The 57,671-nt window shown below is 31.2% G+C and carries 60 protein-coding genes and 1 tRNA gene (2 of these 61 running past the window's edge); 25 read left to right on the plus strand and 36 right to left on the minus strand.

Annotation, left to right across the window (positions count from 1 at the left end; translation table 11 throughout):
* Together mobB and RHP49_13855 are read left to right on the plus strand one after the other, a co-directional pair.
* A protein-coding gene (gene mobB, locus RHP49_13850) for a MobB family relaxase (protein ID WNH11973.1) crosses the window boundary here: on the plus strand, positions 1 to 620 show its 3' portion. The gene continues 409 nt to the left of window position 1, outside the view; 620 of the gene's 1,029 nt are visible here — the last part of the coding sequence; the start codon falls outside the window, past its left edge; the stop codon is at positions 618 to 620.
* A 1-nt stretch (position 621) separates the two neighbouring features.
* Positions 622 to 2,217 carry a type IV secretory system conjugative DNA transfer family protein gene (locus RHP49_13855; GenBank protein WNH11974.1) on the plus strand — a complete coding sequence of 532 codons (1,596 nt, stop codon included), beginning with the start codon at positions 622 to 624 and terminating at the stop codon, positions 2,215 to 2,217.
* Positions 2,218 to 2,543: 326 nt separating this feature from the next.
* Here RHP49_13855 and RHP49_13860 read toward each other — a convergent pair whose 3' ends face one another.
* Positions 2,544 to 4,598 (minus strand): hypothetical protein, encoded by a 2,055-nt coding sequence (locus tag RHP49_13860; protein WNH11975.1) that lies wholly within the window; start codon positions 4,596 to 4,598, stop codon positions 2,544 to 2,546.
* 33 nt (positions 4,599 to 4,631) lie between these two features.
* Entirely contained in the window at positions 4,632 to 5,042 is a 411-nt protein-coding gene (locus tag RHP49_13865) for a hypothetical protein (protein WNH11976.1), read from the minus strand.
* 295 nt (positions 5,043 to 5,337) lie between these two features.
* Between RHP49_13865 and RHP49_13870 the strand changes: the two genes are divergently transcribed.
* Together RHP49_13870 and RHP49_13875 are read left to right on the plus strand one after the other, a co-directional pair.
* Positions 5,338 to 5,604 carry a transposase gene (locus RHP49_13870; protein ID WNH11977.1) on the plus strand — a complete coding sequence of 89 codons (267 nt, stop codon included), beginning with the start codon at positions 5,338 to 5,340 and terminating at the stop codon, positions 5,602 to 5,604.
* A 35-nt stretch (positions 5,605 to 5,639) separates the two neighbouring features.
* On the plus strand, positions 5,640 to 6,482 hold the full coding sequence (locus tag RHP49_13875; GenBank protein ID WNH14431.1) for an IS3 family transposase: 843 nt from the start codon (positions 5,640 to 5,642) through the stop codon (positions 6,480 to 6,482).
* On the opposite strand, the gene RHP49_13880 is transcribed toward RHP49_13875, so the two are convergent.
* From RHP49_13880 to RHP49_13900, 5 genes are all read right to left on the minus strand, one after another.
* On the minus strand, positions 6,468 to 7,169 hold the full coding sequence (locus RHP49_13880; GenBank protein WNH11978.1) for a tyrosine-type recombinase/integrase: 702 nt from the start codon (positions 7,167 to 7,169) through the stop codon (positions 6,468 to 6,470). The genes RHP49_13875 and RHP49_13880 overlap by 15 nt on opposite strands.
* A gap of 160 nt (positions 7,170 to 7,329) precedes the next feature.
* Positions 7,330 to 8,349 carry a hypothetical protein gene (locus RHP49_13885; protein WNH11979.1) on the minus strand — a complete coding sequence of 340 codons (1,020 nt, stop codon included), beginning with the start codon at positions 8,347 to 8,349 and terminating at the stop codon, positions 7,330 to 7,332.
* Positions 8,350 to 8,501: 152 nt separating this feature from the next.
* Positions 8,502 to 9,272 (minus strand): phospholipase D-like domain-containing protein, encoded by a 771-nt coding sequence (locus RHP49_13890; GenBank protein WNH11980.1) that lies wholly within the window; start codon positions 9,270 to 9,272, stop codon positions 8,502 to 8,504.
* Between the two features lie 185 nt (positions 9,273 to 9,457).
* Positions 9,458 to 10,801, minus strand: coding sequence for an exonuclease domain-containing protein (locus RHP49_13895; protein WNH11981.1), 1,344 nt, complete (start codon positions 10,799 to 10,801; stop codon positions 9,458 to 9,460).
* Complete coding sequence (locus RHP49_13900) at positions 10,801 to 11,571, minus strand: LexA family transcriptional regulator (GenBank protein ID WNH11982.1); 771 nt, start codon at positions 11,569 to 11,571, stop codon at positions 10,801 to 10,803. Before RHP49_13900 ends, RHP49_13895 begins: the two co-directional genes overlap by 1 nt.
* A gap of 52 nt (positions 11,572 to 11,623) precedes the next feature.
* Here RHP49_13900 and RHP49_13905 point away from each other — a divergent pair, with 52 nt between their 5' ends.
* Genes RHP49_13905 through RHP49_13915 form a run of 3 tightly spaced genes read left to right on the plus strand, consistent with a single transcriptional unit; the run spans position 11,624 to position 16,586 of the window.
* Entirely contained in the window at positions 11,624 to 12,838 is a 1,215-nt protein-coding gene (locus RHP49_13905) for a DNA polymerase IV (protein ID WNH11983.1), read from the plus strand.
* Positions 12,838 to 15,798, plus strand: coding sequence for a DNA polymerase III subunit alpha (gene dnaE / locus RHP49_13910; protein WNH11984.1), 2,961 nt, complete (start codon positions 12,838 to 12,840; stop codon positions 15,796 to 15,798). Before RHP49_13905 ends, dnaE begins: the two co-directional genes overlap by 1 nt.
* A 47-nt stretch (positions 15,799 to 15,845) precedes the next feature.
* Positions 15,846 to 16,586 (plus strand): SOS response-associated peptidase, encoded by a 741-nt coding sequence (locus tag RHP49_13915; GenBank protein WNH11985.1) that lies wholly within the window; start codon positions 15,846 to 15,848, stop codon positions 16,584 to 16,586.
* A 12-nt stretch (positions 16,587 to 16,598) separates the two neighbouring features.
* Here RHP49_13915 and RHP49_13920 read toward each other — a convergent pair whose 3' ends face one another.
* The 9 genes from RHP49_13920 to RHP49_13960 are packed head-to-tail and all read right to left on the minus strand — an operon-like array spanning position 16,599 to position 23,833.
* Positions 16,599 to 16,961 (minus strand): hypothetical protein, encoded by a 363-nt coding sequence (locus RHP49_13920; GenBank protein ID WNH11986.1) that lies wholly within the window; start codon positions 16,959 to 16,961, stop codon positions 16,599 to 16,601.
* Between the two features lie 6 nt (positions 16,962 to 16,967).
* On the minus strand, positions 16,968 to 17,801 hold the full coding sequence (locus RHP49_13925) for a DUF4138 domain-containing protein (GenBank protein ID WNH11987.1): 834 nt from the start codon (positions 17,799 to 17,801) through the stop codon (positions 16,968 to 16,970).
* A 10-nt stretch (positions 17,802 to 17,811) separates the two neighbouring features.
* Complete coding sequence (gene traM / locus RHP49_13930; protein ID WNH11988.1) at positions 17,812 to 18,741, minus strand: conjugative transposon protein TraM; 930 nt, start codon at positions 18,739 to 18,741, stop codon at positions 17,812 to 17,814.
* Between the two features lie 2 nt (positions 18,742 to 18,743).
* The gene (locus RHP49_13935; protein WNH11989.1) at positions 18,744 to 19,361 is read right to left on the minus strand and encodes a conjugal transfer protein TraK; all 618 of its coding nucleotides are present in this window, start codon (positions 19,359 to 19,361) and stop codon (positions 18,744 to 18,746) included.
* 16 nt (positions 19,362 to 19,377) lie between these two features.
* Positions 19,378 to 20,220: a hypothetical protein gene (locus RHP49_13940; GenBank protein WNH11990.1), complete on the minus strand. Its 843-nt coding sequence runs from the start codon at positions 20,218 to 20,220 to the stop codon at positions 19,378 to 19,380.
* Positions 20,221 to 20,223: 3 nt separating this feature from the next.
* Entirely contained in the window at positions 20,224 to 20,796 is a 573-nt protein-coding gene (locus RHP49_13945) for a conjugal transfer protein (protein WNH14432.1), read from the minus strand.
* Positions 20,797 to 20,849: 53 nt separating this feature from the next.
* Positions 20,850 to 23,246, minus strand: coding sequence for a TraG family conjugative transposon ATPase (locus tag RHP49_13950; GenBank protein WNH11991.1), 2,397 nt, complete (start codon positions 23,244 to 23,246; stop codon positions 20,850 to 20,852).
* Entirely contained in the window at positions 23,239 to 23,511 is a 273-nt protein-coding gene (locus RHP49_13955; protein ID WNH11992.1) for a hypothetical protein, read from the minus strand. The genes RHP49_13950 and RHP49_13955 overlap by 8 nt, the downstream gene beginning before the upstream one ends.
* Before the next feature lie 34 nt (positions 23,512 to 23,545).
* Positions 23,546 to 23,833: a hypothetical protein gene (locus RHP49_13960; GenBank protein ID WNH11993.1), complete on the minus strand. Its 288-nt coding sequence runs from the start codon at positions 23,831 to 23,833 to the stop codon at positions 23,546 to 23,548.
* 276 nt (positions 23,834 to 24,109) lie between these two features.
* Between RHP49_13960 and RHP49_13965 the strand changes: the two genes are divergently transcribed.
* The 3 genes from RHP49_13965 (at position 24,110) to RHP49_13975 (ending at position 27,896) form a co-directional block, all read left to right on the plus strand.
* The gene (locus tag RHP49_13965) at positions 24,110 to 24,676 is read left to right on the plus strand and encodes an N-acetylmuramoyl-L-alanine amidase (protein WNH11994.1); all 567 of its coding nucleotides are present in this window, start codon (positions 24,110 to 24,112) and stop codon (positions 24,674 to 24,676) included.
* Between the two features lie 108 nt (positions 24,677 to 24,784).
* Positions 24,785 to 26,386 carry a hypothetical protein gene (locus tag RHP49_13970; protein WNH11995.1) on the plus strand — a complete coding sequence of 534 codons (1,602 nt, stop codon included), beginning with the start codon at positions 24,785 to 24,787 and terminating at the stop codon, positions 26,384 to 26,386.
* Positions 26,370 to 27,896, plus strand: coding sequence for a hypothetical protein (locus tag RHP49_13975; protein ID WNH11996.1), 1,527 nt, complete (start codon positions 26,370 to 26,372; stop codon positions 27,894 to 27,896). Before RHP49_13970 ends, RHP49_13975 begins: the two co-directional genes overlap by 17 nt.
* A gap of 128 nt (positions 27,897 to 28,024) precedes the next feature.
* On the opposite strand, the gene RHP49_13980 is transcribed toward RHP49_13975, so the two are convergent.
* The 6 genes from RHP49_13980 to RHP49_14005 all read right to left on the minus strand — a co-directional run bounded on the left by RHP49_13980 (position 28,025) and on the right by RHP49_14005 (position 32,464).
* Positions 28,025 to 29,134: a hypothetical protein gene (locus RHP49_13980; GenBank protein ID WNH11997.1), complete on the minus strand. Its 1,110-nt coding sequence runs from the start codon at positions 29,132 to 29,134 to the stop codon at positions 28,025 to 28,027.
* 12 nt (positions 29,135 to 29,146) lie between these two features.
* On the minus strand, positions 29,147 to 29,803 hold the full coding sequence (locus RHP49_13985) for an ATPase (protein WNH11998.1): 657 nt from the start codon (positions 29,801 to 29,803) through the stop codon (positions 29,147 to 29,149).
* Entirely contained in the window at positions 29,787 to 30,437 is a 651-nt protein-coding gene (locus RHP49_13990) for a hypothetical protein (GenBank protein WNH11999.1), read from the minus strand. The genes RHP49_13985 and RHP49_13990 overlap by 17 nt, the downstream gene beginning before the upstream one ends.
* Positions 30,434 to 30,724, minus strand: coding sequence for a helix-turn-helix domain-containing protein (locus tag RHP49_13995; GenBank protein ID WNH12000.1), 291 nt, complete (start codon positions 30,722 to 30,724; stop codon positions 30,434 to 30,436). Before RHP49_13995 ends, RHP49_13990 begins: the two co-directional genes overlap by 4 nt.
* Positions 30,725 to 30,967: 243 nt before the next feature.
* Entirely contained in the window at positions 30,968 to 31,804 is an 837-nt protein-coding gene (locus tag RHP49_14000) for an RteC domain-containing protein (GenBank protein ID WNH12001.1), read from the minus strand.
* Positions 31,805 to 32,047: 243 nt separating this feature from the next.
* On the minus strand, positions 32,048 to 32,464 hold the full coding sequence (locus tag RHP49_14005; GenBank protein ID WNH12002.1) for a helix-turn-helix transcriptional regulator: 417 nt from the start codon (positions 32,462 to 32,464) through the stop codon (positions 32,048 to 32,050).
* 583 nt (positions 32,465 to 33,047) lie between these two features.
* Between RHP49_14005 and RHP49_14010 the strand changes: the two genes are divergently transcribed.
* The gene (locus RHP49_14010; protein WNH12003.1) at positions 33,048 to 34,028 is read left to right on the plus strand and encodes a D-cysteine desulfhydrase family protein; all 981 of its coding nucleotides are present in this window, start codon (positions 33,048 to 33,050) and stop codon (positions 34,026 to 34,028) included.
* Between the two features lie 144 nt (positions 34,029 to 34,172).
* On the opposite strand, the gene RHP49_14015 is transcribed toward RHP49_14010, so the two are convergent.
* Positions 34,173 to 34,246 (minus strand) — tRNA-Met (locus RHP49_14015).
* Between the two features lie 129 nt (positions 34,247 to 34,375).
* On the opposite strand from RHP49_14015, the gene RHP49_14020 reads away from it, so the two are divergent.
* Entirely contained in the window at positions 34,376 to 34,768 is a 393-nt protein-coding gene (locus tag RHP49_14020; protein ID WNH12004.1) for an START-like domain-containing protein, read from the plus strand.
* A gap of 65 nt (positions 34,769 to 34,833) precedes the next feature.
* Complete coding sequence (locus tag RHP49_14025) at positions 34,834 to 35,676, plus strand: aminotransferase class IV (GenBank protein WNH12005.1); 843 nt, start codon at positions 34,834 to 34,836, stop codon at positions 35,674 to 35,676.
* Here the strand turns inward: RHP49_14025 and RHP49_14030 are convergent.
* The 5 genes from RHP49_14030 to RHP49_14050 form a co-directional block, all read right to left on the minus strand.
* Positions 35,673 to 36,233: a YqgE/AlgH family protein gene (locus RHP49_14030; GenBank protein WNH12006.1), complete on the minus strand. Its 561-nt coding sequence runs from the start codon at positions 36,231 to 36,233 to the stop codon at positions 35,673 to 35,675. The two genes, RHP49_14025 and RHP49_14030, sit on opposite strands and share 4 nt — an antisense overlap.
* Positions 36,234 to 36,357: 124 nt before the next feature.
* Complete coding sequence (locus tag RHP49_14035; GenBank protein WNH12007.1) at positions 36,358 to 36,630, minus strand: HU family DNA-binding protein; 273 nt, start codon at positions 36,628 to 36,630, stop codon at positions 36,358 to 36,360.
* Positions 36,631 to 36,819: 189 nt separating this feature from the next.
* Positions 36,820 to 37,767, minus strand: coding sequence for a methionyl-tRNA formyltransferase (gene fmt, locus RHP49_14040; GenBank protein ID WNH12008.1), 948 nt, complete (start codon positions 37,765 to 37,767; stop codon positions 36,820 to 36,822).
* Between the two features lie 42 nt (positions 37,768 to 37,809).
* A complete protein-coding gene (locus RHP49_14045) occupies positions 37,810 to 39,714 on the minus strand; it encodes a RecQ family ATP-dependent DNA helicase (protein ID WNH12009.1) in 1,905 nt (634 codons plus the stop codon).
* A 9-nt stretch (positions 39,715 to 39,723) separates the two neighbouring features.
* Complete coding sequence (locus tag RHP49_14050) at positions 39,724 to 40,278, minus strand: ATP-binding protein (protein WNH12010.1); 555 nt, start codon at positions 40,276 to 40,278, stop codon at positions 39,724 to 39,726.
* Between the two features lie 168 nt (positions 40,279 to 40,446).
* On the opposite strand from RHP49_14050, the gene RHP49_14055 reads away from it, so the two are divergent.
* The 3 genes from RHP49_14055 (at position 40,447) to murA (ending at position 42,780) form a co-directional block, all read left to right on the plus strand.
* Entirely contained in the window at positions 40,447 to 40,740 is a 294-nt protein-coding gene (locus tag RHP49_14055) for a DUF493 family protein (GenBank protein WNH12011.1), read from the plus strand.
* 67 nt (positions 40,741 to 40,807) lie between these two features.
* Complete coding sequence (locus RHP49_14060) at positions 40,808 to 41,461, plus strand: DUF4290 domain-containing protein (protein ID WNH12012.1); 654 nt, start codon at positions 40,808 to 40,810, stop codon at positions 41,459 to 41,461.
* An 8-nt stretch (positions 41,462 to 41,469) separates the two neighbouring features.
* The gene (gene murA / locus RHP49_14065; protein ID WNH12013.1) at positions 41,470 to 42,780 is read left to right on the plus strand and encodes a UDP-N-acetylglucosamine 1-carboxyvinyltransferase; all 1,311 of its coding nucleotides are present in this window, start codon (positions 41,470 to 41,472) and stop codon (positions 42,778 to 42,780) included.
* A 150-nt stretch (positions 42,781 to 42,930) separates the two neighbouring features.
* Here the strand turns inward: murA and RHP49_14070 are convergent, their stop codons facing one another.
* Together RHP49_14070 and RHP49_14075 are read right to left on the minus strand one after the other, a co-directional pair.
* Entirely contained in the window at positions 42,931 to 43,314 is a 384-nt protein-coding gene (locus tag RHP49_14070; GenBank protein ID WNH12014.1) for a hypothetical protein, read from the minus strand.
* An 83-nt stretch (positions 43,315 to 43,397) separates the two neighbouring features.
* A complete protein-coding gene (locus RHP49_14075) occupies positions 43,398 to 43,694 on the minus strand; it encodes an HNH endonuclease (GenBank protein ID WNH12015.1) in 297 nt (98 codons plus the stop codon).
* Between the two features lie 238 nt (positions 43,695 to 43,932).
* Between RHP49_14075 and RHP49_14080 the strand changes: the two genes are divergently transcribed.
* On the plus strand, positions 43,933 to 45,705 hold the full coding sequence (locus RHP49_14080; protein WNH12016.1) for an ABC transporter ATP-binding protein: 1,773 nt from the start codon (positions 43,933 to 43,935) through the stop codon (positions 45,703 to 45,705).
* A 153-nt stretch (positions 45,706 to 45,858) separates the two neighbouring features.
* Here RHP49_14080 and RHP49_14085 read toward each other — a convergent pair whose 3' ends face one another.
* The gene (locus RHP49_14085) at positions 45,859 to 46,779 is read right to left on the minus strand and encodes a hypothetical protein (protein ID WNH12017.1); all 921 of its coding nucleotides are present in this window, start codon (positions 46,777 to 46,779) and stop codon (positions 45,859 to 45,861) included.
* Between the two features lie 160 nt (positions 46,780 to 46,939).
* Complete coding sequence (locus tag RHP49_14090; GenBank protein ID WNH12018.1) at positions 46,940 to 48,145, minus strand: multidrug effflux MFS transporter; 1,206 nt, start codon at positions 48,143 to 48,145, stop codon at positions 46,940 to 46,942.
* Positions 48,146 to 48,346: 201 nt separating this feature from the next.
* Here RHP49_14090 and RHP49_14095 point away from each other — a divergent pair, with 201 nt between their 5' ends.
* The 5 genes from RHP49_14095 to RHP49_14115 all read left to right on the plus strand — a co-directional run bounded on the left by RHP49_14095 (position 48,347) and on the right by RHP49_14115 (position 52,645).
* Positions 48,347 to 48,937 (plus strand): Crp/Fnr family transcriptional regulator, encoded by a 591-nt coding sequence (locus RHP49_14095; GenBank protein ID WNH12019.1) that lies wholly within the window; start codon positions 48,347 to 48,349, stop codon positions 48,935 to 48,937.
* A 111-nt stretch (positions 48,938 to 49,048) separates the two neighbouring features.
* Entirely contained in the window at positions 49,049 to 49,627 is a 579-nt protein-coding gene (locus tag RHP49_14100; GenBank protein ID WNH12020.1) for a YceI family protein, read from the plus strand.
* Positions 49,628 to 49,746: 119 nt separating this feature from the next.
* A complete protein-coding gene (locus RHP49_14105; GenBank protein ID WNH12021.1) occupies positions 49,747 to 50,355 on the plus strand; it encodes a DEAD/DEAH box helicase in 609 nt (202 codons plus the stop codon).
* 290 nt (positions 50,356 to 50,645) lie between these two features.
* The gene (locus RHP49_14110; GenBank protein WNH14433.1) at positions 50,646 to 51,002 is read left to right on the plus strand and encodes an acyloxyacyl hydrolase; all 357 of its coding nucleotides are present in this window, start codon (positions 50,646 to 50,648) and stop codon (positions 51,000 to 51,002) included.
* A gap of 74 nt (positions 51,003 to 51,076) precedes the next feature.
* Positions 51,077 to 52,645 carry a hypothetical protein gene (locus tag RHP49_14115; protein WNH12022.1) on the plus strand — a complete coding sequence of 523 codons (1,569 nt, stop codon included), beginning with the start codon at positions 51,077 to 51,079 and terminating at the stop codon, positions 52,643 to 52,645.
* Between the two features lie 574 nt (positions 52,646 to 53,219).
* Here the strand turns inward: RHP49_14115 and RHP49_14120 are convergent.
* Entirely contained in the window at positions 53,220 to 53,774 is a 555-nt protein-coding gene (locus RHP49_14120) for an NUDIX domain-containing protein (protein WNH12023.1), read from the minus strand.
* Between the two features lie 53 nt (positions 53,775 to 53,827).
* Positions 53,828 to 54,916: a M42 family metallopeptidase gene (locus tag RHP49_14125; GenBank protein ID WNH12024.1), complete on the minus strand. Its 1,089-nt coding sequence runs from the start codon at positions 54,914 to 54,916 to the stop codon at positions 53,828 to 53,830.
* Between the two features lie 103 nt (positions 54,917 to 55,019).
* On the opposite strand from RHP49_14125, the gene RHP49_14130 reads away from it, so the two are divergent.
* Genes RHP49_14130 through RHP49_14140 form a run of 3 tightly spaced genes read left to right on the plus strand, consistent with a single transcriptional unit; the run spans position 55,020 to position 56,839 of the window.
* The gene (locus RHP49_14130; GenBank protein WNH12025.1) at positions 55,020 to 55,697 is read left to right on the plus strand and encodes a DUF4294 domain-containing protein; all 678 of its coding nucleotides are present in this window, start codon (positions 55,020 to 55,022) and stop codon (positions 55,695 to 55,697) included.
* A 3-nt stretch (positions 55,698 to 55,700) separates the two neighbouring features.
* A complete protein-coding gene (locus RHP49_14135; protein WNH12026.1) occupies positions 55,701 to 56,327 on the plus strand; it encodes a hemolysin III family protein in 627 nt (208 codons plus the stop codon).
* A 20-nt stretch (positions 56,328 to 56,347) separates the two neighbouring features.
* Entirely contained in the window at positions 56,348 to 56,839 is a 492-nt protein-coding gene (locus tag RHP49_14140; GenBank protein WNH12027.1) for a GNAT family N-acetyltransferase, read from the plus strand.
* Between the two features lie 58 nt (positions 56,840 to 56,897).
* On the opposite strand, the gene RHP49_14145 is transcribed toward RHP49_14140, so the two are convergent.
* Together RHP49_14145 and RHP49_14150 are read right to left on the minus strand one after the other, a co-directional pair.
* Positions 56,898 to 57,326: a DUF4268 domain-containing protein gene (locus tag RHP49_14145; GenBank protein ID WNH14434.1), complete on the minus strand. Its 429-nt coding sequence runs from the start codon at positions 57,324 to 57,326 to the stop codon at positions 56,898 to 56,900.
* Positions 57,327 to 57,470: 144 nt separating this feature from the next.
* Positions 57,471 to 57,671 carry the final stretch of a ZIP family metal transporter gene (locus tag RHP49_14150; GenBank protein ID WNH12028.1) on the minus strand. The gene runs 474 nt beyond the window's last position, so the window shows 201 of its 675 coding nt (coding positions 475-675); the start codon falls outside the window, past its right edge; its stop codon occupies positions 57,471 to 57,473.

Consider the following 57,671-nt stretch of genomic DNA (forward strand, 5'->3'; position numbering starts at 1 on the left):
CCGACAAACAAGTGCGAGAAAATCAACCTTTTGCCACTAAAATACTTGAGTTAAAAAACAACATTAGGAAAATAGAATACCAACAACTGGAAGGAAATATAAAGCAAATGAAAACTCAAATAGCCAAACTTGAAGCCGAAGCACCACACCAACAAAACGGAAAACGTATTGTTCAAGGCACGAAAAAGGAAGGTAACCAAAGTCATGTTCATATTATCGTGAGTCGAAAGGATGCTTCTAATTCTGTGAGCTTATCACCAGGATCCAAACACAAAGCTTCAGAAGTAGAAATGCATGGTAAAATAGTGAAACGTGGATTCGACAGGGATGCATTTTTCACAAAAGCTGAAAGCTCTTTTGATAAAACGTTTGGTTACAAACGCAACTATGCTGAATCGTACAAATCGAAGAAAGATTTTATTAAAAATCCAAAGCTGTATTTCACAACATTATTAGGTTTGCCAGCTAGTGAGAAAGCAATAGCTTTTAAAATGCTTGCAAAATCTGGAGTGCCTATTGCGAGTATTCCAACCAATCAAGTGCAGTTAGCGCTTAAAACCATAAGATATTTAAAACGTGGTGTGGACGTAGCAATTAAATCAGGTTCAATAGGCATATAACATGGAAATACAAGGAATCACATTTACGATTGGATTATTATTTGGAATGTTCTTGGTGTTTTCAATCCTTTTCAAAATAACTCGCAATGGATTTTTTCTAAACCTGCTGCTAATTATTATAAGTTTATTCATGGTTTTTAAAATGAGTGTATTTACATTGAATTGGTATGTTTCCACACTTTATATTGGATGTCCGCTATTGTTAATCAATACGGTTTTATATGTTTTTCTGCACACTGAAAATGAAGCTTTCAATTCCAATAATAAATACCAAGTTCAATTTAAAGTAAAGCGAGGAAGTTTTAAAATAGATAACGTCAAACGGGGTGCTTCCATTATTGGTTCTGCAGGTAGCGGAAAAACAGAAAGTGTTGTTTTTAGTTTTCTTCAGCATTTCAGCAAGCATAAATTTTCAGGAGTCATCCATGATTACAAGAATTTTGAAATCACTGAAATGGCATTCCCTTTATTTGAGAAAAATGAGATTGATTTTCGAGTGATTTCATTTGATACTATTTATGATAGAGTGAATCCTATAGCACCAAGATATATGACCAATGAAGAAAGCGTCAATGAGGTTGCCAGGGTGCTTATTGAAAATCTATTGGAGCAAAAGGAATCAGGAAGTGTAGGAACAACAAAATTTTTTAATGATGCAGCAGAAGGACTTATTGGTGGGTTGATTTGGAAACTAAAAACCAATTATCCTCAATACTGCACCTTACCACATTTGATAGCCATATACCAATTTCTGGACACAGATAGCCTTATTGCTTTTTTGAGCTCCAACACAACCTCCAGAGCCATGGCAGATGCCTTTATAAGTGGTAAGGATTCGGATAGACAAACAGCTGGTGTGAAAAGCACTTTGGCGAATGCGCTGAAGAAGATATCTACGCAGCGTATTTTTATGACCTTATCTTCGGATGATGTGTCACTTGATATTAATAATCAGGAACAGCCCTTAGTGATATCAGTCGTGAACAACCCTAAATATGAAACAGCATATTCTCCAATTATAGCCACCATAATTCATACCATTACGAAGCAAATGAGCATTAGAAATGCCAATTCTTCATTTTTGATGATGGAAGAAGCACCAACAATTAGGCTATTGAATATGCACCGTATTCCAGCAACTTTAAGAAGTTATGATATTGCTACCATTTATGTTATGCAAGACAAGATACAGAATGATATGATGTATGGCGAAAAGGCAAGCAAAGCTATTTTGAGTAATTTGTCATATCAATTCTTCGGAAAGGTAAATGATCCTGATACCGCGAAATATTACGAACGGTTTTTTGAAATTGTAAAAAAAGAAACCACCAGTGTGAATCGAGGTCATAATCTCAATTTTGATACGCGGATCACCACTGGAGAACGGGAAGTAGCAAAAATAAGAGCAGATGCTTTTTTTAGATTAAAGGAAGGGGAGTTTATAACGTTTGCTGACGGTGAAGATAAAAAGGTACAATTTAAACTTTCTAAGATTGAAAAAAGTTTGCCAATAAAAAAACAAGAATATTCCGAGGCAAATTTACAATCAAATTTTGATGCGATTTATGAGGAGGCGAGGTCCATTTTTAAAAGTTAGGATTTTAAACCACTTCTATATATTCAATTAAAAGCTCCATGGATTGGCCATATTCTAAATCAAATTGCAATCGCTGTTAAAAACGAGCGAACTACCGTTAAAGAATTAATTGCAGCTAGAGTAGAATCTGAAGTTAAGGCATATAATGATGATAAACTTCCAGAATATTTTAATGGACTTATAGAACCTCAATGATAAAGCTAACGTTTATTTGTATCTTGGAAAATTGCGTGTTTGCGTGCGAGGATTTTCCGAAGGAAATCAGAAGCTAGCAAACGAGCAACTAACTTTGTGCTAGCTAAAACTAGCAATTTTTTGTATACGCCTTAGCGACTGGGCTTTTCTAATTCTTTTAATTCATCTGGTATCTTTAATTCAGATTTGAAGCTTTTTATATTACTATGATTCCAATACTTGTCTTTAATTAAATACAACACTATGGCAATAAATAGAAATGAAAGTATTGATAGTATATTGCCAATAATAAAATCAGCTTGCCAATTCTGAAATCTCTGAATAGCTAAATTAATGTTCCATTGTGATTGATATAGTAAGTAAAGTGCTATTCCGATGAATATTGCTAGGCTTATGAAAAATAAAACCCAACTTTTTCTTCTCCATTTCACTAATTCATTATCAATCCATGCATCGCGTTTAACTCTTCTTGCTTCATTTTTTTCCTTTAGTAATTCACTTTTTAATTTATCCGTTTCAGAACTTTTTTCTGCGATTATAGCATCTATAGACTTACTTTTTTCTTCATATTTTTTCTTGCTTTTTTCTAGATTATCAGTTCTTATGGATAAACTATTAAACACCTTTTCCAGATTTTTAATTCGTGTATCTTCTATTTCTTTTTGCTTTTTAGCTTCATCTTCTAGACGTTTAATAAATTCCTCCTTATTTTGCTCTGCAAGTAAGTTCAAGGATTCAATATCCTTAAGTTGTTTGTTCGTAATTCTAGTTGCAACTCTAATTATATCTTCATCACTGATTTTTTCTTCGGCATACTTATGTATATTGTCGTCTAGTTCTCTTAATATTTTTGCTTTTGGAAGATTTTGACTTAAAGTCAGTGCGATTGTAGAGGTAAGACCTATTTCGGCTAAATCTCCACCTTCAATAGAATTAGTTATTTGTGGGTTACTCAACCAAAGGATATTGAGTAAATCGTCAGCCTTGATGATTTCTGGTTGAAACCCTTCTCTTAAATGAAAATTTTCACCTTCTAAAGTCGCTGTGTTATTAACAAACCACGCATTGACTTTATCAAAATCCTGAATACGTTTGTTTTTCCGTTCTTTTCTTATGAATAGAATGGCCATCGCATCGTGTAGAGCTGCTATTTTAGCTGACCTATATTCTAGCAAGATTTTATATTCATCTGTAAATTTTGCTTCGTTTTTTAATTTTTCAGTATACGGAATAGTTGATATTCCAAATTCTCTTAGCGAATCTCCAATATTATCCGCTATTCTCTCCAAGTCAATTTTAGAAAGATTTCTCCTCTCACAAGCATTGTATACATCTTCTGTGTTTACTTTCTTCTGTAAAAATGATTTGTCAAAATACTCTGCTTTTTTTTCAAGTAGGTTAGTTGTTTCATTTATAGTATCTATAAGAACTGTAACCTTGTAGCCTTGTTGTTTTGCTATTTTTAATAAGGTTCTGCAAGTATGAGTTGACTCTGGTGTATTCAAATCTAATAAGCCGACAATAAAATTAGTGTCTAAAAGAAGCTTTACCTCACGTTTAATTTCATCGGGCGCATATTCTATGTAACCAGATATAATTGAACCTAAGTAAATGTTCTTAATTTTTTCGTATACTGTCGGAATACGTTTAAAAAAATCTATGAACTGAGCCTCAGCAGTATAATCCTCACCATTAACATTTTGATTGTGAGAAATGTATTTAGAAAGATTAAATTTATTCTTCTCTATAAATTTAAATATTGACTCACTATTCTTTATATCAAGGTCTGAATTTTTGCAAAACTGCTTAAAAAGTTGTTCTACTTCTTCAATATCTCTTTCTTGTTCCTTTAAAACATCGTCGAATTCGTCAAAAGTATATTCATTGATGCTAAATGAAAGGTCTTTATGTAAAATAAAACGAGTAATTTCTTTATCATTTACCTCAATGCAAATGGCATCTAATACTTTTTTTAAAGCAGGGACTGGAAAGTCTAATCCGTAAAGTTCATCAGTTACAGCTTTTATTTCAAGGATGCTTTTTCCTTTGTGTATGCCCTTTGAGTTCATATAGGACAAAGCTCTTTTTACTAGTGGAATAAAAATATCTATTGGGCCTTTTGCTAAAGTTCCAGTATTTCTAATATGTGCTAAAAAACTATATGTGGTTGCTCTTTCTTTATTCATTAATGTTTTATTAGTTCTGTTTTTGCCTTATAGCTAACGTTTATCTTTATAAATCATATTCAATACTTCTTCCACAAACGATTTTACTCTTTGAATTTCTGGTTTGTAGTTTGAAGGATGTCCACATTTATTTCTCAAACCTAGACAATTATTTATTAATTCATTTTTCTGAAACTTACTAAAAACACCTATTTTTTCCGCTAGATGAATTGTTGTTTCGTCTTTTATATATTCAAAGCTGTCAATGTTTTTTATTTTTTTTGCTCTAGAGTCAATACTGATTAATTCTTCGTTTATTATGTTTAGTTTTTCTATTTCTAGTATTTGTTTTCTAATATTCTTTATGGCAGATGACCAAATAAAAATTACTCCAGCTCTTAAATTTCCATTTCTAAAGCAATCTATCCCTTCCAATAGATAATCGATTTCATCTAAATCTTTCAATTTGAAAACCAAAGATTCTAAATCATCAAAACTTTCAGTTTTTTCAGATGTGGTGATTAATTTATCATAAGGTGTAAAATTTATTACTTGTTCTTCGTGAATTAATTTTGAATATTGAAAATGGGAATCAAATTCCTTGATTTTTAGATATTCTAAAATTTTTATTAATGGGATTCCTAATTGATTTAGATGTTTAATGTATGAATATTTGAATGCTCTAGTTGTTATGTAGCCTTCCCTAAAAATAGGACAGCGTAAAATTCGAATTTACTAATTTTAAATTTTAAACTGTCACATGAAAAAAAGCAAATTTACCGAGACACAGATTGTGAAGATCCTAAAGGAGAACGAACAAGGAAGAAGCATCCCTGAACTGGCCCGAGAACTGGGAATCGACAAGAGTACCAATTATTATTGGCGCAAGAAGTATGGTGGCATGGAAGCGAGCCATTTAAAGCGGCTAAAGGAGCTTGAAGAAGAAAACCTTAAGCTAAAGCAAATGTATGCCGATGCTTCTCTTGATATTCGGATGCTAAAGGACGTATTGTCAAAAAAGTCCTAAGACCTTCCGACAAGCGATTCCGTGCCAAATATCTAATCAAACAGTACGAAGTGTCCGTTAAGCGGGCCTGTGGAGTTATGGGGATGACACGCTCTATGTGGTATTACCAAAGGAAGAAAAATGACAAAGAAGTCATTGACAAGCTTTCTGAACTTGCCCAGCAATTGCCCACCAGAGGTTTTGATGAGTATTATAACCGAATCCGTCGCGAAGGTCATAAATGGAACAGAAAACGTGTACTGAGAGTATACAGGAACATGAAACTTAAACTAAGGCGCAAACACAAGAAACGTTTGGCAACAAGGGTCAAACAACCTTTAGAAGCTCCAGTATCATTGAATATTTGTTGGAGTTTGGATTTTATGGGCGATGTTCTTGGTGATGGAAGAAAGGTTCGTGTGTTGAACGTTATAGATGATTGCAATCGAGAAGCATTACTGGTAGAGGCTGGATTGTCCTTTCCGGCCAGAGCGGTTGTAGAGGCCTTAGAGCAACTTAAAGAGGAAATTGGTGTTCCTAAGTACGTTAGATGTGACAATGGTCCCGAGTTTATATCAAAGACCTTTGCCAATTGGTGTGAAAGGAACTTTATCGAAATCAAGTATATCCAACCTGGCAAACCAATGCAGAATGGATATATTGAGAGATTTAATAGGCATTACAGGGAAGATATACTGGATGCTTATTATTTTGATGACATCTATCAATTACAAAAGTTAAACAATCAATGGAAGCACGATTACAACAATAATCATCCGCATAAATCCTTGGGAAACAAATCCCCTGTAGAATTTATGCCCAGATTTGAAGATGAAATAAATTTAATCTCCAAATCCGAGCGAGAAAGCAATTTTTTGTCGAATTTAGAGGTGTCCTAAAAAGGGATAGGCTACAGTTAAAGCAGGATTGAGTTCCATTTCTTTTAATGAATCAATCAATAATTTTCTAACACTTGTGTAAGAATACTTTTTATTCTTGTCATTTTGACTATAAATGAAATATGATTCTGGTTTATATTCTTTGTAGTAGTCTGATAATAAAGGAATAACTCTTTTTGATAAATAGGCTCTTCTCTTTTCATTTCCTTTACTGTCGTGTAAAATTATAAATGGATTTTCATCTTTAGAGATTATGTCTTGAATTTTAATTTCCAACAATTCGTTTGCTTCTAAACCACAAGAGTACATTAAAAGAAAAATTATTTTATGTTTTAAATTTTCTTTTCGGTCTATTAATTCTAACACATCAGATTGCTCAAAAAAATCCGCTGACCTTTCTGCTGAATCAGGAATTTTAAATGGATAGATTCCATGATTTTTATTATGCATTTGGTCAAAAAATATTCTGCATACAAAGATTAATGTTCGTAATGTTGTATGAGATTTTTTTTGATTAATTAAGGATTTAGCGTAGCTAGTTACTTGTTTGTTTGTTAATTCAGTTGGATTATGAGCAGAATAAAAATCAAAAAGTCTAAAAAGAGTATTCGAATAACCTCGAATAGTAGATTCAGCATATTTTCTTCTTCTGAATTCTTTTATTACTTTTTCTCTAATTTCCTCCATTTCTGTGGTTTACTCAAATGTTGCCTAACGTGTTCCTGTATGGAAAGTTGCGTGTTTGCGTGCGAGGATTTTCCGAAGGAAAATCGGAAGCCAGCAAACACGCAACAAACTTTGGTTTAGCTAAAACTAGCAATTTTTTATACACGGCCACTGGCTTTTCTTATATGTTGTAAATTTCATTTATTTCTAATTCATTTCTTATGGACTGAATTGTAATTAAAATCAAGTCAGTTGTATTTGATATAAAAAATGAAAGTAAAATTATTGTTAGAGTAAAATCAGTCCATTTATTTAGGTTAAGAACAAAAGCAAAAACACAAACAATTAAAAGAACTAGAAAAACAACCATATTAATTAAGCCTTTAATATAAAATTTAGGAAGCTTTCCGGAATTTAGTGAGTTCAAATAATAATGCTTTTCAAAAATTACTGAATCAAATTCAGTTAGTAAGTCTTTGAGTTCTCTTTTATAGTTTTGTTTATCAATTTGTCTTCCCGTAATTTTTTGAAATAGTTCATCAATCCTATTCATCCTATATCTTGAACAACCATTAAAATTAACGATGTCGTCGCTGGACCTGTCAAGAAAATACCAAAATGACCCAGCATATTCTTTATATCTAGCAATTTCCTCTAAGGTGTAATTTTTTGGATTAAATTCTGTGAAAAAGGTAAAACTGTTGTCTCCGTCTTCAAGTCCTTTTAGCGCAAGATATGCTTGTCCATCTGTTCCGTAAATTTCTTCACTAATTTTTGTAGACTCCTCATAAGTAAATTTTCTATGACCAGACAAATCGTAACCTCGATATTCCTCGTAAGTAAGATCTTCATATCTATGGTCAACAATAGATTTTATGTTAACATCATTAAATCTCCAAAATTCGTGTAATCCTCTGATTTGAAATGCTATTCTTCTTAAATAGGTGATTTTCGATGATAATATGTCTATTTTCTTTTTTCGTTCAATTTTAATTGACTTTTCTGCAAAAAGTTTTGAAAACAAGTAGGTTGCAATAATTGCTATAATTATTGATATTACAGAAATCAATGTTGAAAGAATTTCTTTTTTTTCAAATTGTTCTACATCTGTGTATTTAAGAAATATCCAAAAACAATCGAATGTTACAATAGGATAAATAAATATTCTCAAAATATCACTTATGATTGGTTTTTCGTTCATTTTTTCAGCTTGTGGCTAACGGTCTTGTATATGAAAAGTAGCGGATTTTACTCACGGACTTTTCGGTTTTGTATTGACGATAAATTTACGGAAATCACTTTGTTTTAAGCACTTAAACCGCTATTTTTTATATATGTTGTTAGCCACAGTTATTATTCTTTATTTAATTCCAATTGTAGTTGTTTGAACTGTTCGGCAAATTCTTCTGCTACTTTTCTATCATCAACAACTTCAACAGTTTCTTTATTATATTCAGCTCTTCTTGACCAATTATAAGAGCCGTGTATAACTTTCTGCAAATCAATAACACAAAATTTATTGTGCATTAAATTGTCATTAAATGCTCCAAACTTTGGATAGCCTTTTATGTTTAGTTTGTCCTTGTATTTATCGTATTTTTTCTTATTTATTTCGTCTTTACTCACAATAATTCGAACATCAATTCCTTCATTGCTTTTCTCAACAAGTAAATCATAAATTTCATCTAATGTAAACCAAGCAACAGCAATCCAAATCGTAAACTTTGCTTGTTTTATAACCTCAATTATTTTATTTTTTTGTTTTTCAAAAACGACTTCTACGTCAGCAGGTTGTTCAACAGGGTGTTGAACTATTTGAGGCACGAAATTTATTTCTTTAATTAAAAAACCACAGTTTGTCGGAAGTAATTGGTCACAATATTCCTTAAGTATAGCATGTGTTCTTTGATTTATGTTCGGAAGTTCTGAAATAGGAAGTGAAAAAATGATTGAACACCAATATGTATTCCATATCTTCTCTGTGAAATTACTGGTTTCTTGAAATGACATTGTACATTTTTTTAATAATTCAGTTATGTCATTTTGTTGTTTGTGTTCCACATATTCAATTAAGGTCTTAAAGAAGTCTTGTTCAGGTGGTAATTCATATGTGAAATCGCTCATTAGTGTTGTTTTTTTTAATTGTGGCTAACTTAGTTATATGGATTACTGACCATCATATAAGATTCTAATGGAGAAGGATAACAATACTTTTATAAATTATTTTCCATTCTTATTGTGTTTCAATATATCCAATAAGCTAATGTAATTACTTTCTTACAATTTAGCTAAAGGATTTTAGTTGGTTTTTAATTTTGACTTTCCAATACCATTTTTTTTAAGACCCTTTGAATATCAACATTATCTTTTTGGGGTATGAGAAACAGCTCTAAATCTTCCGAAGTATTAATTTGTTCATTTTTATCAATAAAACCATATCCACGATAAATGCTATTTTGAATCATAATAAAAGCCTCTTCATTTTCATGTCTACCTTGTTGTTTTAAGATAACATCTTTGGACATGTTTTTAAGATAATCTATGGCTTGATTAACACGAATATTATATAATGCCTTAGATTCAGTTTCTTTACAAACCCCTTTGCAAGATTTAATTGAATAATGCGAACAATACGTAACACCTTCTTGTAAATGACAGTATTTTGGACATAGATTAAATTGCTTACAAATGGATTCCATATAATAACGACACTCTTGAATACTATATAATATTTGTATGGCATGTGGTATTGATTTATGAGTATTATAAGCTAAATGAATAATGCCATTTCTATCTTGGTAACTAAATATGGCATAAGCTTTTGGAATGCGTTTGGCAGCTTCATTATATTTGGGGAAATGATGCTTAATAGCGGCATCTTCCATTAATAAAGCAATTGTTTCACTTCCTGAGAGTTCAAAATCTACATCAGTAGTTTCTCTAGATAGATTAAGTTCCTTTTCTATTTTACTGTAAAAATGGCTTAATACTCGCTTTTTAATATCTTTTGCTTTTCCAACATAAATAATTTTCCCTTTTTTATCCTTAAAATAATAAACTCCTGTAGCGTTGGGAAGTTGGTCAAAAGTTTCTTGTTTTAAATGTTGAGGTAGCGTAGTCTCTTTGGAGTCTTTTTTAAAAAAGGATTGAATAACTTCTTGGGAATTTGGTTGTTCTAATAATAATTTAAAAAGGATAACTGTGGCTTCCGCATCACCTCTGGCACGATGTCTACCAACAATAGGTATATCTAATGTATCGCATAATTTTCCTAGACTGTAAGATTTATGACCAGGTAATAATTTTCTGGATAGTCTAACAGTACAAAGTTTCTTTCTATTAAAATGAACTCCAATGGATTTAAACTCATTACGAATGACATTGTAGTCAAAATTAACGCTGTGTGCTATAAAAATGGCATCCTTAGTAATGGATAGAATAGATTCTGAAATCTCAGAAAATACAGGCGCTTTAGCAACCATAAAATCATCAATTCCAGTTAAAGTTGTTATGTAATCGGGAATGAGCCGTTCTGGATTAACAAGGGATGTAAACTCATCAATCAATACATTGTTTTCATATCTGAAAATGGAGATTTCAGTAATTTTATTTCCAATACCAGTTGTTTCAACATCGATTACAGTATATATCATTACACTAATTTTTCTAAGGCTTTTAGTTCAACACCTAGCTCGTTAAACATATTAATGATACTACTTAATTTAAGTTCTTCTTCACTGTACTCTTGTGTATTTATGCTACAAGTAAACTCCCATATTTCTAATACTTCATTGATGGGTACACTGTAATCATTATACTTTTTGTTGTCTGACATCAATAATAATGAATTATTAAAATCAATATTATTCATAATACGCTTATAGACCATACCATCATTCAATGTCACTAAAACATACGTTCTTCCTGTTTTTATTTCATTTCTATTTTCTACAAAGCGACCTATAACAAACGAGCCATCTTTCATAGGTAACATAGAATCTCCTTTTATGGGGAACGCACGATGTTTACCGGTGGGTAAAAAAGGCAACTTGATTTTTTGCAGTTGCTCAATGTATTCAGGGTCATCATAACCAGCCAAATAACCAGCTGAAGCTTTAATAGGAACAACCTCAATTAAATTTTCATTTTCAGAATCGACTACAATAGGAAATAGTACGCGTTGATTTCCAATTTCAATGAATGACGAATCCTTAGATTTGGTCAGATCATTTCTAAGTAAAATATCAATAGGTATTTTGAAGTAATCGGATATACCAATTAGAAACTCGATAGTAGGAGCGGAGCGACCTTCTTCATAAGAACCAATTTTAGAACGTGATACTGATAATTCATCAGCAAGCACTTCTTGCGTGAGGTTTTTGAGTTTCCTTAAATGTTTGATGTTTTTTGATATCATTTTCATAATACTACAAATATAAGCAATAATTACTTGAATATGTAGCTAATTTTGTGACATGAATAAAAATATTTTACATCTAGATTTAGATACCTTTTTTGTGTCTTGTGAACGCTTAATTGACAGCCGTTTACAAAAGAGACCATTGTTAGTTGGAGGTACTGGAGATAGAGGCGTAGTGGCTGCTTGTAGTTATGAAACTAGACGATTTGGTGTGCATTCTGGTATGCCCATGCGTTTAGCAAGACGTTTATGTCCGGAGGCAGTTGTTATAAGGGGAAATTCATCAATTTATACCAAACAATCACATTTAGTTACTGATATCATAAAGGAAAGCGTACCTGTATTTGAAAAGGCTAGCATTGATGAGTTTTATGCAGATTTGAGTGGCATGGATAAATTTTTTGGAAGCTATAAATATGCTTCTGAATTACGATCAAAAATAATCAAGGAAACTGGGTTGCCGATTTCTTTCGGCTTGTCTTCAAACAAAATTGTTTCCAAAGTGGCCACAGGAGAGGCTAAACCAAATAACCAACTTAGAGTTGATTATGGTTTTGAGAAGTCATTTATGGCACCGCTATCCATAAAAAAAATACCATCAGTAGGAGATAAGACGTATCAAATTCTAAGGAATTTAGGCATTGATAAAGTAAGTGTTGTTCAACAAATGCCAGTTGAAATGATGAGCAGTGTTTTGGGTGTAAATGGCGTCACCATTTGGAAACGAGCCAATGGTTTAGATAATCCGCCTTTAATTCCATTTCATGAACGAAAATCCATTTCTATGGAACGTACCTATGAGAAAGACACTATTGATATGGTCAAATTAAGAACGACCATTTTTGCAATGGCAGAAAATTTAGCATATCAATTACGGAGAGGTCAAAAATTGGCTTCTTGTATCAGTGTAAAAATTAGATATTCAGATTTTAATACTTATTCCAAACAGGTGAACATACCATATACAAGTGCAGATCATCTAATCATTCCTAGAGTTTTGGAATTATTTGATAGTTTGTATCAAAGACGTTTGTTGATACGGCTTGTGGGAGTTAAAATCAGTAATCTGGTAAGTGGAAGTTATCAAATCAACTTGTTTGATGATACAGAAGAGATGCTTAGTTTGTACAACGCCTTAGATACCATTCGCAATCGCTATGGAGATTTAAGTGTACAAAAAGCAGCTTCAATTGGAGCAAAATCTATTGGTGGCTCACATAATCCTTTTAATGGTGAACCTCCAATTATTTTAGCACATAGAAAACAATAATGTATTTAAATTGTCACACATATTATTCCTTGCGATATGGTACATTTTCAGAAGTTGAATTATTACAGCTCGCCAAAGAGAATGAAATAAGCACTTTAGCTTTAACGGATATTAATAATACATCGGCATGCCTTAATTTCATTCGTAAATCAGAGGAATTTAATATTAAACCAGTTATTGGTATTGACTTTAGAAATGGTACTAAACAGTTATATGTTGGGTTGGCAAAAAACAATCAAGGTTTTCAAGAATTGAATACTTTTTTATCGCATCACTCACACAATAAAATACCACTTCCCGATATAGCACCTACTTTATATAATGCCTATGTTATTTATCCATTAGAGCGTGTTATGCAATTAGAGAAAAAAACATTTCAGGAGAATGAGTTTATTGGTATTTCAATAGAAGAAATTAAAAAAATACCGTTTTCTATTTACAAATCATATATAGATAAATTAGTCATCCAGCAACAGGTTACTATTAGGAATAAACGAGATTTTAATGCACATAGATTATTAAGAGCTATTGATAATAATACACTTTTAAGTAAGCTGCAAAAGATAGAAGAGTGTCGTGAACATGATAAAATGATTCCTTTTGAAGATTTAAAACATAAATTTTCAGAGTTTCCTTTTATAATCACTAATTCAGAAGAACTCCTTAATAGTTGTGTTATTGATTTTAATTTTGGCGAACACAGAATCTCTCAAAATCAATCCCTTTATTTAAATACAGAAGAAGAAGATTATCAGTTATTAAAGAAACTTTGCGAAGACAATCTGCACAAACGCTATAGTAAACCGGACAAAAAGGTAAGAATACGTTTAGAAACGGAACTAAAAACGATTCGACAGATGAATTTTGTGTCTTATTTTTTAATCAATTATGACATTGTTTCTTATTCTAAAAGAATGGAATATGTGCATGTTGGTAGGGGTAGTGGGGCAAATAGTATTGTAGCCTATATTATTGGTATTACAGATGTAGACCCCATAGAGTTAGATTTGTATTTCGAGCGTTTTATAAACCCTTTTAGAGCGTCACCACCAGATTTTGATATTGATTTCTCGTGGAAAGAACGTGAGGATGTTACCGATTATATTTTTAAACGATTTAAAAACGTAGCACTTTTAGCAACCTATAATACCTTTAAGTATAGGGCAGTAGTCCGTGAATTGGGTAAAGTATTTGGATTACCAAAAGAGGAAATAGATAAACTAAGTTCAGGCAGTTATAATGTTAAGACTTTGGACGACATATCACAATTGGTTTTAAAGTATGGTGAGCTTATAAAAGGGTTTCCAAATCATTTAAGTGTGCATTCTTGTGGTGTGTTAATTTTAGAAAAGCCTATACATTACTATTCAGCTACCGACTTGCCACCTAAAGGATTTCCAACAGTTCAGTTTGATATGATTATTGCAGAAGATGTAGGAGTTTTTAAGTTTGATATTTTGGGTCAGCGTGGATTGGCTAAGATTAAAGAAGCTATAGAAATTATAAAATACAATCGACCTGAATTGCCACCAATTGATATTACACAAGTAGAAAGCTTTAAAAAAGACCCTAATATCAATAACTTATTGAAGCAAGGCAAAGCCATTGGAGCTTATTATGTGGAATCTCCAGCAATGCGTGGTTTAATGAGAAAACTACAAACACAGGATTATTTGGGATTGGTAGCTGCCAGTTCTATTATAAGACCAGGTGTTTCTAGTTCGGGAATGAAAAATGAATTTATAATAAGACAACGACAACCTGAAAAGCGAAAAGATGCCAATCCCATTTTGCTGGAGATAATGCCAGAGACCTATGGTATTATGGTATATCAAGAAGATGTGCTTAAAGTAGCCAATAAGTTTGCTGGACTCGATTTAGGTGAAGCAGATGTGCTACGACGAGGAATGAGTGGGAAATTTAGATCACGAGCTGAATTTGCAGCGGTGGAAGAAAAGTTTATTAATAATTGTAAAGCCAAAGGATATTCTGATGAACTGACTTTTGAAGTCTGGAATCAAATAAAAAGCTTTGCAGGTTATGCTTTTGCTAAAGGACATTCGGCTTCATATGCTGTCGAGAGCTACCAAAGTTTATATTTAAAATGTTATTTCCCTTTGGAATTTATGGTGGCAGTACTTAATAATGGAGGAGGGTTTTATAGTGCTGAACATTATATACATGAAACAAAAATGTGTGGTGGTATTGTTGAGGCTCCATGTATCAATAAAAGTGACCATCCCAATATCATAATAGGTAAGGTTATTTATTTGGGCTTTGGATATTTGAAAAGTTTGGAAGTATTAACCGTAAAAAGAATATTAACAGAAAGGCAGTTTAATGGCGCATTTATGTCTTTAGATGATTTTATTGATAGAGTTGTTATCAGCATTGAGCAATTAACCATCTTGATTAGAATAGATGCCTTTCGATTTACAAAACAATCTAAAACCGAATTATTATGGCAAGCTATATTTAAGCTAAATACCAGTAAGGCAAAAACTACACAATCAAAATTATTTAAACCAAACCATAAACAATTTAAGTTACCAAGTTTAAAAACAACTTGGATTGAAGATGCTTATGACCAAATGGAATTATTAGGTTTTCCTCTTTGTAATTATTTTGAAATGATAAATGATGAACTCATTGAGAACATTAAAGCAAAAGACATGGAAAAGTATATAAACAAAACAGTAGTGCTTTATGGTGTCCTTGTAAATACAAGATTTCATAAAGGTTCTAATGAAAAATTAATGCGTTTTTGCACTTTTACGGATAAGGAAGGGGATTATTTTGATACGGTTCATTTTTCACAAGTCGTAGATAAATACCCAATAAATGGTTTTGGAGTTTATGCGTGTTGTGGTAAGATAGTTGAAGAGTTTGATTTTTGTAGCTTAGATATAATATGGACTAAAAAGCTATCACTATTACAAGACCCAAGAAGTTTAAATTAAAAAGGAAACATTTTATTTTTTAACTTTAGCCTATAAAATAGTATTGCATGTGCTTTCATACCAGTACTCTTCATAAGACAAAAAAGCTTGAAGAACATTTTAAAGTGAATTTAAGCTCTGATAATATCCGCCCAATATTTGATAAGCCAAATTATCATTTAAACGGATTTGGACATCCTAATATGTTAGTAATTCCACAAGAGAAATCAGATGTATTAGCTCCAGGAGTTTGGGGTATTGTACCTTCAAATAAAGCCTCAAATGAAATTAAAGACTATTATAAAGAGGCTGTAAAATTTGGTGGAGGTCTTAATGCTCAATCAGAAAAGTTATTTAATCATTTTTTATACCGAGAATCAGCAATGTCTAAACGTTGTATAATACCTGTTTCAGGTTTTTTTGAACCTCATGAACATTTGAAGAAAAAATATCCTTTTTACATATCCCAAAAAGAGAAAGAACCTTTAGCGTTAGCAGGTATTTATTCTGTCATTGATACCTATATTACTTTTACAATTTTAACTAAAGAAGCATCTCCTATGTTTGCTAAAATTCATAATTTAAAGAAGCGGCAACCAGTGATTTTAGATGATGATGTCATTGATAATTGGTTGTCTTCGGAATTAACACAAGATGATATAAGAGAACTTGTGAATGGTAATTATCCAGAATCTAAACTAGACGCTTACACTGTAAGTAAAGATTTATTCAGCCCTAAAGTTGATAGTAATATTGAAAGTATTATCAGCAAAATTGATTATCAAGAGTTGAGCAATTTATCTCTTTAGAAAATAAAATTGTCAAAAAGGCGCTTTCTCCCTCAATCCTTTTTCAGCAACCTTCCATTGCTCGTCAACTTTTACCAATTTAAAGGTTTCGGGTTTTTCTTCATAGGAGGTTGAGAACCTTACCCAAGCAATATCGCCGTCAACAGTTTCTTCAATCAATTTAAAATTTGACGGACTATCATTACCAGGAGCAACCATAGCTTGAATTGCCATAAATGAAGCATAACTTTCTGGAGTGGTGTACTTTTTTAGTTTTGAATTGTCATTTTTATAAAAACTCTCAACAACAATCTTTGCCGTATCCGTATGTGATAATTGGGTTTGACCGCAACTCATTACAAATGAAATCAGTAAATAAATAATCATCTTTTTCATGGTATTTTAATTTGGGTTATTAATGATTTTATCTAATATGATAAGTTTTATATTGCGCTCTCCATTTTTTTCATTGAGTTCTAAAATGACCTTTCGTTCATCACTTATAGAAAACTTTGGAACTACATATACCAACTTTGCAGTTTGGTTTTCTTTAATTTTTAATGGAACATTATATTCAAAAACAGGTTTTAAATAAAGACTTTGTAATGATTTTTTCTTTCCTTTTTGGCGTGTTTGAATATTCAGGTTCAAGAAATTCACATCATAATCCAAAGACGATTTATTTTCAATAGTCATTACAAAATATAATTCGTCTTTGTCAAAAACGATATTTTCAATCTTCAGAATAATACCATCATGTCGTTTTTTAAACTTACCAATGAGTTGTCTTCTTTTAACCAGATAAGAACAAAAGCGCTCATAATAATTGGTTTTAAAGTCAAAGAGCTCAATCGGTTTATTTTCGTTATCAGCTGCCCCGGTAAATGGTTTTTCATTACCAATAGATGTCGAATCTGGCATGAAATAATTCAAAGTTTCAATTTGCTCTTTATACCTTACAATATACGAAAAAATTGAACCATTATTGTTGATTATCAGTAAATTGCTTTCTTTCCCTGGTGTTGCTTGGAGCAATCCAAAATACTGTTCTTTGTCTCTGTTATAAGTAAAAACGAAATTTTCTGAACCCGTAATGCCTTGACGGATTGGGTTAGGGAAGAATAAGGCAACATTTTTATGGTCATTAGCATAAATGGTATCTATAACTGTTTTTGGTTGTGCTTTTACAAATGTAGAGACCAAAATAAAACTGAATAATATTAAGTGCTTTTTCATAATTTTAAATTTATAATTGTGGTTTTAAAATGAGTTTGTAGTTATTAACTATGGTAACTTTTACTTGCCGATTACTACGTTGGAATATTTTTTTTACACCCGTAACTTGAGGCACTCCGGCAATGTTAATATCGTCAACAGCATCTTCAATAACTTCGCTTGTAGCATCAGCCCTAAAATTGTTTTCTACATAAACGCCCTCACTGCCATCTTGAAAGTCGAATGCCTTTAATTTTACGGGTTGATGCAATATATTTTCAATGTCTATTATTACTCTATTAGGTTTAAAACTAATGAAGCCATAAACAGCGGTGTTCTTTGGAATAACTTGGTTATTGATGATAGCATCTTTTTCCAAACGCATTTTTAAACGAAAATCTTTCTTGACTATTTGGTTTCCGTTCACTACAACATATATCGTGGAATCTGTTTTTAAAATATTTGAACTTGTATTCTTTTTAGGATTAGATGCAAAGAATAGTTGATGCTCTAATCCAATTTCTTTTGGGGCTATGGTTTTGTAGTTATTCGAAATTATAGAATCGGTTTTCTTTTCGTAAGCTATATCTAAAGTTTTTGGCTTTGTTTCTCGATATTGGTTTTCAGTATAGTTTATCCTTCCCAAATTATAAATGCTATCAACAATACGTATTTTGTCCTTCTCCAATAAGTCTGGGTCATAAAAACCTAATGAATCTATTAGTTTTTCATCATAAATGCTAGGAGCATTGGTTTCGCGTACTTCTTTCAGGTCGTCAATAGCTTTTAACTTTGATGTGTAATTTTCCTGTTCTTGTTCAAGTTCTGGTACTTGGGTCTGTTTAAGATTATCATTTTGCTTTTCATCATCTCCCATTAGTAAAACAGAATAGGAAATAAGAAAGATTAAAATAACAGCTAATACAGATCCAAAAACGATTTTATTCTTTTCTATTTTCATAATTATTGGTGTCCATTTTGGACCTTTTTTAAAGTGTTTTCAAAGTAATTTGTAATTAACAAGCCGTGAGTATTGTTAGGGTAGTTACGATCAACAACCAACAAGTTTCCCGTTGAAACCAGCTCGTAAGTATCAACAATAGTTCCCCGGTTTATTTCAAAAACAGTTGTTGTTTTAAATTGATAAGGTTCAGTTTGAATATCTAGCTGCGATTCAATACTCAATACTTTTTGTATTAATGAATATTGCAGTAAACGATTATAAACCCCATCTGCTTTTTTTTGACGATAGAGATTATCGACAGAACTATTTCCAAGCCATAAAGCTTTTTTCAAATTCTTTTCATAATTACTAGCATCAATGTTGTAGAAGTAAGTATGAAATAATTCTAAGTGCGCTAAAGCTTCCACTTGAAAATTTTCTTTTTGAGTGACCCATTTTAAAGGGATAACGGTGCCATCTGTGTTGATTGCAAAGGCGTTATTGAGTGCTTTTTTATGAATATCATAAACGATCCATCCTGAAAAAGTACTAGAACCTAATGCAAATAAAACAACAGAAACAACAATGAATCGATTGATGTTCAAAATAGTATATATGTTTTTGTATGATGTTTTCATTTGAATTGGTTTAGTTTTAAGAAGTGAATAGCCTTAAAGTAAATGAGGTAGCACGCTTGTAGAGTTTGAATTTTAAAAACACAATAAATACCACTGAACCGAGCTGTACTACGGGAGCAAAAAATCGACTCCCAACATCAGTTCCGAAAAGGTTGACCCAAAAATTGGTATTGATTTCTGTGTAAATGGCATTGATAAACACATTCACTAAAAAGAAGGCAGGGACTAACATATAGACCGCCGCATAAAGTTTAAAGAAAGAGTATGCCATAGAACGAAACTTTTCAAAAACGGCTAGACTTAGTATTAATGGAAAAAAGGCTTGCATAATGCCCAAAAGAAAATAGCGTTCGGCTAAAAACAAGGGGTAAATGAATAAGTCTAAAATCCAAAGTCCAAGGCTGATAATAAAAGATATAATCTTCCAACCGTATAATGGTGTTACTAAAGCATCATATAGGAGTGCCATAGCTTTTTTGGTGGCTTCCAACACGCCCACATCTTCTTCAATAGGTATGTCTTGCATTTGAAGCGGAAGGAGCGCGGGAGCCGTATTACGGTATTGAGATTCAATGGCAACAAGAATCCCATCGAAAACACCTAGTATCTGCGTTGAAAAGATAACTAGGAGAACCACAGCAAAATTCTTCGCTAGTTCGCTTGGACTCAATCCCCAAGTGTAACCATCTTTATTGGTAACACCTTCATTATATTTTTTTAGGATATTGACTAAAAAGAACAGAACAGCAAGTGTTTTCATTCCTGCAATGGTATATTGTGAAAAATCACTGTTCTTTATGGTTTGAAATACCGTATCGATATATTCAAGTCCAATCCCTAAAAAGAATGTGGCTGCCATTTTTTAATAGTTTGTTTCTCGATTATTTATTTTATCCTGCATTTTTCTGAAAGAAATAATATCTCTGTAGCGCTCCGTTTTCTTTGTGATTTCGGCTACCATTTCTTTTGATGCTTCTTCTTTTTTAGTTAGAACATCGGCACGTTCGGCATCAGTCATTTTCAAAAAATCATTTGATAGTATTTGCTCTATAAAATCAAGATCTTCCAATGAGCTTTCAATAATAGAGTTGAACGAATCTGAAATTCGGGTAACTTCTTCAGGCTTGATATAAGGCGAGTTTAGAATATCTCGTAAATCATTTCTAACTACATTAAAAAGCTTTTGATTGTTTTGGGACAATTCTCTAACTGCTTTCAATTGTCGAATGACATTGTTTACTTTCTCAATATTATCTTTCTGTGTCTTTAAAAACTCCACTGTTTTTAATAATTGAGACGTTTGTTTTGCCGATTCAATAAGCGATTTGGCAAGACTTATAAAATTCGTATTGTCATAAACCGGCATACCTTGAGCGCTTATTTTGAAGCTAAAGAAGATTGCCATTACTAGAATTAAGATTGTTTTTTTGCTCATAGCTAAAAATTTGTTTTGGTATTCGTGAATCTTCGATTTCATAATTTTTTGTTTTAAGATGTGTATTCAGTGATTGCTTTTTCCATGTTTTGATGTTTTTCATAGAGTTGCATGATGTCTTCATTTTCTTTACCATCAGTCAGGTAAGCGGCATAGACTTGTTTAGGAACTTCCAACCTGAAAATGTTGCTCTCTTTGCCAATTTTGATAAACATTTCAGTATATTTTCGTGGTCCAGTTAAGTTGTTCTTAATGGACTTTAATTGATTTAAATCATGGCTGGAGAGATTCAATCGGTTTTGAAGTTCATGGTAACCTTTTTCATTATTTAGGCTGTAAATAACCTGAGTGTTTTCAAGGATACTTGCAGATGTCGAATTATTGGGCAATTGGTTGATGGATTGCAGAATGATGCCAATAGCACCATTTTGTTTTCTAATAGCTTGATAATAAAACTCCACACTTTCCAGTACGTTTTCAAATTTGAGTTGCTTTGCAAATTCATCAAATAAGATGATGCCTTTTTCAGCTCTATTTTTCCAAATGGTACGCTGTATGGCAGATTTTATGAGTTTCAACATAACGGACAAGATCTCTTTATTGTCCTTAACTTCATCCAGCTCAAAAACAATCAAACGTTTGTCTTCAATTTTATAGGTTTGGTCTTCGCTCACTTCAAAAAGGAAACTGTACAAGCCATCACCGACATATTCAGACATAATGTGCAGAAAGTTGGTAATGTTGAAATAGTCCTCATGGATTTTTAATTGCTCTAAAAGGCTGTCTTTATTCGTTTCAATAAACTCATAAAAACTATTTAGTGAAAAGTCTTCCGATATTTGGTGGTAGTAATGGCGCAATATTTTCTTTACCGAAACAGATTGTGCTTTTGTGACTTTTAAATCAGAAGCAAATAATTCAAACAGGAACACCGATAAATCTTCTAGACGTTCCGGAGTAAGATCTTCTATATTACCAATATAAAATGGGTTGATGCCTAAATTTTTGCCGCTTTCATAACGTAAAACCGTGTATTGCTTGGGGTATAGCTTTGCAAATTTGGTGTAAGAACCGCCCAAATCTATAACCACTAAGCGTACACCACTTTCAAAATATTGACGCAGAATATTGTTAGCTAAAAAGGATTTTCCTTCCCCAGTAGGTGCGAAAATGGCAAAGTTTCTAGCTTTAATGCGTTTCTTTTGTTCATCCCAAACATCCTTTAAAACAGGAATGTTATGTTCTCTATCGTTAAAAATGATACCCGTTTTATCAGATTTATAATTGCTATTGTTGATTAATAAACACAAAGCGTGTTTTAAATCAGTCACATATAAATCATCATTTGAGAAATTGGATGAGAAACAGAAATAACTATTTAGAATATAATTTTTACGTTCTTCACCACGAGGATAATATGGAATGATATCCAATTCCTTAAACTCAGTCTTGATTTTAGAAGCAATACGTTCTAAATTTTCTGGTTTTTTGTCCCAATAGATAATATTGAGATGACCACGAATAACCCGTGCTTTATCATCTGCATTAATTTGGTCGAGTATATGCTGAATTTTTTTCAGCACCACTTTATTCTGCGAACCAAAATTGGAACTCTTGTTTAGTTCTTCAACTTTCTTGTCTAACTGTTTGCGCCATTTTTGTTTATCATCTAAATAGATAATTTGGTTCACAATATGGTTTTCATTCAGTGTTAAACCCATACCGTCTATAAACCCTTGATGAAACACAAAATCGTCTGAAGTAAACTTTTCATTCGTTTTGCTAGTTTGGACACTTTCCCCGAAACATAATTCGCTATTGACTGAAAGTACGTCAAAATAATGCTCTCCAATATTGGTGCTATTTTTTTCCAAAAGAATGTCAGTATCAAAACCATGATTAAAACCGTTAAAAAAGTTATTTGTTAATGCGTGAATGCCAACGGCATCCATGGGAGTAAAAGTCATTTTTCTGCTGTTGTTTATGAAAGAAACAGAATCACTAACCGAGCCTATAAAAGAGCTTATGGTATCATCCATTTCTTGAACAATACTTTTTGATACTTTTCTAAAAGGATTTACATATTTACTATTATTAAGAGCGTTGTTCTTGGTTAGAATGAAAAACAAGTAGCACTGATGCTCCATAAATTCACGACCTTTAAAATGCTGATGTGTTGCTTTTTCCAAAAAGCTTTTGTTGGGTAATTGCTCAGAAGTATATTTCTTTTTTAAGTAAACATCTTGTTTATGAACCACACATCCGGTTGGAAGTGATTTAATGGCTTGAAACCAGGCACCATGGATATCTTCAAAATCTTTTTCTGAAAGCGAATAAATTTCTGGTAACGAGCCTTTAAAGCATAAAACAACATTGCCATTATTAGCAAAAACAACATGCTCTTGAATATCTACAATGGGATAATAGGACAGCAGATTTATTTTATTCATAAGTTGTTGATTTTTTATTGCTGATTATTTTAGGGAAAACTCTAGCAACTTGTAGTAGTTGTGGATTGTGGGCAAACTTTGTTAATGCTATATAAAGTGTTGTATTACCTATTAAAACACCAATAACAACTATAAAGCTGAACGAGAAAATGATAACCAAAAGTGATGCTACAATGGCAATCATCATAAGCGCAAAGAGTGAAATAGGCAATCCAAAAATAATCGCCCGTTTTCTTATGTTTTTATAGACTTCGTATTTCTTCATAAAGCTATTCCAATAAAACCCTCAATGAGGGTCATTATACCACGATGCTTATCAAGTAAGTGAAAATGCCTACTACCGCACCAGCTATGAGTACAAATACTAATACACGCGTAATGCCTTTTTTAAGGTCAGCATTCTCACCAAAGAAGTGACCAGCATTAAATAGAAACCCGATCAGGAAAATAACACCCAAGATGATTGGGAAAATGGTTCTAATGGTGTCTGAAACATCATTTACGGAGTCTTCAATACCTCCAATTTGCGCGAAGCTTGGAGCAGATAGTAATAACAGAAAAGTTGAAAGTAGAATTGATTTTTTCATAAGAAATAGATTTTAAATTTTTAGTATCCGTGCAGTACGTCATACTTCACCGTCTGCTAAGACTTTTGCGAAATCTATTATGAATTGAAGCTTATGGAAGAAAAAAACTAAACTTTAACGCAACTTCATGTTAAACTTTGGAAGATTCTTAATGTTGGGATTGATTTCTTGAATTTTGTTCAAACAAGAATCAAGATGAACATTTTGAAACCATTTTATAAAATACTATTGACCATGAGTCTATGTCTCATGGTTTTATCTCTTAATTCCCAAAATATGGAAGGCAAAAAAATTGTGGTTATTGATCCTGGGCATGGTGGAACCGATTCTGGAGCTATTGGACTAAATGGAATAATGGAAAAGGATATTGTGTTAAGTATTGCAAAGGAGATGGTTCGATTAAATAAAAATACCAAAAGTGATTTTGAAATCTATTTAACACGCTATAAAGACACATTAATTTCGTTATCGGACAGAACACGATTAGCAAAAACACTAAAAGCAGATTTATTTATTTCGTTGCATTGTAATCAGTCTGAAAATCCAAACGCTAGGGGTGTAGAAGTTTATGTGAATGCTATAGGTGGTAATTTTTTAAGGGAGTCTATTCAGTTAGCATATGTACTACAAAACCAAATGAAAATTAAGCTTGGTTTTGAAAGTAGAGGGGTGAAGTACGGAGATTTTCAGGTTTTGCGGGAAGTAACTAATCATTGTCCGACTGTATTGGTGGAATTTGGGTTTTTGAGCAATTGGGATGAAGAAAAATATTTCATTAGAAACGATAGACTTGAAATAGTAGCATTGATTATGCAAGAATTATTTAAAAAAGAGGAACTATGAAATATTATATCAGAAAGGTAAAAAAGAATAGTTAGTTTAAGACAAATCATAATGATATTTAAAGAAAGTTAATCCAAAAACTTATATTTATCATTGTAAAAATATTTAATGAAAAATAAGGAAAACATCTTTTTAAAAAGATTAAATGAAAACCCTGACTACCATGAATTTTGGCAAGATTTTCATGTGTACTGTAAAAATTTTGAAATACAAGATAAAGAGTATTTTGTTGAGACTTTGCCTCTTTTATATAATAGGATTAAGAATGATATGGCAAATTATGCTATATACGACGCAATTAGAAAATTTGCATTGGAAAAACCAGATGAAGCGATTGTTATATTAGAAATGATAGAACAAAAAGGGACATTAGAAACTTTAGATTTCAGTGCCTCAATATTTGGTGGTTTATCACAAAGTAAAACTAATTACCCTTATAAAGATAAAATCTTGTCTTTTATTATGAGCTCAGATGAATATACCGTTCATTCTGGGATTAGTGCAGCCTATCAAATCATGCTTGAAAATGAACAGGAAAAATTAAAGTTCTTAAATGCAGTCCATGAAAATTTAGTCAAAATTATTGAAAGGGATTCTATTATGAATTTTGGTATTATAGCTAGATTCTATAATAAGTATTTAAATACTATCATTAATGCAAAGGAAGTAGTTATACTATTATTAGAGAAAAAAAATGTAGATGTGCAAAACGAAGTGGCAAGGTCTCTCAATGCTGAATTTAAATTTGAAGACGATCCAGACTATTTTAAAAAAAGCTTAAATCTTTTGACTTTTACTGAAGTTAAATATCAAGGTATATATAGCACAATTAACTATAGATTAAAAGATACTTTACTTACTCAACCAGATATAATTATTGGTTTTATCAATAATTGGGTGCAGAACAATAGAGGAAAACTCAAAAGCATAACTGCTTTGGAAGTATTAATACACGAATTATATTCTAATCATCCTAAAACTATAGAAAAACTATTTTTAGATTGGTTGAATTCAGATAATAATTCATATAAAATTGCACTACAATTTGTAATTAGTGATTTAAGCTCTAAAGTCGATATTATTTGTCTTCCTAAAGAGTTATTAAAAAACTTATCAGAAACAGATTCACTTTATATAGTGTTTATGATTGTGGGCTATATTCTAGATTATAAGTATGCATCAGAAATGCTATATAATATTTTAGAAGTGAACTATAAAAATGAGCGAATAAGAAATCATATAGCAAGCCTATTCGCAAAGTATTTAATAATAAATTATTATTCAGTAACTGATATTTTAAAAAATAAAAGAAAAACTGCAAATAAAATAATATCTTCAATTATTGACCAAATTATAGATTCTTCAGAACATTACTACAAACAAGTTTCTGAGTTGGAATTAATAAACGAATTTGAACCTTCCGATAAACGAATGAACTATTTTTTGAAACAACAAAATGTTCAAATGCAAAAATTAATGGATGCTTCTGATAGAAAAAAAGATTCCTTTTTGGATATGCTTACTAGTATAAACCTCAGGGCTGGTAAGTCTTTTTTCTCAAAATATAAAGGGGAATATTCCCAAGAATCAGAAATGCAGAGCTTCAGAAGTAGTGTCGAAGTTGCTCGTGTTCAATATATTGATGAAATAGGGCAAGAAAAACTTAGGTTAATGTGGCAAAATATAAAACGAGATGAACTTCCTAACTAGTGAATATATAGCTCTTTTAAAAGAAGATGGTGAACTTGATGCGCTACTTATCGATATTTTGATAAGTAAAGGAATAACTCCTATTTCTAAACCTCAAAAAGGAAGACAATATGGTGTAGATATAGCCGCTATTGGTAAGGATAAAGATGGGTTAGAAAAATTATTTTTAATTACTGTCAAGCAAGGAAATATCACAAGGGTGATTTGGGATTCTAGTCCTACTAGTGTTCGCCAGTCATTAAATGATATAAGAGAAACATATATAAATATATCATTGACAAGAAGTCAAAAGAAACTTCCAAAAAAAATTATTGTAGCAACTAACGGTGAATTAGAGCAAACTATACAAACAAGCTGGGTGCAATACACTGAAACCTACAATAAAAATGATGTTGAATACGAATTTTGGGGTATAGATGACATATCTAAAATGGTTTCTGATAATCTACTTTCAGAAAGATTATTTAATTCAGAAATGCGTTCATTATTGAAGAAAACATTGGCATTTCAAGAACTTAAAGACTATGACTTAAACCATTATAACAAATTAGTAGATTTAATATTAGAAAAGCCCATAAAAACAAAAAAACCACTTCTTAAAAGATTAAAATTATTACAGATATGTTTAAGTATTGTTTTTAAATGGGCAGAAGATAACGGCTATATTAAATCAGCAATATATGCTGCTGACAAGACTATTTTAAAATCATATGAATGGTTAAATAGTCAAGGTCATTTTAAAGAAAAATTTAGTCATTTAGAATTTTACAATATTCATTTGTTAAGGCGTAAAATAGGTATTGCCTACTTTAACAAAGTAAACGAACATTATTTTGTTGAACATAGTTTACAACGCTATTCTCGTAATCAGATTGAGTACAGCTTGACAGTTTGGGAAGAAATTGGTATAATTGCTAACATCGGATTGACAGAAATAAAACATTATCAATATCATTTCGATCCTAAAAACCCTAGTTTTAGTGATATTTATGAAAAGTCAACTATAACAATTGCAGAAACACTTATTTCTTTAATTAATACAAATCCACCATCTCATTATCCTTTATATGATGACCATATTATTGATATTGAGCCAGCTTTAAGATTTTTGTATTTGGTAGGTTTTAAAGAACAATGTGTAAAATGGTTAAGGAGATTAGTTGTTGGCATTCATGATGCTAAAATATTAAAAGATTTTTTTCCCCTGTTCAGGTCAAATTATGAAAACTTAGTGGATTATTATATTGGTTCCAAAGAACAAGATGAAAAATCTTCGATGCTTCTTACATTGCTAGCTGATTGGTCTGCAATATTAAATAACAAGGAGGCTTACGACGACCTTCAAAAAATTATGGAATTATTTGATAATAAATTGAACTTACAAATTTGGTTTCCAAAGTCTGAAACAGAAGATTATTATTTAAATTATGGCTATAGCAGAAAGTCGGGTAAAGTTAAACATTCAATTACTCTCTATAGTTTAATTGAAGATTACCAAAAAAGAGGTTAAAGAAGAAATTGAACTTTTTACTGTAGAAAAGGATTTTAGTGTTCTAAAGTTTGGTTTTGATTTAATTTTTACAATAACAAGTAGATATCATCGAGAATTACCATTTCCTTTTTTGTGGCGAAAATTTATCAATACTTAATAATATTTTTATTTAACTTCCCCCAAACCAAAGGATGTTCGCTAGCAGCAATATTTTTATTAGTTACAGATTTATAAACAGACCATTGTGGTCGGTTTTCTGGCCATACCCCTTTACGGTTTAATCCACTATCTTCCATGGTTTTAAATAGGGCGGGAGATAGTAACATATAATCTTTTTGCTTGATGTTAACACCTTTTCTATACGCTCCTAATCGGTGGTAAGTAGCATCATTTCCAGCATCACAATCTACCTCAAAAGACAAGTGTTTCGTAATATCTTTTAAATTGGTATGTTGGAGCAGGGGCGATAAAGAATCGCAATAGGACGGCGCATTAAGAGTTCCTGCAATTATGATATTGGTTTTATCTTCAGCTATCCGTTCCTGGTAGATGGTTGCAATGTAGTTTGCTTGTTTTTTTCTTGTGGCATCTGTGAAATCTTTGTCTTTTGTTTGCTTTTGTAATTGGGTTGATAAAATATAAATGGTTAAATTATTTGGTGTTAAAACTTCATATTCAACAAGGCAATTTATAGGATGTGTTTTTATTGAAACTAGTTTGTAATCCTTACGGAGTAAAATACCCAATTCCAAACCTTTAAGTGTATCACTTTGTACAACAAAAGATTGTGCGTAAGGTTTGCAATTAAATTTTGGCAAAATCAATTGGTTGAATTCTTCCAAAGACGCTCTATCTTCAATTTCTTGAAGCAATAATATATCCGGATTAACAGCTGCAATAACGCGTGCTTTGTTATCAGTAGCTTCAGGTCTAATTGGAGTGGTTTGCAATTCTATCCAACCATTCCATTTTGTGAGGTCGCTGGCCTTGGAATCGGTGGAATAGTTTAAGCCTTTCATATATAAAAAACCTGCTTTTCTACGCAGAACAGCATAAGGTCGCGGACTGGATTTTTCAAAACCTGTTAAAAAGGAGAGTTCCCGAATGCGGGTTTGATCTACTAAAGAAATGGAAGGTTTTCGCATTAAATCATCAAGCTCGTTTATCCAATCGGTTAAATTTTTTCCGAAAGGTTTTTCTAATAAGCTTTTATCGCGATGAAATAAATTCTGGACGTTAAAGGTTGCTATTTTCATGATATTTTGGTTTTATTTTCGTTTATCGTTTGTGTGCTTGTCAAAAGCAATGAGGTTGAATAATTGGCGCATTCTACTCCGTACTCTGTTTCCGTACAAATGTTCCAATTCCTCGGCATTCAAGTTTGTTGTGGCATGGGTTTTTATGTTGTGTTTTAGGAAAATTTCATATCGGGATAAGAGTATTTCTCCCATGACATTGCAATCTTTTCCATAATGCCTGCCAATGGGTTCAACACCCAGATCATCAAAACAAAAAAACTGACTATTACCATAATCTTCAATGGTTTTGTAGCCTACATGGTTAAACCCGAAAACGATGTTACGAGAAGGTACTACAATGTATGGACGTTGATGTGGGACAATGAATTTTAAAAGTCGCATCAAACTGGTTTTGCCACAACCAACTGGACCAGAAAGTAAGATGCCTTTGTTTGGATCGATATCATGTCGCTCGCAGTTCTCAATGTCTTTTATAAAATAATGGCAAAGTTTCATAATGACATTATGGTCTTCTTCGTATATTTTAAAATGCTTACCAAAGAGTAGTTTTCCTTTAGCATCCAGATAAATTAGTATTTTCTGAAAATCATAGGTAACAGCTTTTCCATCGAATGTACCAATGGAAAATTCTACACCACCTTCGGTTATTTTAGAGGGGTTGACCATAATCTTTGATTTTAGTGGTTTTAAGGTTGTCCTTGTTTTGAGACACTGCTTCAACCTTTTCTATTTCATTTGCTTTCAACATCCAATTTTCAGCGGTTGCGTGCCAGTTAACAATTTTTATTTTACCACCGAGTTTCCATCCAATAGATGTATAATGATTGTAGAATTTTTTACCTTCAATAGCAGTCCATTCTTTTTTTATAAAAAAATCTAAAACTTCATTTTCATTTTTAGGCAGCTTAGTTTTAATACTATTTTCTATTTGTTTATTAATGTTTATATTAGGTACTAATGCTTGTCCCACAGGTTGTTCATTGCTTGTCTCTGTACTTGTTTCACTACTTGTATTAAATTTGAGTATCTTAATTTGACTTCCTTTGTATGGATTATGCGATGGTAAATAGTGTATATATTTCCAATCATTCAAGTTTTTAAGACATCTGTGATATGTTGCCTTAGATCCTATTTTTCCCATTTTCATCACTTCTTCACGGTTTATGTAAAAGGTTTCTGGGAATCGATTGATATTCCAAAATTGAAAAAGCGCCATGTATAAGCTTATGTGTGTAGGATTCAGATTAGAATCCATAGCAAATTGCTGAAATATGGCGTTGAGATGTTTTATATAATTCATACATCTTTACTCAATTTTATTTGAACTCTATTTGCTATCATAACTTTCTGGATTTCATCGGCTTCATAAAAATTGATACCTCCCATTTTAGTGTGTGGAATTGTGCCATTCATTCTTAAATTTTGTAGAGTTCCAGCACTAATGCTCAGTAAATCCATGACTTCAGACGATTTTAAATACTTCTTTAATCCTGTACCTGATTGTTTTATCAGCAACTTTTTAATATCACTGAGTAATTCAATTTTAAAATCTCTTAGGTCGTCTGTAGTGATGATACTTGTTGGCATGATTGGATTTATTGCATTATTATTTATGATGGTATTTGACTTTCATTTAGCAAATTTGATAAGTTTTGATGGTCTTTAAGCAGTAGTTTAACCGTAGTCGGGTCAAAATTTAACAGTTTTAAAAATGATGGATTTTGCTGGGTTTTGAGGTCCTTTATAAACTATTTAATTTGAATAAAGGAAAAAACCGCAAAGAAAATAGCGATTACAGGAGGTATACCCGACTATGGTGATTTTGAAGTATTAATCCTCAGAATTATTTATGTATGTAAGTAGGCCTTGCGATAGGTCATCTAAAAATTTTGTACGACTCATTTTCCTTGTTTTTATTTCGGCAAATGTTTTGTAACAATCCCCAATTTCAAAATGTAAAACTCCTTCAAGAACTTTAGCAATCTCCTTGATATCAGATTTGCCATTATTGATGACTCTACAGTGATGTAGTGCATAAATTAATTCAGTTAAATCTGTTTTTGTTGAAGTCCATTGTAGTTCCACCTCATTCGTCACCTTTAAATCGTTGTAGTGTTTTGATTTTTTAGAGTTAACTAATCTGTTTTGGAGGTAAGAAATAAAATTATTATATGCTGTGAGTTTACCTAATAACATATCATATGGTGTACAGAAATCTGGATCTTGGAAGTAGAATTTTGAAGAAGTAATAGGAAGATTATCAAAATAATCCCTTGTAAAGTATTGCTTGTCAAGATGTGTTTGGTTTGACTTTATATATTGTGCAAAGTCCATATTGTACAGAAAAAAACGATTTAGTTTGCTCATTTTCTTTTTTACATATTTTCGTTGTTGGTTTAAATCTACTTTTGGAAATTGAATTTCGAAAGAACGGATTTCTGAGTAATAGATAAGTTGAGTCAAGGGAGTCTGTTTTGTTCTTTTGAAAAACTCAATTTCTTTATCAATTGATTGAAATCCGTTTTTAACAACTTCTTTTTTGTAGTTATTTAGATAATTTCGGCAGATAATAATTGATTGATTGGAACGGTCAACAATGTTATTGGATTCATATTTTACATCATCCAATTTCTTAATAAGTTCTTTATTGTTTTTTTCAAAATCCATTGCGATAAACTAATGCAGAAATAGTAATTAGTGAGAGGAGTTTGAAATTTATATGACCATTATAGGTGAAGGAAATGAGAGAAACAAATTTCGTTCATTTTATAGGCTTCAATTGATTCGGTTTATTTTGGATTCACTATTTCTTAGAACAATTTGTTAAAAATATCAATAAAATCAAATCAAAACCTGTGTATTTTGTGTGTATTTTAAATGTGAATTTTCTTCACATTTATTAATTATTTACTATTTTCTAAATTTTTTCATCAAGCCTTCTCTATTAGAAACCTTTGATTTTATAAAGATATTAGAGGCATGTTTTCTAACTGTACCATAAGAGATAAACATGTTTTCAGATATTTTTTTATAACTAGCTCCTTTGATGATTTGGATAGCAATTTCATTTTCTCTGTTCGTAAAATTGTATTCTTCACCAATATTCCGTTTTAAAATATAAGAGTTTTTTAATCTATATATATAACTGTTTACTTCCATAGTTGTAACTAAAAAAAAGGCCATGGTTACTAATGGTTGGGTTACGGGTTGAAAATCTCCAAAGTAGGTTAGTAATGGCAAAAGAATTATAGATAGTATAGAAGTTAAACCTAAATAGGTTTGTATTTTGAAGTAACGCTGGCGCTTTACTTCTTTTTTGATAGTCATAAAAAAGTAAATAAGGAATGTGACGGATAAGAATATTGGAATAATCAAGAATAGACTTCTAGCAAAATCAAGAGACTTAGTATAATAATAAGGTACGATGAAAAGAAATAAAAAACACAATGATAAAGCAACTGCAAGGTTTTTAATTTTGAAAAATGAATTCGGAGTTATTATATTAAATTCCTGATATAAATACCATACAAGATAGATACACATAAAAATTGATATGCTATAAGTGGCAATGTATTGAAAAAATAATGGACCGGGCAATGATTCATTGGGCAATAAGCCATTCAGCAAATTATATAGTAAAAAGAGGATAGCTAGATATAGATATCTGTAAGATGTCCTATTTGCTTTTTTCTTGTTTAATGAAATTTTGAATATTTGATAGATGATTATAATACTAATAACAATGCACATGAAAAGTACAATCCAATGCATTGATGAGGAATATTCATACTCTGGGGTATAATGATATTTTTTTTGTATAATAATCATTAAAGTGTTCAATTACAAAATATTAATATAATATTTTATTTGCAATTAAAGAAGTTTTATCTTAGTATTAAATAAAAACACCATGATGCTTTCAAAAAAATATCCTCTAGGTTTTTACCCAACGCCATTGGAGAAGATGGAAAACTTATCAAAAAAATATCCTGATTATAATTTATATATCAAGCGCGATGACAATTCTGGATTAGCGTCTGGAGGTAACAAGGTAAGGAAACTACAATTTTTTATTTATGAAGCCTTGGATAAAGGATATGATACAATCATTACGGCAGGAGCTCAACAATCCAACCATTGTAGGCAAGCCGCAGCAGCATGTGCAAAGTCAGGTTTAGAATGCCATTTATTGTTAGGTGGCAATAAACCAGAAAATTACACAGGTAATTTATTGCTTTCCCATTTACTGGGTGCCAATATCCATTTTACTGGTGACAATAGAAAGGGTGAAGATTTATTTTCTTTAAAGCAAAAATTAGAGGAACAAAATAAAAAAGTCTATGTAGTACCGTATGGAGGCTCAAATTTACTTGGCGCTTATGGGTTTGTAGATGCTGTAAAAGAGTTAAAAAAACAACTATCCGACTTGAACTTGAAGATGGATTATATATTCTTTGCTTCTAGTTCTGGTGGAACGCAGGCTGGACTCAAACTTGGAACAGATTTATATGGACTTGATGTAAAGTTAATGCCCATAAGTATTGATAAATTGGGTTACGGAGATGTAACATTAGATAAAGCCGTACTGGAACTATTGCTTGAAGGACAGAAAACATTGGGTATTGAAAAAGCATACACAATTGAAGATGCGACACTAATTAGAGGCTATGATTCAGAGGGATATGGCGTTGTAACGTCAAATGAAAAAAATGCAATAAAAGAATTAGCCCATAGCGAAGGTATTTTACTTGATCCAGTTTATTCGGGAAGGGCATTTTATGGGATGTTGGATCATCTCGAAAACAAAAAATTAAAAAAGAATTCCAATGTTCTTTTTTGGCATACAGGAGGTTTACCAGCTAATTTTTTCTATTCTAAAGACTTAATATAAGAAAATAATAAGAGTTTAATAGAATTTGATATGATTTGTGCATGTTTGGTATAACAGCGTAAAAAAGAGCAAAATGTTTTAGCTATGTTTTAGCAAATAAAAAAGTCAAGAAATTTTTTTCTTGACTTTCCTTTGTTTATCTTGTAGCGAGAGGGGGGCACGATCCCCCGACCTCCGGGTTATGAATCCGACGCTCTAACCAGCTGAGCTACCTCGCCATAATTTGAGGCTGCAAATATAAAAACATTATTGTTGTACGCAAACAATACTAAGGGAAAATATTATTAAAATTATTGTTATACTTATCAATTTATGTATATATTGGCAACATAAACTTAAAGTACTTTATGGACGATAAAATTAAATTTGATATAGAATTCCCAATTCAAGCATCTCCTCAACTGTTATATCAATACATATCTACACCGTCTGGTTTATCCGAATGGTTTTCAGATAATGTAAATTCTAGAGGCGAGCTGTTTACTTTTATTTGGGATGATAGTGAAGAACAAGCTAAATTGTTAAGCAAAAAAAGTGGCGAGCGTGTTAAATTTAGATGGATTGATGACGAAGAAGAGGGGTTACAATGCTATTTTGAAATTAGAATTCAAGTAGATGAAATAACTAAAGATGTATCATTAATGGTTACAGATTTTGCTGAAGAAGATGAAGTTGACGAGTCTAAAATGCTTTGGGTGAATCAAATTTCTAGTTTAAAACAAGTATTAGGTTCAGCTTAAAAATATAAATATATTTTAAAGTATATTTGCCCACTCTTAATTAATGATAAGAATGGGCTTTTTTTATGACAAATTTTAACGAAAATATCTTAGACAACAATACACTATTATCTATTCAAAACAGAGGTTTTACATATGGTGATGCGCTTTTTGAAACTATTAAAATATCCAATGGTAAGTTGTTGTTTTGGGAAGATCATTATTTTAGGTTGATGGCATCTATGCGAATTATGCGCATGGAAATTCCTATGAAATTTACCATGGAATTTTTAGAAGCTCAAATACAAAAAACTTTAGATTCTAATCAATTAGGTAATAAGTCTTCAAGAATTAAGTTAACCGTTTTTAGAAACGAAGGAGGCTTGTATTTACCCAATACAAACGATGTGAGTTTCCTTATTACTGTAAAAGCTATTGAACATGATTTATATGTACACAATGAAGGTTTTTACGAAGTAGATTTGTTTAAAGATTTTTATGTATCACCAAGTTTATTGTCAACTTTAAAAAGCAATAATAAAGCGTTAAATGTTGTTGGAAGCATTTATGCTAAAGAAAATAAGTTACACAACTGTTTTGTTTTAAATACCGATAAAAAAATTGTGGAAGCGCTTAACGGAAATGTTTTTTTAGTAAAAGGAAATATTATAAAAACGCCACCAGTTAATGAAGGCTGTTTAAAAGGCGTTATGCGAAAACAAATTATTGAATTAATAAATGGTATTCCAGAATATGAATTGGTTGAAGATTCTATATCACCTTTTGAACTTCAAAAGGCTGATGAAATTTTTATAACAAATGTTATTGTAGGGATACAGTCTGTAACAAAATATAGAAAAAAGACGTTTACAAACGAAGTCGCTATAAATTTATTACAGAAATTAAATATAAAAATAAGATTAAATTAATTAAAACTTGGATTTTCTGGTGCATTAGACCAAATACTATACTCGCCACCAAATTCTAGCATTTTTTCTTTCCAAAAGGTTTCATAATCCTTTTCTATAATATTCTTTTTATAAATATTTTCTGTTACAACCCAAGAATTCGCTTTTAGCTCTTCTTTTAATTGATTGGTATCCCAACCCGAATACCCTAGAAAAAAACGAATATCATTTTCTTTTATGGTATTGTTGGCAATTTGTTCGGCAACTTTACTAAAATCACCACCCCAAAAAATACCTAAAGAAATTTCTATACTGTCAGGTATTAAATGTGGTATTTTATGAATAAAATACAAATTATCCTGTTCTACAGGACCGCCATTATACACTTTAAAAGTAGCGTCTACTTCTGGTACTAAGTCATTAATAGTGTATTCTAAAGGTTTATTTAATATGAAGCCTATAGATCCTTCTTCGGTGTGATCTGCTAATAAAACAATAGAGCGGTTAAAAGAAACATCGCCAATTATTGCAGGTTCTGCGATTAGTAAATCACCTTTTTTAGGTTTTGATGTTACCATAATTTTGAGGAATTAGTAACTAAATCTAGCATTTATTTATTTAATAAGCAACTGTTTTGCTAATATTAAATAAAAAAGCCTTCAATAACTTGAAGGCTTTTTTTGAATTATTAAGAAGTAAATCTTAGTTTACTGCACTTGATAAATCTGATCCAGCTTTAAACTTAACAACGTTTTTAGCTTTAATTTTTATAGTAGCACCAGTTTGAGGGTTTCTTCCTTCTCTTGCAGCTCTTTTAGATACTGACCAAGATCCAAATCCTACTAAAGAAACTCTGTTACCTTTTTGTAAAGCTCCTTCAATTTCAATGATTGCACACTCTAAAGCTTTTTTTGCAGCTGCTTTAGTGATTCCTGCGTGTTCTGCCATTGCGTCGATTAAATCTGTTTTGTTCATAATGTAAAATTTAATTATTAATAAATTGGTTAAACATTTTTGTTAAATCCTACTACAAATTTATACGGATTATGCAACCATGCAAGTAATAGCAAGGGAAATACCTAGTATTGTTGATAACTTACTGCTTTTGTTAATAAAGGCAGTGTATTTTGTCGAGTTTTTTAATATATCAGTGTTAATAAGGGTTTAGAGCATTTTTGCGTCTGCTGCAAATGCATACCCATTTAATAGCGATTTTATATCCATCATTTTTTTTCCTGGAAGCTTAATTTCTTCAATAATTATGTAACCATTTGTTACTGCTACTTTTAATTCTTTTTTCGTAGATATAATACTACCAATAGCGGAGTCATGATTAGAATACTCTTTTCTAGCAGCATAAATTTTAATATCTAATTCATCTTTTCCATTAATTAGTGTACACCAAGCAGCAGGGTACGGACTTAATCCACGAATCATATTATATATATTGTCTATGGTATCGGTCCAGTTAATTTTACAATTGTCTTTGTTAAGTTTGTTAGCCGTTTTAGTTTCAGTAGTTTCTTGTTGCGGTGTTGTTTTTACAGATCCTTTTTCAATTAAAGCTACGGTCTTTAAAACAAGTTTACTTCCAAGTAGCATTAATTTATCATGCAGGCTTCCTGCATTTTCTTCTGAATCAATTAAAATATCTTCTTGTAAAATCATTTCTCCCGTATCAATTTTTTCATCAATAAAGAATGTTGAAACTCCCGTTTTTGTTTCTCCATTTATAATAGCCCAATTAATTGGAGCAGCACCACGGTAGTCTGGAAGTAATGAAGCATGTAAATTGAATGTACCATATTCGGGCATTTGCCAAACAGCTTTTGGTAACATTCTAAAAGCGACTACAATTTGAAGATTAGCATTTAGCGCTTTTAAAGCTTCTAAAAAATCTTCGTTTTTTAAATTTGTGGGTTGTAATATATGTAAGTTTTGAGATTTTGCATATTGTTTAACGGCACTTTCATTTAGTTTACGTCCGCGACCTGCAGGTTTATCGGGTGCTGTAATAACGCCTACAATATTGTATTGGTTTTCTACTAGTGCTTTTAATGTAGTAACAGCAAATTCTGGCGTACCCATGAATACAATTCTTAAATCTTTCATTTTTTCGTATTTATTGTTTTTATATGTCAGATGTAATTCGCTTTATAAATGACTTAATTTATATGTGTTTGTTTGTGTGATAGAAACGATATTATGTTCTAACAACAGTTTTAAAACTTTTTTAATATCTTCTTCTGTTGCATTAATATTAGCGCTGATTGCTCGAGATGATAAATCGCCATTTTCTAATAATTCTATAATACGATTTTTTAGTGTGCTTATATTTTGAGGTTTAATACTTTTTTTTGAACTGATACAAACCGAGCAAATGCCACATGGTTTCATGTCTTTTTCACCAAAATAAGCGAGTAGTTGCATACTTTTACAAACCGAATCATTCTCAACATAATCAAGCATAGCTTTAACTTGCTGCTGTTTTAATTCATTTTGCTGCTCGATAATTGAAGCTATTCTGTTGATGGTTTTATCATCTTCTCGAGGTTGTATAAATGTAACTTGTGCATCTGTTTTAGATAAATGAAGCGTTATTATCCCATCTTTTTCTAATTGTTGCAACGTATTAATTACAATATTTTCTTTTACCGATGCTCTTTCTACTATTTTAAAAAGGTTAATGGTAGTGTCATGATCAAAAATACCACCATACATTCGAAGTATCGATTTTACTATTATGTTGTAATCTTGGTGTGTTTCTAAATAATTAAAAAGCGAAGCATTTGATGTAATAAATTGAACAGATATTTTATTTTTAAATTGTTTAGAAAGTGTAATAATACTATTTCTATCTAGTAAAAGTAAGGCATTGTAGCATAAAATACTTGCGAAATTATAGGTTTTGCAAAAAGTATTAAAGTCAAAATCAAATGTTAAATATTCACCTTCACCATAGGATATTTGAAAATAATTACACAGTTTTCTATACACTTGTTTAACCAAATCTACATTGGGTAACACCTTTAAAAACTGGTTTTTAACTAAAATTTCATCGCTATTATTTTTTAGAATAACAGCAAAAGCTTTATCGCCATTTCGCCCTACACGACCAGCTTCTTGAAAGTAGCTTTCTATACTTTCTGGTAAATTTAAATGGATAACAGTTTTAACATCGGGTTTATCAATGCCCATTCCAAAGGCATTGGTAGCTACCATAACTTGTTTTTGGTTATGAATCCAAGCATCCATATTACTGTCTTTATCATTGTTTGCTAGTCCGCCATGATAAAAGGTTGCAGATATATTTTTAGATTCTAAAAACGAACTGATTTCTATGGTAGATTTTCTGTTTCTAACATAAACAATAGAAGATGCCTTGTATTTTTTTAAAATAGTTTCAAGTCTGTAATGCTTATCGTTTTCATGAAAAACCATATAGCCCAAATTGGGTCTGTAAAAGGAGTGTTTAAATATTTTAGGCTGAATAAAATCGAGTTCTTTAACAATATCATTTACAACATCAGGCTTTGCTGAAGCCGTTAACGCAATAACATTAACCGTAGGTTGTAATTGGCGTAATAGTACAATGTTTTTATAAGCGGGTCTAAAATCACTTCCCCATTGCGAGATACAATGGGCTTCATCTACAGCTATTAAATTAACGTTCATTTGCCTAATACGTTCTTGTACTAGCTCTTGTTGTAAACGTTCGGGCGAGAGGTATAAAAATTTATAATTTCCGTAAATGCAATTATCTAAAAGCGTATCTAATTGACTATATGTAATACCACTGGTTAAGGCCATAGCTTTAATCCCTTTGTTGTTAAGGGATTCTACTTGGTCTTTCATTAAAGCAATAAGAGGTGATATAACAATGCAAATTCCTTTTTTGGCTAGCGCAGGGATTTGAAAGCATAACGATTTTCCGCCTCCAGTAGGTAGCAATGCAAATGTGTCTTCGCCTTCAAGTACAGCATTAATAATAGCCTCTTGGTTAGGCTTAAATGCTGTAAATTTCCAGTAGCGTTCTAATATGTTAATGGGATGTTCCAAAAAAATATATTAAAGATAGTTGATTATAAAATCAATACGTTTTTCAATGGTTCCAAAAGGAACTTCAATAATATTATATGCTAAATTTTTATAAACATGTTTTAATGCTTCATGAATTTTAACAGCTTCCTCAAAAGTTTCAAATCGTTCGTTATCAGATTTGTAAATAGCTTCCCAGGGCGGAAGCAAAAAAATGTGGTGATATCTATTTGTATCGCATATTTTTAAAAATTCATCATCATATTCTTGATTAAAAAAAGTCATATAAGCTAAAACATCAGGAATACCTCGATCAAAGAAAACGAGCGATTCATTTAAACCAGCCGCTTGTTTAAATTGGTTTAATCTACTGTTTAATAATTTGGTGTTAAAATCTAGTGGGTCGTTCACAAAGGCAATAGGGTTTGAAATTTGTGAGTCTGCTTCAACATCGTTTTTAGCTTCTAAAGTTAGTTCCCGTATAATTTCATCAAAACAATGATAATTTTGATTTTTCAATTCATTAATAATTGATGTTTTTCCAGTACCTGGACCTCCTGTAATAACAATTTTTTTGCTGTTCAATGCCTATAATTTAGCTGTAAAATTCGGGATTTACCACCGATAAAAAAAATACAAGTGAAAACATCTACACCAAATAGTTAATATTGTGTGAATGTTATATGCGTCAGTTGAAAAATTATAAAGATTAACACATGAAAATAGTATATTTGTAACTTATAAAAAAATAGTATGAGTACACCTCCAAATTCAGAAGAATTTTACGAAAAATTAAAAATACAATTATACGATACATCCCAATGGCCGTCTGAGTATTTGTATAAATTCATTGTTAAATCTGATAATGAAAAAATAGCATTAGTTGAAGCCTTATTTAATAATATTGGGGCTGTTATACATACAACCGAATCTAAAAACGGAAAATACACGAGTATATCTATTAATGTTTTAATGAGAAACCCCGATGCGGTAATAGGTAAATATAAAGAAGTTGCAGAAAAGGTTGAGGGCGTTATAAGTCTTTAGTTTTTTTTTGTATTTTGCGCAAGCATAACAACTACATGCAAAAATATTTAACTCTACACAATAAATTTTGATAGACGATTTAGAATATAACACAGAGCGTGAGCATTTAATCATTCCAGAGTACGGAAGACACATGCAGAAAATGATTAATTACGCTAAAAGCAGAGAAACAAAAGAAGAACGCGATAAATTAGCTAAAGCTATTATATCGGTAATGGGTAACATGCAACCTCATTTAAGGGATGTTCCAGATTTTCAGCATAAACTTTGGGATCAACTTTTTATTATGTCTAATTTTGAATTAGATGTTGACTCTCCATACGAAATACCTACAAAGGAAATTTATGAAGAACGTCCAGATCCTTTAAAATATCCACAGAATTTTCCAAAATATCGTTTTTACGGAAATAATATAAAAACGATGATAGATGTAGCAAACACATGGGAAGATGGCGAGCTAAAAGAAGCTTTAACATATACCATTGCAAATCACATGAAAAAGTGTTTTTTAAATTGGAATAAAGATACTGTTGAAGATGATGTTATTTTTGGTCATTTATTTGAATTGTCAAAAGGAAAAATAGATTTAAGAAATTCTAAAGAAGAGTTGTCAGATTCTACAAGTTTGCTTCGTACAAAAACTAAATATGGTAGTACGAGCAAAAAAGGAGGACATTCTAAAAAGAATACCCCAAGTAATCGCCAAAGAAAACGCTACTAAAAAATTGTATGGGAACATTTAAAATTGAAGGTGGTCACCAATTAAAAGGGAGTATTCAGCCTCAAGGAGCAAAAAATGAAGCTTTGCAAATTTTATGTGCGGTTTTACTTACTCCAGAACTGGTTACAATTAATAATATTCCAGACATTGTAGATGTTAATAAACTCATCAGTTTATTAAAGAAACTAGGTGTTAAAGTAGAGCAGTTGTCTCGTGGGACTTATACTTTTCAAGCTGATAAACTAAATTTAGAATATTTAGAATCGGATGCGTTCAAAATAGACGGACGTGGTTTACGAGGATCTATCATGATTGTTGGACCTTTATTAGCGCGTTTTGGAAAAGGATACATTCCTAAACCAGGAGGTGATAAAATTGGTCGTCGTCGTTTAGATACGCACTTTGAAGGTTTAATTAAACTAGGTGCTAAATTTAGATACAGTAAAGAAGACCAGTTTTACGGTGTTGAAGCTGAGTATTTAACAGGAACCTATATGCTTCTAGAAGAAGCATCAGTTACAGGAACTGCCAATATTGTTATGGCAGCAGTTTTAGCAAAAGGAAAAACCACTATTTATAATGCAGCTTGCGAGCCTTATTTACAGCAATTATGTAAAATGCTGAATAGAATGGGCGCTAAAATTAGTGGTGTTGGTTCTAATATGTTGATTATTGACGGTGTTGAAAGTTTAGGCGGTACCGACCATACGATGCTACCAGACATGATTGAAATTGGTAGTTGGATAGGTTTAGCGGCTATGACTAAAAGTGAGCTAACCATTACCAATGTTTCATGGGATGATTTAGGCGTGATACCAAACGTATTTAGAAAATTAGGAATTACGGTTGAAAAACAAGGTGACGATATTCATATTCCAGCGCATACTGATGGTTACGAAATACAAAGTTTTATTGATGGTTCTATTTTAACCATTTCTGATGCACCTTGGCCAGGGTTTACACCAGATTTATTAAGCATTATTTTGGTTGTAGCAACACAAGCACGAGGTAGTGTTTTAGTACATCAAAAAATGTTTGAAAGTCGTTTGTTTTTCGTTGATAAATTGATTGATATGGGCGCTAAAATTATATTGTGCGATCCGCATAGAGCTACCGTTATTGGTCATGATTTTAAATCGACACTAAAAGCAACTACCATGACATCACCAGATATTCGTGCGGGGGTTTCATTACTTATTGCAGCACTTTCTGCAAAAGGAACATCTACCATTCAAAATATTGAACAAATAGATCGTGGTTACGAAAACATTGATGAACGTTTACGTGCTATTGGCGCTCGGATTGAGCGGGTGGAGTAGGGTTTGATTATCGTGTTTTATATGGTTTGTTGCGTGTTTAAGTGCGAGGATTTTCCAAAGGAAAATCAGAAGCTAACAAAAAAAAGGGCAAATAACTTTTATTAAGCACTAATGTAGTAATTTTTTTATACGTTGTAGTACGTTTTTTTATTAATTCAAAATACTTAATGTAATATCAATGTCAGTCATTTTATTAATTAATACATAACTGTTAAAATAATCTCTTTTTAATTTTATAGAATGATTTAAATAATCTTTAAACTCGTTTTCAGTGAATTTTGTTATTGGAAAACCAAAAACGTGACCCAAAAACTCAATTTCAATAAATTTTTCATTTGAAAATAAATAATTCATTCTCTCAAAGTAAAGTATTGTTTTAGCAGGTTCTTCTTTCATCAGAAAGATAGCTCCAAAAGTACGATTGAAATAAATAACAGGTAAATCTCCTTGATTGTATCTTGCAAATTTTCGAATTATCTCATGGTTTAATTCTTTTTCAATTTTATTTTGACGATTTAATTCTTCATAAACCATTTTATATAAACCTCTCTTGAAGTTTCTACAAAGTTCTGTTTGGAAGCCAGAAGTAAATTTAAAGGAAAGTTTCACATTCAGTTTTAGTTTCCCTTTTTTTCTTTAATTTCAAAAAATTTTGATTTGAATCTACCAACTTTTCTTTTTGTTCGTTCAGGGATTAAAAGTCGTTTTCTTGAAATGTTAAATGCTTCTTTTAAAGCTTCTTCGATAGAATAGTTAGTTGATGTACTATCTCTATTCCCAAAATATGAATTACAGTTATCACAAATATTTTTAAAGTAATTTTCTCCTCCTAAAGATATTGGTATTGTGTGAGCCTTTTTTTCAAAAGGCACTTCAGATTCATCTTTAAGACACCAAATACAATTTTTATTCATAGCTATTTTTCGGAAGTCAAATCACGTACAACTTTAACAATACACGTCCGTTTTAATGACTTATATCAGTTGATAAGCGAAAGTAGAATTTTCTTACTAAAAAAACAATAAGAACTTCTACTTATGTGCAAAGTATAAACTTTTAAAAACTAGACACTTTTAATTATTAAACACTATTTATATGATTCGTTGTAAAGAATAGTTAATTTCGCTTACTACTTCTATTAAAAATATTGGAATGCAACATTTAAAAGAATCTCCTAAAGATAAAACCAAAACAAAGTCTAAAGTCACCATGGCACAAGCCTTTAAAACTATTATTTGGCCAAGGCGAAATTTGGTTTTTATTGGTTTAATTTTGATAGTTATTAGAAGTTTATCGGGTTTAATTTTACCATGGCAAAGTAAAGTATTGTTAGACGAAGTGGTACCAAATAAAGATTATACACAACTTTATTATTTAATAGGTATTGTTATAGCTGCTATTACAATTCAGGCTGTAACCTCCTTTTTACTCACTCGTATTTTAAGTGTACAAGCGCAATATTTAATTAGCGAATTACGGGCTCAAGTACAGAAAAAAGTACTGTCGTTACCCATTAGTTTTTTCGATAATACAAAGTCGGGTGCTTTGGTTTCTAGAATTATGAGCGATGTAGAAGGCGTTAGAAACCTTATTGGCACTGGCTTAGTACAATTGGTTGGCGGATCGTTTACAGCCATTGTATCTTTAATTATTTTAATAAAACTAAATCCGTGGATGACCCTTTTTGTGTTTGTTCCACTTTCTATTTTCGGATATATTGCGCTTAGAGCTTTTAAATACATTCGTCCTATTTTTAGAAAACGAGGGAAAATAAATGCCGAAGTAAAAGGGCGTCTTACCGAAACCTTATCAGGCGTTCGTGTTATAAAAGCGTTTAATGCCGAACAACAAGAGAACGACGTGTTTGAAAAAGGAGTTGATAAACTATTTCAGAATGTAAAAAAGAGTTTAACAGCCACGGCATTTATGACGAGTTCTTCAACCTTTTTAATAGGTGTTGCCACCACAGGTATTATGGGTATTGGTGGTTATTATATGATTTTAGGAGAAATGACTACAGGTGAGTTTCTATTCTTCACGTTAATACTTGGCTTTATGATAGCGCCTATTGTGCAGATGAGTAACATAGGAAGCCAATTAACCGAAGCTTTAGCAGGTTTGGATAGAACCGAAGAGCTTATGAATATGACAGCAGAGGAAGATGCACAAGAAAGAAATATACAGTTAGAGACTTTAAAAGGCGATCTTGAATTTGATGATGTATCATTTTCATATGAAGAAGGGAAAGAGGTCTTGAATCACATCAATTTTAAAGCACCAGCAGGATCGGTAATAGCTTTGGTAGGAAGTTCAGGTTCTGGAAAATCGACTATTGCAGGATTATCAGCTACGTTTTTAACGCCTAAATCAGGGAAAGTAACTATAGATAATCAAGATTTATCTAAGGTTAATTTGAGTAGTTATCGCCAGTATTTGGGAGTGGTGTTACAAGATGAGTTTTTATTTGAAGGTACTATCAAAGAAAATATTATGTTTCCGAGACCCAATGCTACAGAAGCAGAATTACAAAACGCTGTAAAAGCTGCTTATGTAAATGAGTTTACCGATAGGTTTGATGAAGGGTTAGATACATTGATAGGTGAGCGGGGTGTGAAATTATCTGGCGGACAACGTCAACGATTGGCAATAGCGCGTGCTATTTTAGCAAATCCTAAAATTATTATTCTAGACGAAGCAACCTCTAGTTTAGATACAGAAAGTGAGGCATTAATTCAGAAAAGTTTAGCTGAATTAATTAAAGATAGAACTACTATTGTGATTGCTCACCGTTTAAGTACTATAAGAAAAGCAGATCAGATTTTAGTGATAGAAGCTGGACATATTGTTGAACGAGGTACGCACGACGAGTTGATAGCTTCAGGTGGCAGGTATTATGATTTGTATACGTATCAAGCTAAGATTTAGAAGTGTTTTTAAAAGTTTAGAGCGCTGTTTGTTTACCGTATAGAGTAATTAATAGTAAACGATTTCGGGTTACTAACCAAAATACCCACTTAAATTTTATAAAGTTATATAAAATTTAAGTGGGTGTTCAGCTAATTTTCTTGTTTTTCTAACTTACAGACCTAAACTAGGCAGTACAAAAGATTTTGCATTGGGATGTAACTTTATCCATAACCCAGGATTTGTATTTAATTGCTGCATTGCTTCTTCTTTATTTGAACTAAGTTGAGTATTAAGCACGTTTGCATACGTTTTTATTTTAGCAGGAGAGGAATCGGCATCTACTACAGACTGAACTATTTTTTTTGCTTGTAATATTGCTGCTGGTCCTAAAGTAAGGATGTATTTAGCAGATCGACATTCCTTTTCATCACTTGTATTCACAACGCTTCCTCCAGCTTTAAACTTGCTAATATGGTGTTCTAAAATACTGCTAGATATTGGAATTATTCCTGCAACATGGTGACTCTGTGCGCCAGAGAAAGGTTTAATGTACGCAAGGTGTGATGCATGGTTTTCTTCTGGACCATGACCGATAAAAAAGATATCTAAACCGCCTAATGCTTCCAATTTATTTAAATATTCTATAAGTGCAGACTCTAAATCTTTTGTGTCTGTTCGCATTGGAGTAAAGCTTTTTATTTTTTTGAAAAAGTCATCGCCCAAAATACGTTCAAAATCCCTAACAAAACTAAAACCATTACTCATGCCCATTGGAGCAAGAGCATCTTGAGTAAATACATTCAGTCTTGCGAGTAGCGAATCCTCTTTTGTCGATTTTGCTAACGCTCCTAACAACCGGTGTAGCTCCTGAGCACCTCTTCCTCCAAGAAGCGCAATATTAATATCACCTTCTTTTGATGCTGCTGTACTGTAAAGCTCATTTAACATGGACTGACCAACCTGAGCTTCACTCTCAAGAATGGTGGGTGTTACGCCATAATCAGTAAAGTTAAATTCTTGATTGTTTTTTTGAGACAACCACACATTATTGTTGTCTTCATATTTTGTGAATTGTGAATTATTTGTATTCATTAAAATTATATGTTTATCTAGTGATATTGATTGCGCATTTCATGTTGCTCAATATAAATAAATATTATAAAAATATTCAAATTAAAGCGTGATATGCTGTAAATAATTAAATTTATTTTAAAGTACCTTTTGTAAGTTTAGCTTAAAGGAAGAGAAAAAATTAAATAGTAACTAATTTAGTTTTTTGGTTCAAAATAATAAAAACTAAAAGTGATAGAATTCCAAAAATTGAAAATCCAATAAATAGGGGTAATACCGAAATTTTCACAAAACCTCCTATGTAATTTGCTATAGGTACAGCCATAACCGTTGAAATAAAACCATTAATAGCAGCACCAATACCAGCAATATGTCCTAAAGGTTGCATGGCTAAAGCTCTTAAATTCCCAAAAAGAAATCCGACAGCAAAAAACTGTAAAGCAAAAAAACTTAATAGAATAAAAATACTTGGGTTTTGTCCAGACCAAAATAAAACAACATATAAAATAGATATAGTAGCATAAGCAATTGTAGAAGCATACGCAATACGCATCATACCATATTTTACAACAAAACGACTGTTTAAAAAAGTAGCTAAGCCTATAGAAATAGCCAAGCTAGCAAAGATGTATGGAAACATATCTGAAAGATTATATTGTTCTTGAAAAATTTGCTGAGAAGTACTTAAATATACCATGAATGAACCGGTAATAAATCCAGAAACTAAGGTAAAAGCAACAGCTTCTTTGTGTTTAAAAAACTCTTTAATGCCATCGATGAACAAATGTGGTGTAAATTTTATTTGTTTTTCTTTAGGTAAGGTTTCAGGTTGGAGTAGCCAAAACCAAATCATTATTAAAACTCCAAAAATAAGATTGACATAGAAAATAGATTCCCAGTTAAAAAAGTTGAGTAAAAACTGACCAAGGGTAGGAGCTATCACTGGAATTAAAATAAAAAACATGACAACAATAGATAAAATTTTTGCCATATAATCACCACTATACTCATCACGAATCATAGATATACTTAAACTCCTTGGTGATGATAAGCCAATACCTTGAAGTATACGTCCAACTATCATAATTTCAAGACTTTTGGTAGTAACGCAAATTATACTAGCTATAATAAATACAGCAAAACCTATAAAAACAATAGGTTTTCTGCCAAAACTATCAGATAAAGGTCCAAATATTAATTGCCCAAATCCCAGTCCAAGAAAAATCATGGTGATTAATAATTGATTGTCATGGGGGTTAGTAACACCTAATGTATGCCCTATTTGCGGTAATGCGGGTAGTAGTGCATCAATAGAAAGTGCTACTGTAGACATTAAAGCTGCCATAAGAGCAACAAATTCTAACTTGAATGTATTATTTTTTTGCATAACGCAAACCTAGAAGAATTTAATTGAATAAAAACCCAATAATCATTTAATAAAACAATGTTATTATTACTAAATTTGATACTAATAAAATGAGTTATATTTTTACTTTAACTGCTAAATATTTTTTAAACCATTTAGTAGTCTATTTAAATTATCACCTTGATCAAATTAATTACCATACACATTTGTTAGATTCGTAAAATGATTAATAAAAAACTACAACCACTTTTAATATACATTAGTAAATATATTGATTTAACTAATGAGGAAATTACTTTTTTAGAGTCTAAACTTACTATTAGAAACTATTTAAAAGGACAATACATATTGCAACAAGGTGATGTTTGTCAATATGGATGTTTTATTTTATCGGGTTGTACCAGAACATTTTATGTGGATAAAGACGGACAGGAACATATTCTTATGTTTGGAATTGAAGATTGGTGGGCTTCCGATATGGGGAGTTTTATAACACAAACACCAGCAGATTTTAATGTTCAGTGTTTAGAAAATACTGAAGTTGTTATGTTTTCACATAAAGTTAATGAAGAATTATACAAAGAAATACCTAAGCTAGAACGTTTTTTTAGACAAATAACCGAGCGGGCATTTGTAGCTTCTCAAAAAAGAATTGTGAGAGGCTTTAGTTTAGCTGCGAAAGAACAATATTTACTTTTTAGAGAGCAATACCCAGAAATAGAACAGCGTATTCCGCAATATATGGTAGCTTCTTACCTTGGTATTACAAAAGAATTTTTAAGTAAAATAAAAAGCCAGCTTGTTTTAGAATAGTAAATGTTAAACTAAATTAACATTATTTTATAACCTACCTTATTTTTTGCTCATAAGATGTTTCATACCTTTGGAGTATAAAAATTAATTAAATTTAAAAGTTACATTAAAATGAAAAATACAGTTAAAAAATTAGTATTCGTTGCATTCGTTGCATTAGTATCAGCTTCTTTTACAAATATTGAAAAAGAAACAAAGGAAATTAAAAAGGATGAAAGTAAAGTGGTTTGGAAAGGTTATAAAGTAACAGGATCTCATGAAGGGACTATTGCGATTCAATCTGGTAATTTAGTTTTTGAAGAAGATAAATTAGTTGGCGGTGAATTTGTTATTGATATGACTACTATAAACTCTACAGATTTACAAGGCGAATATAAAGGGAAATTAGATGGTCATTTAAAATCTGATGACTTTTTTGGAGTAACAAATCATCCAACAGCATCTTTAGTATTTAAAGAGGTAACAGCTTCAGGAAAAAATGCATATACTGTTTCAGGTGATTTAACAATTAAGGGGAAAACAAACCCAATAACTTTTGTGATTTCTATTTACGGAAATAAAGCAACTACTTCTTTAAAAGTAGATAGAACTAAATACGGAATTGAATATAAGTCTGGTAGTTTCTTTGATGACTTAAAAGATAAAGCTATTTACGATGAATTTGATTTAGTAGCAGATTTGGAATTCTAAATTATAGAGTGACTAATATTAAAAAGCGTTCAGAAATGAACGCTTTTTTTGTTTTTAACATTCCAACTATGGATTTTGAAAACCTTATATTTGATGCCAATTGAAAAAAAACACGATCTATGCCATTCAAAAAGTTAATTGAGCCACTTAAAGATATTATTAAGAGCAAGGGGTTTGATGCTCCTTTACCATTACAAAAACAAATTCTTTCAAAAATAAAAGGAGGTGCAAGTTTGTTTATAATTGCTCCAAAGGATTCTGGAAAAACGTCTAGTTTGGTTATAAGTGTTATTCAAAAATTAAAGCATGCTTTTGAAGATGCACCACGTGCATTGATTTTTGTAAAAGATAAACAAGCGGCATTAGATTTAGAGTTAGAGTTTAATGCATTTAAAAGAGGCACCAATTTACGCGTGTATTGCGCTTACGATGAAAAAAGTATAGACGACCAAAAGGACGAAATTTATTTTGGAACCGATATTGTTATTGCAACACCAAAGCGGTTAAATAAAATATTTTTTTTAAATGGGATTAATCTCAATAAGTTGCAAATGTGTATTGTTGAAGATGCCGAGTTTCTATTTAGAAACAATAATTTTGGTGAAGTAACTAGAACTCCAGAAAGTATTAGTAAATGTCAATATTTAGTGTTTTCAGATAAATTTGATGCTCGTTTTGAACGTTGGCAAGATTCGTTTATGTATCATGCTGAAATTGTAAAAGGTTAGGTGTTATAAATGAAAAAAGTGTTTAATCTACAATGTATAATTGTATTATTTTTATTAACAAATAATGTAATAATTGCCCAAATTAAAAAAGAAAATTTAAAAATAGGAATTTCTTATGGTTTGGGGGGCAAAGTAGATTTCCTTTTAATTCAAAAGACTATAGTCATGATGTTACTTTTTATAAAGCGATAATTAATTATAAGATATTAGAAAAAAAACATTGGAACTATGAACTAAGTATAGAACCAGGTTATAATATAGTTGAGCATCAATTACTAAATAAATATTTTATAAAGCCTACTGATGGTGATGATTATTTAGAAAAACAAGCATTGTACACTCAAAAAAGAACTATTAAAGAGTATGGGTTAAACTTAGGGTTTATAGCTAGGTATCATATTTTTAAAACATTTAGTGGGTATGCTATTGGAAGTATAGGTCCTATGATATCTAATAAATCTACCGAAAGACTAGCAAAGGGATATGCCTTTTCAGATATATTTGGATTAGGTTTAAGTTATAATATGGGTAAGGTGCAATTTGATTTTAGATATTCGGTTAGACATACATCAAATCTACAATTCAAAAAACCAAATAATGGGCATAATACAACGAATATTGAATTTTTAGTTTTATACAAGTTGTAATGTTTTGTATGTTATTTTAACTTAGTTTTACCTGTTTTTGTATATTTATTAAAATAATAGTATAGTACTCAGTAATGACTAAAGATGTTTATTCTTTTAAAATATTATTTTCATACCTCTTTGTTATCATTTTGCATTTGTCTGGTTTCAGTCAGGTAAATGAAAATTATCACCGTTTTGTTGATTCAGCAGATGTTTATATTGATATAAGTTCTAAAAAAGCACTGGCTTTTTTAGATTCTATCCCAGAACCTTTAACAAAAAATATTAAAGGAAGTTTAGCCGATTATTATTCAATAAAGGCTCTTATTAATGACGATTTTAAGGAATATTCAGAGTTAAATCAAAACTTTATTTTGGCACTTAAATATGCTGAAAAAGAAAATAATTGTAGAGTAGCTGGAGAAGCTTGTTTAGAGTTGTTTTGTAACATGTATTTTGTTAATAAGGATTCTACAGCTTATCAATATTTAGAACGCGCAAAGAAACATTATGAATCTTGTGATTATGAGTATGGTCTAATAGAAGTAGAGCAAACGTATGCTTATGTTGAGTTTATGGATGCAAATTATGAGGCTTGTAATACGTTGATATTAGAAAATATAGATAGATATAAAAAAATAGACGATAAGTATTTTTATTTGTTTGCTACCTACATGTTAACTTCTAATTTTTTAAATCTTAATGATTATAAAAATGCGAATAAGTATTTTAATGATTTTAAAGCTTTAAAGAATGATGAGTCTTTTACACAGTATAATTACTTGTCTTTTGAAGTCGCTTTAAATTTATGCAAGGCAGATGTTTATTTTAAAGACAAACAAATAGACTCTACATTTTTTTATTTAAACAAATCGTCGAAGTTATTTGATTACATGGGAGGTAAAAAAATCGGGAACTACTATAAGATGTTTTCGGATGCTTATAAGTTTTCAGGAGATATGAATGCTTCTAAGGCTTATATCGATTCATTATCAATGTATGAGAAAAAAATATATAAAAATACCCTTAAAGCTAGTCTAGTTATTAATGATACGCTTTCAAAAGTTGAGTTAGAGTTAAAAAAAGCAAGCGAAAAAAAGTTCCTTAATGGTGTATTAGTTGTTGTATTGATATTTATATTAATTTTTATCGGATTTTTATACCTTTTGTTTTACAGAAAAAATAAATTCAAATTAAGTGGTTATTCAAATCAAGAAAGTGATCTTTCGTATTTAAAGTCTAATAACGAAAAGCTAACTGTTAAAGTTCAAGGATTGGAAGAGTATATCGTAAATTTAAAAAAAGAAGTTAAAACAATTGCTGCTATTAATGATCCTTTAAGTTTACGACAAAGTATTAAAGATTTTTACAAAAAATTACACCTTAATTCTTCAACACTTTTAGATAAAACAGAAAGCCATTTAGAGCTAGTTAACGATTTGAATGTAGGTTTTTTTAAAAAAATTCATGAGTTATATCCGCAATTAAATAATTCAGAAGTCATTATTTGTTATTATTTATTCATTGGTTTTAAAAATAAAGAAATAGCTGTTTTTTTAAACACTACTGTAAGAGCTATTGAGAGTAAACGCTATCGTATTACTAAAAAAATCAATCTTGATAATACAACTTTATCCGAACATCTTGAAACTACATTTTAATTTGTTTTTAATTTTTTTGTCCTAAGATTTTTTTTACTTTTTTTAAGTAAAAAGGCTTTAATCGCTTTGTTTTAAAGGTTTGCGTAATAAATGCGTAGTCTTGAATAATGCTTTAATCAAAGTGATTTATCAAATTTGCAGAGCTATTAATCAGTAACTATAATCTCACATGACTACCTGTTTATTTTACTTTCAAAGGGTTGGGAAAAGTTACAGTCTAGTTTTGTAATATGAAAGTAAAATGCAATTAGGGTTGTTTGTTTTAAAAAACTATTTTAATAAGGTTAATTTTAAAGTATCGTTTTTTATAAAGGTTATAAGTTAGAAAGGGAGCTAGTTAATAGGCTCCCTTTTTTTAATGAATAATATTAAAATTCGAATTATTTTCGATATCGCTTAATAGATGTTCTTAAGAAAACAAGACCAATAAATAAAGATACCAATACGCCAGCCCAAAAACCAAGTATAAAATCTATAAATAAGTAAATGTTTGGATTATTTTACATAATTAGCTTTGTAATAGTTAAACAAAATAATTACAGCTATGAGTTGTAATAACTCGATATAAATACATTTAGCTTAAAGTTTTTTTTATTTCTTGTAAAACAAATTCGTAATATAATTTGTTTGAAGGAACAAAATGATTCTTATTATTTTTTATAGTATCAATAAGCCTTTTAAACTCATTTAATGTTACCAATTTCAATGCTTCAACTTCTTCCTCTTGTGGTGTTAATTGAGAAATAGGAAACTTTAATTCTGTTAAAAAAGTATGATGAAATTCGTTATCTTTAATGTCGGTTCCATAAGATTTAAAACATTCAAACACCCCTATTTTTTTTAAATCGGTTTCAGAAATGGGTATACCTATTTCTTCTTCAGTTTCTCTAATCGCAGCTTGTTTTATAGTTTCTCCAGCATCAATATGTCCAGCAACCGAGACATCCCACATTAATGGACAAATTGTTTTTTTAGCAGATCGTTGCGATAATAATATAAAGCCATCTGCAGTATAAAACCAAATATGAGCGGTATTATGATAATATCCTTTTTGGTGTATAATGGATTTAAGTTCAGATTTACCAGTGGGCTTACCTTCTTTAGTTACAATATCTATGTATTCGTCCATAAAATAATTACTTTAAAAAAAGATTCCCGCAAAAGCGGGAATCGTAAAAATTATTATTTAAAATAACTAAAAGATTCATCATCCTTTATGTTAAGTAGTGTTTCGTATATTAGTTTTATAACGTTTTCAACATCATCTTTATGTACCATTTCAACGGTAGTATGCATATAGCGAAGCGGTAAAGATATTAAAGCAGAGGCAACACCGCCGTTACTGTAAGCAAAAGCATCGGTATCTGTTCCAGTAGCGCGTGATAGAGCAGAACGTTGAAAAGGAATCTTCTTAGCTTCTGCAGTCTCCGTAATTAAATCGCGTAACTTTTGTTGTACTGCTGGCGCATAAGCAACAACAGGACCTTTTCCAATTTCTAAATCACCTTGTGTTTTCTTTTCAATCATTGGTGTGCTAGTGTCGTGCGTTACATCGGTTACAATAGCCACATTAGGTTTAATGGTTTGTGTAATCATTTCGGCACCTCGTAATCCTATTTCTTCTTGTACAGCATTAGTAATGTATAAGCCAAAAGGAAGTTCTTTTTTATTTTCTTTAAGTAAACGAGCTACTTCGGCAATCATAAAACCTCCCATACGATTGTCTAAAGCACGGCATACAAATTTGTCGCCATTTAGAATATGAAATTCATCTGGATAAGTAATAACACAACCAACATGAACCCCCATTTTTTCAACCTCGTCTTTGTCTTTTGCTCCAACATCAATAGTTATATTGTCTGGTTTAGGTGCTTGCTCATTTTCTTTACTTCTTGTATGTATAGCAGGCCATCCAAAAACACCTTTAACATAACCTTTTTTTGTGTGAATATTTACAATTTTACTTGGTGCTATTTGGTGGTCGCTACCACCATTTCTTATCACGTAAATAAGTCCGTTATCACTTATGTAATTAACATACCACGAAATTTCATCAGCATGTCCTTCAATAACCACTTTGTATTTTGCTTTAGGGTTTATAACGCCAACAGCAGTACCATAAGTATCTGTAATAAATTCATCTACATAAGGTTTAAGGTAGTCCATCCATAGTTTTTGTCCTTCCCATTCGTAACCCGTAGGTGCAGCGTTGTTTAAATATTTTTCAAGAAAGTCCATCGACTTTTTATTCAGAATGCTCTTCTTTGCCATGTATAAAAGTTTTGCACTAAAATAATAATATAAATACAAAAAAAATGTTTTAAACAATGGAAATTAGTAATTTTGAATTATTAGAGTCCCATTATTTTTATCGATGCCATATTTTAAATATATATTCCTGTTTTTTCCTGTTTTGCTTTTTGCACAAGTATCAGATATTGTGCAAGATTCAACAGAGGTTAAATATCTTATTATAGCAGGTGATTCGGTTCCAAGAACGTCTATAGATTTAGACGAGGTTATGCTTTTGCATAAGTTAAAGTTTGATAGTAAAAAAGATCGTATTCGCTATTTAATTTTACGTAGAAAAACGATAAAAGTATATCCATATGCTAAAATGGCTGCAGATAGATTAGATTCGTTAAATACACGTTTGGAAACAATGACAAAAGCTCGTGATAAAAGACGTTATACCAAGATGATTCAAAAGTATATTGAAGGGGAGTTTTCTGATGAATTAAAAAAGATGACACGTACAGAAGGTCAAATTCTTGTGAAGTTAATACACAGACAAACCGGACGCACTACTTTTAATTTAGTAAAAGAGTTACGCAATGGCTGGCGTGCCTTTTGGTATAATACAACAGCGAGTATGTTTGATATTTCTTTAAAAAAGGAATTCGACCCTGTTAATGAAAAAGAAGATTATTTAATTGAAGATGTTTTGCAACGTAATTTTCAAAGCGGACGGTTAGTACGTCAAAAGTCTGCTGTTCCATTTGATTTTTACGATTTAACCAATAAATGGTTACAGCATTCTAAAGCCCCATAACGTATGCGTATTCAAACAGCGTCAGAAGAAAAGTTAAATGCTTTAACGCATGCTATCGGTGCTTTGTTTTGTATTGCAGCCCTTGTGTTACTTATCATTTTTAATAGCTATAAAACCAATTGGAGTTTGTTTAGCGTTATTGTTTATGGGATATCTATTATTGTCTTATTTTCAGCTTCTACTTTATATCATTCTGTAAAAAACAAACAGAAGAAACATTACTTCAGAATTGTAGATCATATTAGCATATACTTGCTTATTGCTGGTACGTATACGCCTGTTTTATTAATTACACTTAGTGAAAGTAGTGGTTGGACACTCTTTTGGGTCGTTTGGGGAATCGCTGTTTTTGGTGTGGTTTTAAAACTGTTTTATACTGGGCGCTTTGAACTTTTTTCAACATTACTATATTTAGTAATGGGATGGCTTATTGTATTCGATTTTTCTAAATTATCAGAAATTATAGGAAGCCATGGTATTTTGTTTCTTTTTGCTGGTGGATTAGCATATACTGTAGGTATTATTTTTTATGCCATTCAAAAAATCCCGTATAATCATGTTATTTGGCATTTGTTTGTTTTAGCAGGTGCTGTATTTCATTTTTTTATGATATTTTTCTATGTAATTTAATAGTGTTTAAAATGATTAAAATGATTAAAATTAAGCCAGCAACCACAAAAGCCGATTATATATGTATTTCAAAGTTAGCACATACTATTTGGCATGAGCACTATATAAAAATAATTAGTTTAGAGCAGATAGAGTATATGCTTGAAAAGTATAATTCTGTAAAAAGTATTGAAGAACGTGTTAAAGCTGGTGTAAAGTTTTATTGGCTGACTTATAATGACGAACCTGTAGGTTATACTGCCATTGAAAACAAATCGGATTATTTATACATTAGTAAATTATATATTTTAAAAGGATATAGAGGAAAAAAGATAGCGAAAACAGTCATGTTATATATAGAATCTATGGCTAAGGCTCAAAAGATATCCATTATAAAACTTAATGTAAATAAGTATAATGCCAATTCTATGCTTGCTTATGAAAAAATGGGATTTGTAAAAACAGCATCTACAGTTGAAGATATTGGTAATGGTTTTGTTATGGATGATTATGAGATGGAGAAACAAATATAGTTTACAGTCTCAGTAATTCAAAAATCACCAATTGTAATTCGTTAATCAAAAATCAATTTCACCCCTCAATAACCTCTTTGTATTCCTCAAAAAAAGCTTCAAATAAGCCCATGTTTTTATTAAAGAACTCCATAACATCACGCCAAGTGTTTTTGTTGTGAATAGATACTTTTTGTTCTAAAGGCAAGTAAATACGAGATATTTCTTTTTCATTGTCTAAAAAATAGGTTTCTTCAAAAATAGCATCAGGCATATAGTCATCAAGTAAAATAGATTTTAAAGCCTCTAGTTTTTCCCAGTATTTAATACGGTTTTCTAAATCGTCTTCAAGATCTAAAGCTATTAAAGCACTTTTTGTATCAAAATGAAATTTAAAACTTAAACCTTTAAGTTTGGTGTTGTATAAAATCCATTTCCGTGGAAATGATTTCCCAAAACTTGTCCAAAATTCTTGTTTTAATTTGCGTGATTCTTCTTTACTAAACATCAAAAAGTTGTCTTTTAAATTCCCTTGAACAAGGGAATCTCATCAATTTTATTATTTCAATTTTTGTCATTCCTACGCAGGCAGGAATCTGTTTTTCTTTAATTCTGTTTAAATTTATGAGATTCCTGCCTTCGCAGGAATTAATTATATCATATAAGCAATACCAACACCTAAAATAATAGCAATAAATTTCGATAAATTAAACTTATGTCCTTCGCCACTTTCAAATAAAATGGTAGTAGAAATATGAAAAAAGATGCCAATGACTATAGCATTAATAATATGCACATAATTATCTGGTATCCCCGATGTATTAGAAATTAATGTTCCCAATGGTGTCATAGC

Source organism: Flavobacteriaceae bacterium HL-DH10 (genome assembly GCA_031826515.1).
GTDB classification, from domain to species: Bacteria; Bacteroidota; Bacteroidia; order Flavobacteriales; family Flavobacteriaceae; genus Thalassobellus; species Thalassobellus suaedae.

Excerpts from the sequence above, each read along its gene's own strand:
- dnaE (WNH11984.1), top strand. The coding sequence starts at position 12,838 with ATGTATTTAAATTGTCACACATATTATTCCTTGCGATATGGTACATTT.
- RHP49_14030 (WNH12006.1), bottom strand. The coding sequence starts at position 36,233 with ATGGTAACATCAAAACCTAAAAAAGGTGATTTACTAATCGCAGAACCT.
- RHP49_14125 (WNH12024.1), bottom strand. The coding sequence starts at position 54,916 with ATGGCAAAGAAGAGCATTCTGAATAAAAAGTCGATGGACTTTCTTGAA.
- RHP49_14070 (WNH12014.1), bottom strand. The coding sequence starts at position 43,314 with ATGGTTTATGAAGAATTAAATCGTCAAAATAAAATTGAAAAAGAATTA.
- fmt (WNH12008.1), bottom strand. The coding sequence starts at position 37,767 with ATGAAAGATTTAAGAATTGTATTCATGGGTACGCCAGAATTTGCTGTT.
- RHP49_14145 (WNH14434.1), bottom strand. The coding sequence starts at position 57,326 with ATGTTTAGTAAAGAAGAATCACGCAAATTAAAACAAGAATTTTGGACA.
- RHP49_14010 (WNH12003.1), top strand. The coding sequence starts at position 33,048 with ATGATGCTTTCAAAAAAATATCCTCTAGGTTTTTACCCAACGCCATTG.
- murA (WNH12013.1), top strand. The coding sequence starts at position 41,470 with ATGGGAACATTTAAAATTGAAGGTGGTCACCAATTAAAAGGGAGTATT.
- RHP49_13975 (WNH11996.1), top strand. The coding sequence starts at position 26,370 with ATGAACTTCCTAACTAGTGAATATATAGCTCTTTTAAAAGAAGATGGT.
- RHP49_14055 (WNH12011.1), top strand. The coding sequence starts at position 40,447 with ATGAGTACACCTCCAAATTCAGAAGAATTTTACGAAAAATTAAAAATA.
- RHP49_13980 (WNH11997.1), bottom strand. The coding sequence starts at position 29,134 with ATGAAAATAGCAACCTTTAACGTCCAGAATTTATTTCATCGCGATAAA.
- RHP49_14105 (WNH12021.1), top strand. The coding sequence starts at position 49,747 with ATGCCATTCAAAAAGTTAATTGAGCCACTTAAAGATATTATTAAGAGC.
- RHP49_13945 (WNH14432.1), bottom strand. The coding sequence starts at position 20,796 with ATGAGCAAAAAAACAATCTTAATTCTAGTAATGGCAATCTTCTTTAGC.
- RHP49_13995 (WNH12000.1), bottom strand. The coding sequence starts at position 30,724 with ATGCCAACAAGTATCATCACTACAGACGACCTAAGAGATTTTAAAATT.
- RHP49_14090 (WNH12018.1), bottom strand. The coding sequence starts at position 48,145 with ATGCAAAAAAATAATACATTCAAGTTAGAATTTGTTGCTCTTATGGCA.
- RHP49_14035 (WNH12007.1), bottom strand. The coding sequence starts at position 36,630 with ATGAACAAAACAGATTTAATCGACGCAATGGCAGAACACGCAGGAATC.
- RHP49_13960 (WNH11993.1), bottom strand. The coding sequence starts at position 23,833 with ATGAAAAAATCAATTCTACTTTCAACTTTTCTGTTATTACTATCTGCT.
- RHP49_13880 (WNH11978.1), bottom strand. The coding sequence starts at position 7,169 with ATGGAGGAAATTAGAGAAAAAGTAATAAAAGAATTCAGAAGAAGAAAA.
- RHP49_14130 (WNH12025.1), top strand. The coding sequence starts at position 55,020 with ATGCCATATTTTAAATATATATTCCTGTTTTTTCCTGTTTTGCTTTTT.
- RHP49_13985 (WNH11998.1), bottom strand. The coding sequence starts at position 29,803 with ATGGTCAACCCCTCTAAAATAACCGAAGGTGGTGTAGAATTTTCCATT.
- RHP49_14135 (WNH12026.1), top strand. The coding sequence starts at position 55,701 with ATGCGTATTCAAACAGCGTCAGAAGAAAAGTTAAATGCTTTAACGCAT.
- traM (WNH11988.1), bottom strand. The coding sequence starts at position 18,741 with ATGAAAATAGAAAAGAATAAAATCGTTTTTGGATCTGTATTAGCTGTT.
- RHP49_13890 (WNH11980.1), bottom strand. The coding sequence starts at position 9,272 with ATGAGCGATTTCACATATGAATTACCACCTGAACAAGACTTCTTTAAG.
- RHP49_13950 (WNH11991.1), bottom strand. The coding sequence starts at position 23,246 with ATGAATAAAATAAATCTGCTGTCCTATTATCCCATTGTAGATATTCAA.
- RHP49_13860 (WNH11975.1), bottom strand. The coding sequence starts at position 4,598 with ATGAATAAAGAAAGAGCAACCACATATAGTTTTTTAGCACATATTAGA.
- RHP49_13970 (WNH11995.1), top strand. The coding sequence starts at position 24,785 with ATGAAAAATAAGGAAAACATCTTTTTAAAAAGATTAAATGAAAACCCT.
- RHP49_13920 (WNH11986.1), bottom strand. The coding sequence starts at position 16,961 with ATGAAAAAGATGATTATTTATTTACTGATTTCATTTGTAATGAGTTGC.
- RHP49_13915 (WNH11985.1), top strand. The coding sequence starts at position 15,846 with ATGTGCTTTCATACCAGTACTCTTCATAAGACAAAAAAGCTTGAAGAA.
- RHP49_13940 (WNH11990.1), bottom strand. The coding sequence starts at position 20,220 with ATGGCAGCCACATTCTTTTTAGGGATTGGACTTGAATATATCGATACG.
- RHP49_14020 (WNH12004.1), top strand. The coding sequence starts at position 34,376 with ATGGACGATAAAATTAAATTTGATATAGAATTCCCAATTCAAGCATCT.
- RHP49_14000 (WNH12001.1), bottom strand. The coding sequence starts at position 31,804 with ATGGATTTTGAAAAAAACAATAAAGAACTTATTAAGAAATTGGATGAT.
- RHP49_14025 (WNH12005.1), top strand. The coding sequence starts at position 34,834 with ATGACAAATTTTAACGAAAATATCTTAGACAACAATACACTATTATCT.
- RHP49_13855 (WNH11974.1), top strand. The coding sequence starts at position 622 with ATGGAAATACAAGGAATCACATTTACGATTGGATTATTATTTGGAATG.
- RHP49_13965 (WNH11994.1), top strand. The coding sequence starts at position 24,110 with ATGGAAGGCAAAAAAATTGTGGTTATTGATCCTGGGCATGGTGGAACC.
- RHP49_13905 (WNH11983.1), top strand. The coding sequence starts at position 11,624 with ATGAATAAAAATATTTTACATCTAGATTTAGATACCTTTTTTGTGTCT.
- RHP49_13885 (WNH11979.1), bottom strand. The coding sequence starts at position 8,349 with ATGAACGAAAAACCAATCATAAGTGATATTTTGAGAATATTTATTTAT.
- RHP49_14100 (WNH12020.1), top strand. The coding sequence starts at position 49,049 with ATGAAAAATACAGTTAAAAAATTAGTATTCGTTGCATTCGTTGCATTA.
- RHP49_14120 (WNH12023.1), bottom strand. The coding sequence starts at position 53,774 with ATGGACGAATACATAGATATTGTAACTAAAGAAGGTAAGCCCACTGGT.
- RHP49_14140 (WNH12027.1), top strand. The coding sequence starts at position 56,348 with ATGATTAAAATTAAGCCAGCAACCACAAAAGCCGATTATATATGTATT.
- RHP49_13925 (WNH11987.1), bottom strand. The coding sequence starts at position 17,801 with ATGAAAAAGCACTTAATATTATTCAGTTTTATTTTGGTCTCTACATTT.
- RHP49_14085 (WNH12017.1), bottom strand. The coding sequence starts at position 46,779 with ATGAATACAAATAATTCACAATTCACAAAATATGAAGACAACAATAAT.
- RHP49_14075 (WNH12015.1), bottom strand. The coding sequence starts at position 43,694 with ATGAATAAAAATTGTATTTGGTGTCTTAAAGATGAATCTGAAGTGCCT.
- RHP49_13990 (WNH11999.1), bottom strand. The coding sequence starts at position 30,437 with ATGAATTATATAAAACATCTCAACGCCATATTTCAGCAATTTGCTATG.
- RHP49_13900 (WNH11982.1), bottom strand. The coding sequence starts at position 11,571 with ATGAAAATGATATCAAAAAACATCAAACATTTAAGGAAACTCAAAAAC.
- RHP49_13955 (WNH11992.1), bottom strand. The coding sequence starts at position 23,511 with ATGAAGAAATACGAAGTCTATAAAAACATAAGAAAACGGGCGATTATT.
- RHP49_14005 (WNH12002.1), bottom strand. The coding sequence starts at position 32,464 with ATGACTATCAAAAAAGAAGTAAAGCGCCAGCGTTACTTCAAAATACAA.
- RHP49_14080 (WNH12016.1), top strand. The coding sequence starts at position 43,933 with ATGCAACATTTAAAAGAATCTCCTAAAGATAAAACCAAAACAAAGTCT.
- RHP49_13870 (WNH11977.1), top strand. The coding sequence starts at position 5,338 with ATGAAAAAAAGCAAATTTACCGAGACACAGATTGTGAAGATCCTAAAG.
- RHP49_14095 (WNH12019.1), top strand. The coding sequence starts at position 48,347 with ATGATTAATAAAAAACTACAACCACTTTTAATATACATTAGTAAATAT.
- RHP49_13935 (WNH11989.1), bottom strand. The coding sequence starts at position 19,361 with ATGAAAACATCATACAAAAACATATATACTATTTTGAACATCAATCGA.
- RHP49_14115 (WNH12022.1), top strand. The coding sequence starts at position 51,077 with ATGACTAAAGATGTTTATTCTTTTAAAATATTATTTTCATACCTCTTT.
- RHP49_13895 (WNH11981.1), bottom strand. The coding sequence starts at position 10,801 with ATGATATATACTGTAATCGATGTTGAAACAACTGGTATTGGAAATAAA.